Source organism: Roseovarius sp. MBR-154, assembly GCF_053628595.1.
In genome coordinates, this window is record NZ_JBRJGR010000020.1 from 1 (window position 1) to 56,354 (window position 56,354).

Below are 56,354 nucleotides of genomic sequence, written 5' to 3' on the forward strand. Positions count from 1 at the left end.
AACTCCCCGAATGATAGCGATAGTCCCGCGTTCCTTCGCATTATCGCGTCCTCGCGATTACGCACCTTATGCGCAGCTGCGCATAACGTGCGGAACGCCGCAGCGTAAGCGTCATAGATGCGGCGCTGCTCGTCGGTGAGCTTGTGCTCGACCAGCTCGTATTCGACGCCGTCGTAGGAGAGCGAGCGCGCGGTATAGAGGCCGAGGGACCGCAGATCGCGGGCGAGCACCTCCATGGCTGCCACGCCGCCGGCCTCGATCGCCTCGACGAACTCCGCGCGGTTCGCGAACGGAAAATCCTCGCCACCCCAGAGTCCGAGACGCTGCGCATAGGCCAGATTGTGAACGGTCGTGGCTCCTGTCGCCGAGACATAGACCACGCGCGCATCCGGCAGGGCATGCTGGAGCCGCAGGCCTGCGCGTCCCTGCTGCGAGGCGGCGATATCGCCGCGATCTCCCTTGCCGCCACCGGCATTCTGCATCGCATGGCTCTCGTCGAAAATGATGACCCCATCGAAGTCCCTGCCCAACCATTCGACGATCTGCTTGACGCGCGAAACCTTCTCGCCGCGGTCGTCGGAGCGCAGCGTGGCATAGGTGGTAAACAGGATGCCTTCCGAGAGCGTGATCGGCTTGCCCTGCGGGAAGCGTGACAGAGGCGTGACAAGCAGCCGTTCCATACCGAGCGCCGACCAGTCGCGCTGCGCGTCCTCGATCAGCTTGTCGGATTTGGAAATCCAGACCGCCTTGCAGCGTCCCCGCAGCCAGTTGTCGAGGATGATCCCGGCCGACTGACGGCCCTTGCCAGCGCCGGTGCCGTCACCGAGCATAAAGCCCCGGCGGAAGCGGATAGCGCCAGCGGCATCCTCGGGCGCGGCGCTCACGTTGTCGAAATGCTCGTCCACGGTCCAAGCACCGGCGAGATGATCGGCATGGGCTTCACCTGCATAGATAACCGTTTCAAGCTGGGCGTCCGACAGACGGGTGCGGATGTCGGACGGCAGCATGGGCCGGTAGGACGGCTTTGGCGGCGCGACAGAGGCCATGGCAGTGGATTGCACCAGTTTGGTCGGATGCGGCTGTGCGCCAGAAATGCGCAGCGATTGCAGCGCATATTCCTCATAGATGGCATCGGACAGGTGAGCGCCTTCCGGTGGCGTCCAGTCCACGGTCTCATAGGCGAGTTCGACGCCCTCGGGATCGTTGGCAGGAGCAGCGGCAGGCCGCGCAGCTGTCGCGCGGGACAGATAGCCTCGCACGGTTTTCGGCGTGGCGGTTGAAGCGAACGCCACGATCTTCGGTAATAAGACAGGCGAACGCTGCGGGACATGCGCCTCGATCCATCCGATCAGCGTGCTGACGTCGGGCGCGCCCCCCGGCGAAGCCGGGAAGACGGACGGATCGTCGGCGGGCAGCTTGTCGATCACCGTCAGCCGCATGTCGATGCGGGTGCCATGTCTGGCGAAGACCGCGCCATCGATCGCCGCGGTGAAGACCACGCGGCCGCGGTCCTGCAGGCGCACGAAGGCGTCGCGCCAGGCCGGTGCTTCCGGTCCGAAGTTCGCGCCGGTGATCGTGACCAGCCGACCGCCAGGAGCAAGCCGGGCCAGCGCCGAGGCAACATGGCGAAGGGAAGCATCCGCCATCCGCCCTTCGACATTGGCCATGACCGAGAAAGGCGGGTTCATCAGCACAACGGACGGCACAGCCTCCGGGGTCAGATGATCGTCGATCTGGGCGGCGTCGAACCGGGTGACGGGAAAGGCCGGAAAGAGGGAAGAGAGAAGATCGGCGCGGGTCTCGGCGAGTTCGTTGAGGATCAGCGAACCGCCGACGCTCTGGGCAAGGATCGCCATAAGGCCGGTGCCCGCCGAGGGCTCCAGCACCACATCGTCCGGCGTGACCCCGGCCGCCGCCAGCGCGGCAAGACCGAGAGGCAGAGGGGTGCTGAACTGCTGGAAGCTCTGACTTTCTTCGGAGCGGCGGGTCTGCGTCGGCAGTAGGCCCGCGATCTTCGCCAGCGGATCGAGCCGGGAAACCGGAGAACCGGCTTTGCGGAAAAGCGCCTTTCCGTATTTGCGCAGGAACAGAACCGTGGCGACTTCGCAGGCCTCATAGGCAAGCTTCCAGTCCCAAGCGCCGCTGGCGTCGGAGGCGCCGAAAGCGCTTTCCATGGCACTGCGGAGGTCCGCAGTATTGACGCGTTGACCGCGTTCGAGATGGGGAAGAATGAGATGGGCGGCGGCCAGGATCACGGGGGCCGGCTGGGTGGCCGGACCGGTCACGGGAGATGAGATATTCATGTCGGGGAACCTCGGAGAGCAGGAATGGGAAGACCCGGACGGCTCTCTCTCACCCACCCGGACCTGCCCGTTTTCGGCCCACCTCTCACTCTCAAAGCACAGCATAAAAAAAAGCGCCCCGCCGTCCGGTCGGGGCGCTTGTCGGTGCCTTCTCGGGATCATCCGAAGCGGCGACCGGCTTCGGTGAAGGTGTATTCATTGGCGGCGATCGTTTCATCGACCACTTCGTCCGACGACAGATAATCATATTCGCGTTCAAGCTGGCAGTAGAGCCATCGAGCCAGATCACGCAGCGCCTCGATGATCGTCTCCTCGGCATCGGCGGTCATGTCCTGCCAGGTCGGGCTGTCTCGCTCCACCGAGATCGCCATACAGTATTCGTGATAATAATGGCCGCGATGGGTGGCCTCGGCGCCAAGCTGATAGAAATTACGCCGCTGAACCGCCTGCAAGGCGTCAGCGATGCGGTGCAGTTCGGTGTCCTGCGGCGCGTATTCCCTGATCCGCCGTGGCGCACCCTTGCGGTAGGCATAGAAAGTTTCAAAGCAGGCGCCATCGCCCTGGCTCCAGAAGCCCCGGAACCAGATGCAGGGTTCCCGTCGTGTGCCGCCGCCCATCAACCGGACGGTTCGGGTCTTGAGGTTCAGCCCGAGGATTTCGGCGACGCTCTGGAAATCCTCATAGACCGCATCGTACCAGTCATCGCCGAAGCCACCCTCACGATACCAGACGCGGGCTTTGTCCCTGGCTGCATCGGAAAGCTCGTCGAGGCGATAGACAGTGATCTCGATGACCTCACTCATAGGGATTGCCTCCCCCCAGCACGGTGGAAAGCCAGCCGTCCGTGTAGATCCAGTCCACCGCCTCGCCGGTGGCGAGATCGAGGACGTGCGCCCCGCCGCCGAAACCGTCCACACGCGGCTTCGAGCAGGTGTTGGCGTATTGCATTCCCCAAAGGCCGGTCAGCCCGAACTCCTTCGCGCAGCGTTTGACGAACTGGATGACATGCTCAGGATCGCCGGTGCCATCATCGTGCATCCAGAGCTGGGTTCCGCCATGCTCGGGTTGAATGGAAAGCAGAAACCCGTCCGAAGGCGGATCCTCAGCGGCATTCTCATCCGAGAGCGCATTGTAGAGATCGAGCGCACGGGCGGCCTGCTCGGGGGTGCCCACATCGAGCAGGCAGGAGAAATGGGTGAAATAGTCGGCCATGATGGTCTCCGGGCATGACATGGCCCGGCGTGAAACCGAGCCGGATGGGATGGAAAGGGTGAAGTTCAGGCGGCCTGTGGCAGGCGGAGCAGATCGGCCGCGGTCTCGCGCCAGAAGGGATCGACCAATCGGGCCTCCAGCGCCGCGGCGCGGTAACGCAGCCGTCTCGCATCACCGGGCTCGGAGGCTCGGAATGCCATACCGCGCAGTCGGCTGGCCTCGGTCACAATCCTGCGTGCCTCGGCATCGGAGGCGACCGGCTGCTGCCAGAGGATAATGCCGGCGCGGATTTCGCCGGCGAGGACCAGGCGTTGATCTCGGTCCTGAATGAGCATGATGTGTGGCTGGAAATACGGAAAGCTATCCGTCCCCGTGCAAATCTCACCACGCGACAGGCGCAAGGCTGCGGCCTGGATGGCCTCTTCCGATGATGGGCATTCCCCAAGCGGAATCACGCAATCGAAGCGGCTCGTCTGGTCACTGGCGTCATAACTCGCGACGCCCAGGCACGAGATGCGCAGCGGCAGCTTTTGCGACCGATAACGCGTGGACAGAACGTCAGCCGCCAGAATATGGCCGATGGAGCGGAAGGTTTCGGAACGGGCAAAGGTCATCGGGATCACTCCATGACGGGCGCCGGCGAGCCTCTCTCTCCAGCCCTCACCCCGTCACGGCCGAACGGCCCGCACTCTTCCTCTCTGACCGGGCTTGTTCCCGGTTCCGCTGCCGACGATGGGGGACCATCGAGAGGCACTGAAGGCCCGAAGCGCGGGTCTCCGCGCTCGGGCCGTTTGGGGTGAGGCGCTTTCGCGCCTTACTCCCATGGATCCAGTTCCAGCTTCACCATGTCCTCATCGCCGTCGAACTCGTCGGCGGGCATGGCGCCGTGGGTTCCGTCCCCAGCCTGGAACACGACGACTACGACCATCAGCGTGGCGGCGAGGCTGGCGGCGAAAGCGGTGGCATCTGCATAGGACATCGGGATTGGCTCCTGTCACTGGAGGCGGGGGACCATCCCCCGCGCGACAGGCGCCCGACGTGTCTGACCGGATCTGCACTCACCCTCGGGCGTTCGGACTTTTCCGAATCCCCGAGGGCGGCACGCGTGCGTAAGCCGATCCCTCGGGGGTTGAATGTCAAAGAGACGGATCAGACCAAGGTTAGCGAATGGAAGTGTGGGTGGTGTCTTGCATCCGACAGGCGCCGGATACCCGTTGCAGATGTTTCGCCCGGCTGGCCCTTGCCGCCACGTTGGCAGCAGGAATGTGTTCGAGGACGGGGGCAGACACCGATGCCGAACATGATGAGCGGCACTGTCGTGAAGCTGGAACCGGAGCCATACAGGCCGATGACAGGAAGACGGTGGCGGCTATCGTCGGACGTGAACAGGCCTTCAGTCCCAGAGTCCATCGGCAATCTCGCGGGCGATCATCGCGCGCGCTCTCATCATCAAGTCGTCACCGCTGGTGTCGATGTGACCGTCGAACCGGGCATGACCGCCGTTCGCGGTCCAATCGGCGTAGCGGCAATATTCGCGGGCTTCGAGACGGAAGGCGCGCATGTCATCCGCCCAATGCGGTTTCGGCTCCACCACCACGGTGATGCCATCGCAGGTTTCCTCCCAGGGCAGCGTCCGTTCGGATGGCGGACTGGCGCGGTTTTCACGGAATATCCGGTCGATATCGATCATTGCGGGCATCGGGTTCTCTAAAGAAAAAGCCCGGTCACGGGGACCGGGCAAGTTGCGGAAACGGAAAGCGGGATCAGTAGCCGAAGCGCCAGGACGGCCATGCCTGTCCGTCATTGGCGTCGGTGACGGCCTGGGCAAGCAGGTCGCCGTCACCTTCGATCAGCGTGGGATCGCGGATCGGGGTTTCGTCGATGACGACGACATCGGCGACGATGCCGTCCTCGACCTCGACATGCACGGGGACGAGATAGGAAAAGACGATGCGCCGGTTCGTCGTGTCGGGTCTCAGGGTCATGTTGGGCTCCTGAAATTGAGGAAAAAGTGCGGGGCGACCATAGCCGCCCCGCGTGAGGATCATTCCGCAGCGACCATGCTCTGCGGGTCTTCGTCCACGGCGGCTTCGTCCTCTTCGCCGTCTCCGGCGAGGAACTCGGGCAGATCGTCCGCCTCCGCGTCGATCGCGGCACCTGCATCGATCGCGGCGTCGGGGTCCACCAGGCGCAGCGGCTCCGGCAACCAGCCGGTTTCGGCCAGCAGGCGCTCGGCCTCCGTAGCCATGTCACCCTTCTTCAGGTGGTCGATGAGCTGGGCGGCCCGTTCGCCGGCGCCCTCGCGCACTGCCTCGATGATCCGCGGCTTGGTCACGCGGCCGAAATAGTTGCCGACGGTCGGCCGCCAACCCACAGCCACCATGTCGAGGCCCGTTGCCCGCGCCAGCCGGTCGGCCTGGGACAGGCGCACGTCGAGCCCGTGCTGGCTGACGCCCATGCCGCCATAGGGGTTGGGCTTCTCGTGCAGGGCGTTGACGCCGAAGCTGACGCAATGGGCGAGCAACTCCATGCGGGTGTCGTCGTCCTGATCGACCAGCCAGTCCCAGAGCGCCGCATCGTCGGCCGGGATGTGATCGCCCCAGCGTTCGTGCCGATCGGCGATGGCGCGCGCCGAAACGCTCTCGCCCAGATCGTCGGCCTGTGCCGGGAAATGAACTTCCCGGACATGAGCCTCAAGGCACCCCCTGGTGGAATGCGGCAGGAAGCAATCGGTGACCAGCCGATGCAGCAGCGCCGTCATCGCGACACGCGGGTTCGTCGCCACGGCATCGCGGAGCGCCAGCGTGCGATGCGCGGTCAGCTCGCTGATCAGGCGGTCCGGCAGAGGTCGGATGGTTTCGACGTCCTCGTCCTCTTCGGATTCGGCCGCCGTACCACCCAAGGTGATGACAGCGCGCTGGACGCCGCCGGGCTCGCCGCCTTCGGGAGATGCACCATCAGCGTCACCACCCTCGGGACCTTCCGCCGCCTCGTCTTCGGGACGGACATAGCCACGCTCGACGGCTAGCTGGCCGTCATGGCGGATGCTGACGAAGACACCGGCGCGGGCCATCTGATCGGCGTCGTAGCGCATCGGCCGGGTCTCGAAGGCTTCCAGCGCCTCTTCGATCTCGCAGAGCCGCGCATCCACCTTGTCGGGGAACTCGTCGGCCTGGGCATATTCCGCCTCCAGCGCGTCGAACTCGTCCCGCAGCTTCTCACGCTCGGCACGTTCCTCGTCGGTCAGGTCGATGGTGGTGCCGGCCAGACGGCGCATGCCGCTGGTATGGCCATAGGGGAAATCGGTCGCGACCTCGATCCATTTCCAGCCCTCGGCGGCGATGGTCTCCGCCTCGGCCTTCAGTTTCTCACCCGCCAGCCGGTCGAGCAGAACCGGGTCCTGGAGCCAACCACCATCGTCCTGCTGGAAGAGATCGCGCAGAACATAGCCGCCCGCCGCCTCATAGGTCTCGATGCCGACGAAGAGCGCCCGTTTGTCGGAGGCCCGCACCGTGATTTCCGTCAGCATGCGACGGATCGTGTAGGGCTCTTTCTGCCAGCCATCCTTGATCGCATCCCAGACCTGTTCCTGCCGGGCGTGGTCTTCGGAGACGGTGAAGGCCATGAGCTGTTCCAGCGTCATGCCGTCCTCCGCATAGGTCTCGAGCAGCGCCGGCGAGACCGAAACGAGGCGCAGACGCTGCTTCACCACCTTGGCGTCGACGAAGAAGGCTGCGGCGATTTCCTCCTCGCTCATGCCCTTCTCACGAAGGACCTGGAATGCCCGGAACTGGTCGAGCGGATGCAGCGGGGCGCGCTCGATGTTCTCCGCCAGAGACACCTCGTCGATCAGGATATCGTCTCCGGCCTCCGAGACGGTACAGGGCACCGGCGCGGTCTTGTTGAGGCGCTTCTGTTTGACCAAAAGCTCCAGCGCACGGTAGCGGCGGCCGCCAGCCGGCACTTCGAAGAGCCCGGTTTCCTGCCCTTCGGCGTCGAGCTCGGGCCGGACATGCAGGGACTGGATCAGCCCGCGGCGGGCGATGGACTCGGCCAGTTCCTCGACCGAGATGCCGGCCTTCACCCGCCGGACGTTGGACTGGCTGAGCACCAGCTTGTTGAAGGGGATGTCGCGCGAGGACGACAGGGTGATTTTCTGCGTGGCAGTGGCCATGTCAGTGTCTCCATGACGGACGCCGGGGAGCCTCTCTCTCCGGCTACAAGCCCGTCACGAAGCGAAGCGCCGCCCTCTTCCTCTGAAGAGAGCGACGCCGAACCCGCAGAACCACAAACCCGGCAATCAGGAATGCCGGTTCTGCGTATCGGAGAGGATCCCGGTCAACCGAAGCCAGAGCGATAAAGCAGGCGTTCGGCATCGCGAATGCTGCCGGCCTCGCGGGCCGCCTCGGCCCAGACCGAGATCGGGAAGTCCCCCGTGAAGAGCAGATCCCGTTCGATGCCCATGCCGAAGGGCAGCCGGATCGAGCGCAGTTCGTTGAGGCTCCAGGAGCCAAGCTCGGGGTAGCCGATATCGGCCAGGCCGAACATGATGTCGCCGTCCACGTCGAGCTCGGTCGCGAGCCAGACACCGGCACCGAAGGGATTGAAGAATTTCACGACCGGAATGTGGTCGGTGTCTGGCTCGCGACCGTTGGCCAAAAGCTGCGCGCGTTGTGACGCCGTCAGGAGGATCATGCCGCAGCCCTACCTTCCATCGGGGTCTGCCGCTCAACATCGGCGCTGTCGTCGGGCAGATGGGCCAGCAGCCAGTCGGCCGCCTTGCTGGCCTGCGAGGCGGCACGGACGATGGCGCGGGAATCCTCGCGCATCACCTCCAGCCAAGAGCCCACGTAATCAGCGTGGCGCACCGTCGGGACGATCCCGAGCGAGGCGCAACAGAACGCGCTCGAAATCTCGGCGATCAGTTCCTCGAAGGCGTATTTCTTCGTGCCGAAATTCCCCGAGAAGTCCCGCCCCAACCGTGAGGCATGTCCTGTCGCGTGGGTCTTATGCCGATATCGGCATAAGACCCATTATGCCGGAAGTGGGATTATGCCGCATGGCCGAGTGCGGTGGCTGGTTTGCCGAGGTTCGGCCATGCAGCGGTTCGGCATATTCAGAGCGATTCCAGGAAGGCGAGCAACTCGTCGTTAGGACGATACCGCCCCGGATGCGTTTCCGGGTTGGCGACCTGAGCGAGCGCTTTTTCCTTCAGCCGCATGTCGGCGTGGATATAGATTTGAGTGGTCTCCACGGATTCATGCCCGAGCCAGAGGGCGATTACAGACTGGTCGACGCCATGGTGCAGCAGTTCCATCGCAGTGCTGTGGCGCAGCGTGTGTGGCGTGACTCGCTTGCCGGCGAGGCTCGGGCAAGCTCGTGATGCCGTCAGGCAATGCTTCCGCACCAGATGCTCCAAAGCATCCCGGCTGAGTTGCTCGCCTCGGATTGACGGGAACAATGGCCCGTCGCTGTCGCGGCGTTCGCCTACCCAGACCTGGATCAGTTTCGCCGTATCGCGACGAAGGGGTGTGCTTCGTTCTTTTCGCCCCTTGCCGATGCAGCGGATGTGAGCGCCGGTGCCGAGAACCACGTCTTTGCAGCGCAGGTTGACCAGTTCGGACGCCCTTAGCCCGGTCTGGAGTGCAAGCACCAGCAGGACGTGATCTCGCCGCCCGACCCAGGTCGTTCGATCCGGCGCGGCCAGCAGCGCCGCTATCTCATCAGCGTCGAGGAATGTGACGCTGCGCTTCACATATCGCTTGTTCGGCATGGAGAGAATGCGCTGGCAATGAAGCAACCAACCCGGGTCGGTCAATGCGACGTATCGGAAGAATGACCGGATGGCTGCAAGACGCGTATTGCGGGTGCGGGCCGTGTTGCCGCGCGCCGTTTCCATATGGGTCAGGAAGTCGGCGACGAGATCGGCATCGAGATCTTCGATCGTGAGCTTTGTGGGCGGCTTTCCACATCGTGAACTTGCATATCGGACCAGCAGCCGGAATGTGTCCCGGTAGCCAGCGACGGTGTGGCGGCTCGCTTCCATTTGCGTGCAGAGCCGGTCAGTGAAGAAGCGCTGGATCAGCGTGGGGAAGTTGGTCGCCTTCATCGACCTTCCTCCGCCGCCGCGCCTGTTATTCGAGCGGAGGCCAGTTCCAGCAGTTCCGGGACCGCTTCCAGATACCAGTATGTGTGGGCGGTGTTTGCATGACCGAGCCATGTCGTAAGCTTGATCATCTCGCGACCGACGTCTTTGCCCGACCGATACCAACTCAGCATGGTCTGCACCGCGAAGGTGTGACGAAGATCATGGATGCGCGGGCCACGGCCGTGCCGAAGATAAAGCTGCCGCTCTCGCAGCCCGATCTTCTGGCATACATGTGCGAAGTTGTAGCGCGCACCGCAGTCGCCAAGACGACGCCCCTCACAGGTCACGAAGAACGCTTCCGGCCTGCGCCCGAGCAGCCGGTCCCGCTCGCGACTATAGCTTTCCAGCCGTTCCACGACGCTCGGGTCCAGCGGCAGCAACCGCTCCTTGCCGAGCTTGCCCTGCCGGACATGAAGCACACCGGATTCGACATCGAGATCGGCAGGATCGAGACCGAGAGCTTCGCTGATGCGGAGCCCCGTCACGGCGATCAGACCGAACAGCGTCGAGCACGTCAGGCCGCGCATCCCGTAGGTCGATGGCAGCGATCGCGCATGCTCGATGATCGCAACGATTTCGGCGTCACTATAAATATATGGATGCACACGTTGAACGCGACCGGGCACCAATCCCCGGGGCGGGGCCTCGTGCCTGGGATCCTGTCCATGCAGCCACTCGGCGAACTGGCGGGCCACCCTGAAGCGTGTTGCCCGTGTTCCGGGACTTGCAGAGGGGAGGCTTTCGAGCCAGCGCATGATCAGGTTGGCGCTGACGTGCAGCGCGCCGTCGCTGTCGGCGAAGGTGACGAAGCGGCGTAATATCCGTCCATCCGTGGTCATTGCAGTGCCGAGCTGTCGTCTGACGGTCAGATAGCAGTCCATTTCGGCAAGGAAGCTCATCGTGCCACCTCCGCAACAGGCCAAGGCTGGGCAATGGAGCGCAGCCCGTCCGTATCGAGCTTGGCGTAGATCATCGTCGTCGCCCGCGATCGATGCCGCAGCAGATCGCCGATCTCTTCCAATGACGCACCGGCGCGAACCATGTTCGTCGCCAGGCTGTGGCGCAGAACATGCGATCCCACATAGGGTGTCGGGGGCTTCACGCCCGTCGCCGCGAACGCCTCCTTCAATATCGTGTTGATGACCTGGCTGTCCTTGAACGGACGGTTGGGCGCTCGATGCGTCACGAACAACATGCGCGTGGTCGCTGAAGTTCGCTCCTCCTGTAAATACCGAATGATGGCTTCGCCGACGTCCGGCGGGATTGGCAACCGGTCATGTTGCTGCCCTTTTCCACGAACCATCAGTTCGCCGGCGCGCCAGTCGATGTCATCCAACTGGATCGCGATAATCTCCGGCGCACGCAGGCCGAGACGAGCCATCAGCAACAGCATGGCGTAGTCGCGGGCACCACGCCGCGGATTGGTGCGCACCGACGCGACGACGGCCTCCACCTCATCAGGCGACAGATAACGAGGGAGCCTCGCGCCCCAAGGTTTGTGGACTCTGGGGACGCAGAGCGAGAGGTTGGTCGTCGTGAGGCCCTGGGCGAACAGATACTGGAAGAAGCTGCGCAGATGCGTGGCCGGCGTCTTGTCGCGGAACGGGCGCTTGCGTGAGAGAAGGTGCTCCATGAACGCCACGACATCCCGCACGTTCAGCGCCGGCAGGTCGAGCACATTGTCGCCGAAGCGATGGTCGAGAAAGCGATCCGCGAACCGGAGCACGTGATAGATCGTACGCGGGCTGAGACCGCGTTGCCGCAGAAGATAGGTTTCGAAGTTGCTCAGCAGCTCTGCGCGCTCGGCCTGCGCAGGTGTCAGCGGCGGTCGTATCGCCACGCCGATTTCAATCAGATGCGCGACGAACAGCCTGGCAAGATTGGGAACCTTGATCTGGCTCTGCGGTGTCGCTGGCAATCGACATCCCAATTCAACAGCAAGATCTGGCGTCAACGCCGACGGTGCAATGGCCTCGTCATCGAGCAAGCGACCGAAGCGTCGAAGCAAATAACGATAATTTTTCAGCGTATCCGGTTTGTAGTTTCTGGACGCAAGGTTTTCTTCGAATGATGCGAGATACTGATCAAGGCATGTATGATCGGATTTTTCCATTTCTGTGCTCCATGTTGGTGGAGCAATGAACTTCGCGCCAAATCCCCGCTTTGTGACCAGTCGATCTTCATCTGAGGGCACGTGCGGCCAAGACAATATTTCGACGTCACCTCTTCAACGCTGACCCGCATATAGAGTTCTTGACGTGGCTGCCCGGACTTTCGTATCTAAAATTATGGGGATTGCGAGCTCCCCACGAGGCGCCAGCCGAAGATCGCGTTCCTGTTCAACCCCGGCCACGGAGGAACGCACATGCCTGCGCCCAATGCCATTTCGTTCGATAAACTCACCCGCATCATCGGAACCCCTCGAGCGCCGCTCTTGCTCGACGTGCGGTCCGAGGAGGATTTCGCGACCGATCCACGGTTGCTCCCTGGCGCCGCCCGGATCGATGACCAGGCGCTCGCCGCGCTCGCGTCACAACTCGGTGGGCAGCCGTCCATTGCCGTCTGTCAGGCCGGCCACCGGCGCAGCCAGGGCACGGCTGCCTGGCTTCGCGCCGAAGGCTGCTCCTCGGAATATCTCGAGGGCGGGTTCGATGCTTGGCGAGCGGCCGGACTCCCGTTGATCGATCCAGGCAAGTTGCCGGCGCGCGATGCGCAGGGCCGTACCATTTGGGTCACCCGCTCCCGCCCCAAAATCGACCGCATCGCCTGTCCTTGGTTGATCCGGCGCTTTCTCGATCCCCGTGCGATCATCCTGTTCGTTGCCCCCGTCGAAGTGGTGGGCGTCGCCGAGCGCTACAATGCCGCGCCCTTCGACATCGAGGGCGTGTTCTGGAGCCATCGGGGCGAGCTCTGCACCTTCGATGTGATGCTGGCCGAGTTCGGCCTAGGCATTCCCGCCCTCGACCGCCTGGCCGCCATCGTTCGCGGAGCCGATACCGCTCGGATGGACCTCGCACCCGAAGCCGCCGGTCTGCTTGCCGCTTCGCTCGGCCTGTCGCGGATGTATTCCGACGATCTGGAACAACTAGAGGCCGGGATGCTCCTCTATGACGCCTTTTATCGATGGGCACGGGACGCGACCGACGAGACCCATAACTGGCCCACTAACAAGCCGAAGGCAGAATGATGCAGGACCGCGCATATCCAACCCTTGGTGCGGCCACCCGCATCTGGGCCCGCATTGGCCTGCTGAGCTTTGGCGGCCCCGCAGGACAGATCGCGCTCATGCATCGCATCCTCGTCGAAGAACAGCGCTGGCTGGGTGAGAAGCGGTTCCTTCATGCGCTCAACTACTGCATGCTGCTGCCGGGGCCGGAAGCCATGCAACTCGCCGTCTATATCGGCTGGCTGATGCATCGCACCCTCGGCGGCATCATCGCGGGCGTCCTCTTCGTGCTGCCGGGCGTCGTGGCGATCATGGCACTCAGCTGGGTCTATGCGCTTTACGGCAATGTCGGGCCAGTCGAAGCTTTGTTCTTCGGGCTCAAGGCCGCGGTGCTGGCCATCGTGGTGCAGGCGGTCATCCGGATCGGCTCGCGTGCACTGAAGAACGGGGCGATGGTCACCATCGCCGCCGCCGCCTTCGTAGCGATCTTTGGCTTCGCCATCCCTTTCCCGCTCATCATCCTGATTGCTGGCTTGATCGGGTTCTTCGGCGCCCGTGCGGGTCTGCCTGCATTTCATGGTGGCGGCGGACACGGCAAGGTGGGCAAGGTCCAGGTCGATGACGCCGACACCCTCCTCGGCGAAGAATCGCCGGCTCACACGCAGGTCAACCGAGGGTGGGCGTTTCGCGTCTCGGCAGCGTTCCTCGTGCTCTGGTTGGTCCCGGTCGCCCTGCTGTTCGCCGTCTTCGGTCCGGCCAACGTTTTTGCCCAGATCGCAGGCTTTTTCAGCGTCATGGCCGTGGTGACCTTCGGTGGCGCTTATGCGGTCCTTGCCTATGTCGCGCAGGAGGCAGTTCAGAACTACGGCTGGCTCGCCCCCGGCGAGATGCTGGACGGGCTCGGCATGGCCGAGACTACGCCCGGGCCCCTAATCATGGTGACGCAGTTCGTGGGCTTCATGGGAGCCTTCCGCGATGCGGGCGGACTGTCGCCGTTGATGGCGGGAACGCTGGGCGGGCTGCTGACGACATGGGTTACGTTCACACCCTGCTTCCTCTGGATATTCCTAGGTGCCCCGTTCATCGAGCGCTTGCGCGACAACAAAGTGCTGACAGCAGCCCTGACGGCGATCACGGCCGCCGTCGTGGGGGTGATCATGAATCTTGCGGTCTGGTTCGGTCTGCATGTTGTTTTCGATGAGGTGCAGACGATCACGTCTTTCGGCCTCGATCTCGATGTGCCCGTCTGGTCCACAATGAACCTGTCTGCTGCGGCGTTGGTCCTTGCGGCGCTTGTCGCGGTTTTCCGCTTCAAGCTCGGCCCAGTGACGGTTCTCGCCGGGTGCGCAGCGGCTGGTCTGGTTCTTGGGGTGGCCAACATTGCATAACGGTGATCCGCTCTCGCGATCCAAGTGAGAGCCAAAGGGCCCATGACGAGATTGATAAGGGGACAACGCCGCATTTCGTCAAAGCCCCACCCGGACAATCGGATCGTGGGCACGCTAACCCCTAACCGAATTCCTCAGCTCCCTTGAGTTTCGTTTGGGCGTCGGTTTATGCCGAGCGCAAAGAGGACTATGGCCTGCAATTACAGCAGAGCGCTTGCGAAGTCGGCATAATCCCACTTCCGGCATAATGCCCCATCTCGTGCAGGGCGGTCCTGTGCCAGTTGATCGGCTCAAAATAAGCCTGCGGCGGTGGCACCTGTACATAATCGAGCGCGGGGACATAGAAGGCGTGGTTGCCACCGATCCGGAAGTCGATGCCGGTCGCCGCGATCAATGCCTCGACCCGCGGCTCGATCAGCCCGGGCGGCGGTGGCGGTGCCTCGACGGCGATGTCGTCGGGCAGACCCTCGCATTGCGCCGCGTTGAACACGGTAAAGCGCTTCAGAAACGGGATGCTGTTTGCGTCTTCCCCGGTCTCCCGGGCGCGGCGCTTCTCGTCTTCGGGCGTGAAACGGTCGGCATAGACGACGGTCGTGCCCCGCTCGCCCTTGCGGACATTGCCGCCGAGCGACAGCGCCTGGCGGAACGTCAGCCAGTGCTGGGTTGGATAGCCCTGCTGGATCACGGCGCCCCAAAGGATCAGGACATTGATCCCGGAGTATTGCCGCCCCGTGCTGGCGTTGCGCGGCATGGCGAGCGGCGCTTGCGCCGCCGCCGTCCCCCAGGGCTGGACCCAGGGCAGCCGGCCGTGCTCCAGCTCGGCGATGATCTTGCCGGTGATGTCGTCATAAAGGTTCGTGCGCGGGCCGCCCTTGCGGGCCGCGCGATGCTCTCTGTTCATCGGGATGATCTCCGCGACGGGCGCCGGAGGCCTCTCCTCCAGCCCTCAACCCGTCACGGAAAACCCGCCCGCACTTTCACTCTCAGGGGGCGTTGCGGGGTCTCCCCGCTGATGGGGGTGCGTCGGCAACGCCAGTGCCGACCAGGGGGAAGGCTTTCTTCTCCCGGCTATTCACCAGGGGTTTTAAAGACTAGAACTGGATATCTCTGGACGTCATGGGAGCAGGCTTGAAACGCTCAATCAGCGTCCCCCAACTGAGTTGACGGAACGAAGTTTTGAGAGCGCTACCGCAATGGGAATTCAGCATCTATGCGCTGTCCCTCCCCAAGGGGCATGGGTTCGGAAACCGGCCCCCTGTCGGCGCATGGCTCAGCGAAGACGGTCTCTCATGTGGCATTCTCAGGCGTGATCTGAATGATCGCTCCTATGGGGTGCTGGTCATGCGGCGGCGAACCGACCAAGTCTGGACGGTGACGGCCGAGCGTGAAGGCTATGCCGCTGAAAAGGAAGCCCTCGCCCAGTTGCCGCCTCTCCTGAAAGACGGAGAGCCTCCGGAACCTGTTCCCTCGGGCGTCATGCAGCGGCCCGCGCTCTATGATCTGGAAGGAAGGACGGCGAGCGACGTGTTCGCGACGTTGACGCTGCCGTCCCATCGCCCCGCGGCATGGACGCTCAACCAGCTCTATCTCGCGCTTCCAAAGCCAGATCGAAACTGGGCAGGAGATTGCCAGACGAACAACTTTCACACGCGGTTGTGGGAGGCGCAGCTGCTGGCGACGTTTCGCGAGCAGGGATTGCTCGTGACCCAACCATTTGAGTCCCCGGATTTCCGCATCGAGAACAGGCATGGCGGTTCGGCATGGGTGGAAGCTGTGACCGCCAATCCGGCAGATCCTTACAACCATGTGAACGCGCCTCCGAGCGCCTTGCCAGCCGACCGGGAAGAGGCGTTTTTCGGCGCCGGAGCTTTGCGCTTTGCCAAAACGATCGGCAACAAGCTTGCTCGCAATTACGATCAATTGCCGCATGTAAAGGGTCAGCCCTTCGCCCTGGCGATTGCGGACTTTCAGGCACCGGCATCGATGATCTGGAGCCGGGAAGGACTGATTGGATATCTCTATGGCGAGGGCGCGGAAGAGGTTGAAATCGACGGGCGCATGTTTGCGCGTCCGACGAAGGCATCCCACCTCAAGGGCAAGGTCAGATTTCCCGCTGGCCTGTTTGCCGATGCGGGCCATGCCGAGCTCTCCGCAGTTATCTTTTCGAACGCGTGTTCGATGGCCAAGCTCAACCGCGTTGCGGTATCGGGTCAGGGCGCACCGCGTGGACTACGATACATGCGGATTGGCAACTTCTTTGACAGGACGCCGGGCGCTCTCAGGGGCATCCCTTTCTGCCTGGATGTGACCAGCGATGCATATCGCAACCTTTGGCCGATAGGGAGTGAGCCGTGGTCGGCTGAAATCGAGGTCTTTCACAATCCGTTCGCGCACCACCCCTTGCCATTTGAGCTTCTGCCGGAGGCAACACACTGGTTCGACCAGGACGGTGAGACGGTGTGTCGAAGTTTTTACGAAACCTCGATCCTTTGGTCCCAGACACTGATCCAAAACGACACGGATCCACCGCCGACCTTGGAGCAACTGATGTCGAAGTGTCCAAAGGCGTGAAAGGCTTCATGCCGAATGCACCGAAGGTGCTCGCATTCGATCACCCGAGGATGTTTATGACCCGAGGTGCGCCTTGCGCACGACCACCTGGGCATGGGCTCCTGCCCCTTCACGCGCTTCAGATAGTCTCTCCGACCCAACGTACCCGTCCGATTTGCGCTCCATGCTATCCGCTTCCCCGCCACCCCGCTGCGGGCCCTTCTCCCAACTATGCCATCGTGCTTCACTCCGGGATCATGAACACGGCGTTTCTCTTGATAGCAATGTATTCCGGGCGACCGATCATTCCCGCTGAGGATGTCGCCAGGGATTTTTTCGGCCTGAGTACCGACAAGTTCATCCGCAAAGTCTCGGCGGGTTCCATCGCCCTGCCCCTCGTCCGAATGGAAGCGTCGCAGAAATGCGCCAAAGGCGTCCATATCGATGATCTGGCCGAGTACCTGGACAAGAGGCGGGCTGCAGCCGTCAAGGAATGCCTGCAACTGCAGGGCCTTCGGTAAGCGTGTTCCCATCTGAAAATCGCCGAAGGCCTGTCTGCTGCCCATGGCACGAAGCCACCACCCTCTTCACCTCGCTCAACAGCACGGATTGAATTCTGTCAGAAAACTGCGTATATTTCTGACAGGAGAACGATCATGCAGCGCCTTGCCGAACAGATATTGACCCATGCAGAGGGACTTCCGGAAGGAGCGCCACTTGCCGCAAAGGGGCTGCTGCACCTCGGCAGCCGTGCCGGTGTGGATCAGGCCTTGTCGCGCCTCGCCGAGCGTGGCCAGTTGATCCGTGCCGGGCGCGGCGTTTACCTGCGACCGATCAAAAGCCGGTTTGGAACGCGCGCTCCGTCCGTGGAACAGGCCGTCGAGGCCCTCGCGGCGCAACGTGGAGAAGTCATCGTTCCAACCGGCGCCGCCGAAGCGAATGCGCTCGGCCTGACCACGCAAGTGCCTGTTCGCTCCGTGTACCTGACCTCGGGTCGCAGCCGCACGCTCTCATTGGGCAAACAACTCGTGGAACTGCGTCACGCCCCCCGATGGCAACTCGCCCTCGGGAAGCGGCCGGCAGGCAGTGCTGTTCGCGCCCTGGCCTGGCTTGGGCCGGAACAGGCAGAGACAGCTCTTAGATCGCTGAAGCAGAAACTGCCGGCAGCGGCCTTCGACGAATTGGTAACCGCAGCACCGCAGTTCCCGACCTGGCTTGCACGCAGTGTCGGAAAGGCGGCGCATGTCTGAACCCTTCCTGTCTTTGCCGTCTGCAGACCGCAAGGAAGCCCTGGCCGTCGCTGCAGATCGCTCCGGGCGGCCCGCGCACTTGCTCGAAAAGGACGTCTGGGTTGTCTGGGCCCTTCAAACCCTCTTCGGTCCCGAGCTTGGTGAGCACCTCGTTTTCAAAGGCGGAACATCCCTTTCCAAAGCCTATGGGGTGATCCAGCGCTTCTCTGAAGATGTCGATCTGACCTATGACATACGGGCAATCGCACCTGATCTGGTGGGAGAACGCGCCGAAGCCCTGCCAACCACGCGCAGCGAGGAAAAGCGCTGGTCGAAAGCTGTCCGGGATCGATTGCCGAAATGGGTCGTCGAGACGACGCAGCCCTTGATCCAGGACGCCATTGCAACGCAAGGGCTATCGGCCTCGACACGGGCAGATGGCGACAAGCTATTCATCGATTACGAGGCCGCCTCTTCTGGCTCCGGTTACGTCGCCCCCAGCGTCATGCTGGAATTCGGCGCGAGGTCGACGGGCGAACCGGCGAGCCTGCGTGACATCTCCTGCGACGCGAACGGGCTGATCGAGGGCGTGACTTTTCCGACCGCGACCCCGCGCGTGATGCATGCAGAACGAACCTTTTGGGAGAAGGCCACGGCGATCCATGTCTTCTGCGTACAGGGACGGCTCCGTGGGGAGCGCTTCGCGCGCCACTGGCATGACCTGGTACGCCTCGACGATGCAGGCATCGCGGATGTGGCTATTTCCGACCGAGACCTCGCCTCAGCAGTGGCGCGCCACAAGCGCATGTTCTTTCCGGAGAAGACCGCAGACGGAACACCCGTGGACTATGAAGCCGCGGTTCACGGCCATCTGCAACTGGTCCCAAACGGAAAGGCTCGCACCGCGCTCGCGGCCGACTACGCGCACATGGTCGACGACGGCCTATTGCTTGAAGACGCTGAGCGTTTCGACGAATTGATCAATCGTTGCCTCACCGTTGCCGACCGAGCAAACCGTGTGGCGAACGAGGTCTCCAAACATTGAGCCAATATTAGCAGGAGGAGGACGCCTGCGCCGTGTCTTTGATCTCCAGCAGCCAGTGTCGGCAAGACGCGTGGCGGCAACACTTCTCTGTCACCCGTCGAAACCGGAAAGGCATTTGCCTATTTTGCCGCTCACCTGACGGCCCCTAAAGATCTGCATGATATTCTAAGCTGGCGCCACCGATACTTGTTAACCTTCTTGTCAAACACCACAGGATTGTATCTCATGCAGGCCAAGGTGCGGAAACACGAGGAATGTGTGATGGCAGGAAAGTTTGAACTCTATGAGGACAAAGCCGGTGAGTATCGCTTTCGGTTGAAGGCCGGAAATGGCGAAACCATACTCGTTGGAGAAGGCTACAAGCAAAAGGCAAGCGCGGAAAATGGCATCGCTTCGGTTCGAACGAATGCGCCGATCGATGCCAGGTACGAGCGAAAAACAACCATCGCCGGGAAGCCTATGTTCAATCTAAAGGCCTCCAATGGCCAAGTGATCGGCACAAGCGAGTCCTATAGCAGCGAGGCCGCTCGCGAAAACGGGATAGCATCGGTGAAAGCGAACGCTCCAGACGCTCGGCTAGACGACCTGACTTGACCAAAGTCGGGCCGTTCATCCCCCACCCTAATCATCGTTGGGTAAAGGCAAGTGTGAATCCCGGATCGCGTTGCGAACAAGTAACTACATAGCCGCGCTCCTGCGTCCCAGGTTTTCTGAAATCGAGAGCCGTGATCGGTCGAACAGCACGACACACATGCCACCGAGTAGGTACTGTTGTCATCCACAGGCCGCGTGACGAAGTCGTGGTTCAGCTAACGTTGGATAATATCAAAATGCCAACGCAGGTATTTTTGAACTTTCAAAGCGAGAGTATCTGCGTAAAATTACGAAATTAAATAGTTCAAAAGGTCACAACCGTGCCTGCGGAATCAATTATTGATATCTCCATTCCACTCGAGCTCCAGGAATTCGTTCCAGCTGCAATATTGCGTCTGAAATACATGTTTCCGGAGATGAGAATAGAGAGAGCACCGAATGGCGTGACGCTGCATCGCGTCAAAGAAGTGGATGCCCATAAGGTCGAACGCGAGGTTGCATATCAAATCTATCGAGAAAAGATCTTTCAGGAAACGCTAACAATGCGGCAAAATTTATATCAGATGCTGGTGATGTGATGCACACTTGGCCGCTGAGTTTTCGAGAGTTTCCTGACCAACGTATTATCATGACAGATGACTCGGGTTGCTATTTCATGGCGAACCGAGATTTTGTGGAACGCTATGCCCTTGGACACCTCACCGAAGCAGATGCAACTTTCCTGCAAAAGAATGGACATACCTATCAAGACGAAGGTGATCTCTCGCACACAGCGTTCATGAGCAGGTGGGTACAACGCCAACATGTCGGTGGCGACTCCGCCTACGTCATACTTATTCCAACTCTGAGATGTGATCTGAAATGCTCCTATTGCCAAGTGTCCCGGGCACCGCTCACCGCGAAGGGCTTTGACTGGAGCGAGGAGACACTCAAGCAAACCCTTACCTTTCTCGATCATCTTCCAGGCAACGAAATTCAGATCGAGTTCCAGGGCGGAGAACCGTTCCTACGCCTCGATCACATTAAGGCAGTTGCAGAGTTCGCCCGGCAGCGGTTCCACCGCGTGCACTTTGTGGTCTGCACCAATCTTCAGACGCTAAACGACGAGATCCTTGAGTTCATCAAAAGCGATGACGTGTTTATCAGTACGTCTCTCGATGGCCCTCACGACATTCATACCCGAAATCGGACAGCAAATGCCGATCTGACCCGGGAATTCAATCGTAACCTCTCCAAGGTGATCAAGCTGGTCGGGCCTGAAAAGGTATCTGCCCTGCCGACGATCGACATTGAGGATGTTGATTTCCACCGAGAACTGACCCGGTTAGCGTCCTAATTTCCATTGAGAATTGACCCATGTGACCCTTCCCCCACGCGACGAGCGCAGGGGGGCAACGGAGTGATCCACATGGGACTTTTGAACATTATTCGGAAGCTGCGTTTGCGGCACGGCCTTCCGATCCGGGAGATTGCCCGACGGACTGGTCTGTCGCGCAATACGATCAAGAAGTATCTGAACGCGGGGACGATCGAGCCTTCCTTTGCGACGCCGGAGCGGCCCAGCAAACTCGATCCTTTTGCCGACAAGCTGGCATGCTGGTTGAAGACCGAGGCGGGGAAGTCGCGTAAGCAACGGCGGTCCCTGAAGCGGATGCATGCTGATCTGGTCGCGCTCGGCTTCACCGGATCCTACAATCGCGTGGCGGCCTTCGCCCGGGAGTGGCGCGCAGATCGCCAGCGAGAGCAGCAGACGACAGGCCGCGGCACATTCGTCCCGCTCCTGTTCCGTCCGGGGGAGGCCTTCCAATTCGACTGGAGCGAGGATTATGCCATTCTGGGCGGCGAGCGCACAAAGCTTCAGGTGGCCCATATCAAGCTGTCACATAGCCGGGCCTTTCTTGTTCGGGCCTATCTGCTGCAGACGCATGAGATGCTGTTCGATGCCCACTGGCATGGGTTCCGCGTCTTTGGCGGCGTGCCGGAGCGCGGTATCTATGACAACATGAAGACAGCTGTAGATCGGGTTGGTCGCGGCAAGGAGCGCCAAGTCAACATGCGCTTTCTCGCCATGGCGAACCACTACGTCTATGAACCTGAGTTCTGCAATCCGGCTGCGGGGTGGGAGAAAGGCCAGGTTGAGAAGAACGTTCAGGATGCCCGGCCGCGCCTGTGGCAACCGATGCCGGACTTTCCCGATCTCGCAGCGCTGAACGCCTGGCTGGAACAGCGCTGTCTGGAACTCTGGCGCGAGATCCCTCACGGCACTCTTTCTGGCTCGATCGCTGATGTCTGGGCGGCGGAACAGGCTGCGCTGATGGCCTTGCCACCCGCTTTTGACGGCTTTGTCGAACAGAGTAAGCGCGTCTCGCCAACGTGCCTGATCAGCTTCGAGCGCAATCGCTACAGCGTGCCCGCTTCATTTGCCAACAGGCCCGTCAGCTTGCGGATCTATCCTGACCGGCTGGTCGTGGCGGCCGAGGGCAACATCCTGTGCGAACATACCCGTGTGATCGAGCGTAGCCACCACCTCCCACCGCGCACGATCTACGATTGGCGGCATTATCTGGCCGTCATCCAGCGCAAGCCCGGTGCGCTACGGAATGGGGCACCCTTTGCAGAGTTGCCACCCGGCTTCAGGCAACTACAGGAGAAGATGCTGCGCCGCCCGGGTGGAGATCGGGAGATGGTCGAGATCCTGGCGCTTGTCTTGCATCACGATGAACAGGTCGTGTTGAAGGCCGTGGAGCAGGCTCTGGCCGAGGGCGTGCCGACCAAGACGCACGTGCTGAACATCCTGCACCGGCTGATTGACGGCAAGACCACTGGCGGGCCGGACATCGACACGCCCCAGGCTCTGATCCTGCGCCGCGAACCCAAGGCCAATGTCGAACGCTATGATGGCCTGAGAGCCCGGAACACCGGAGGCCGCCATGCGTCATGACCCTGCCAGTGGCGCCATTGTCATCATGCTGCGCAGCCTGAAGATGTATGGGATGGCACAAGCCATCACCGATCTGATCGAGCAGGGCGCGCCCGCTTTCGAGGCTGCTGTGCCGATCCTGTCCCAGCTGCTGAAGGCTGAACTGGCGGAACGCGAGGTGCGCTCCATTGCCTATCACATGAAGGCTGCGCGCTTCCCTGCCTACAAGGATCTCTCTGGATTCGACTTCGCCGCCAGCGAGATCAATGAACCCACGGTCCGCCAGCTGCATCGCTGTGAGTTCATGGACGGGGCCCAGAACGTCGTGCTGATCGGCGGGCCGGGAACGGGCAAAACCCATGTCGCGACCGCAATCGGCATCCAGGCCATCGAGCACCACCGGCGTAAGGTCCGCTTCTTCTCGACCATCGAACTCGTCAACACGCTCGAACAGGAGAAGGCAAAGGGAAAGGCTGGACAGCTTGCCGAGAGCCTGACGCGCCTCGATCTCGTGATCCTCGATGAACTGGGCTACCTGCCGTTCAGCGCATCTGGCGGGGCGCTACTCTTCCATCTGCTGAGCAAGCTTTACGAGCGCACCAGCGTCATCATCACCACCAACCTCAGCTTCAGCGAATGGGCCAGCGTGTTCGGCGATGCCAAGATGACAACTGCACTGCTCGATCGTCTCACGCATCGCTGCCACATCCTGGAGACCGGAAACGACAGCTTCCGCTTCAAGGCCAGCTCCGCCACGGCGGCCAGAACAAAGAAGGAGACAAGCCATGTCTTGACCGAAGACTGACCCAAAATCCATAATCAGAGATGGGTCAGTTCTCGATGGAAAACCCGGGTCAGTTCTCGGTGGAAATCAACAATCTCTCGGCCTATACCGGCACCGTCCATGCCGATGGGTTTGCCGGCTTCAATGGCCTGTTTGGCGAAGGCAAGGCTGACGAACAGGCCTGCATGGTCCATGTGCGCCGCAAGTTCGTCGACGAGGTTGAGCGCACCGGCTCTCCCATTGCACAGCATGCGATCAAACAGATCGCGCAGCTTTACGCTGTCGAGAAGGAGGCGCGGAGAAAATCCCCGGAAGAGCGCGTGGCCCTGCGGCAGGCGAAGGCTAAGCCCGTCTTCGACGAATTAGAGCTTTGGCTGCAGGCGCAGTTGCGCAAAATATCTGGGAAAACAAAACTCGCCGAAGCCATCCGCTATGCGCTGAACCGTATGCCAAAGGCCCGTGGCTATCTCAGCGACGGGCGTCTCGAGCTGGATAACAACACTTGCGAGCGTACGATGCGCCCTGTTGCATTGGGCAGAAAAAACTATCTGTTCATGGGCTCCGTCGGTGGCGGAAACGCGGCTGCGATCGCCTACACACTCACGGAAACCTGCAAGCTGAACAACGTCGATCCTGAAGCATGGCTTACATGGGTTCTCCAGCGCCTACCTGATCATAAGATCAATCGCATCGACGAACTCATGCCATGGAATTGGCAGGCCGAAATCGCCTGAAACCGCGCCTCAACCGGACGGATACCAAGAGCCAGTGTACTCGGTCGAATTAAGCGCACAGGAGATCTCAGAGATTGTCGACTTCCTCTCTACGCTGAATTTCGACCCAGAGGATGAACGTTGAGACTGATGTTCCCCACGTCCCTATTCAACATATTCTTTCGCCTTTCGGTGATTGGCATATGCCTCATATTGGCAATCTGGCTCTACCTGGTACAGCTACATCCGCGCCTTCAACTCCGCACCAGCGAGGCGGAGTTCCGACACCTCGCCGCCGCCTGTGATCAGGCCGTACGCTTGAATGCAATAGACACTAACATCCAAGATCGCATCCCTCCTGCAGAACTTTATCGACTAGACCAAGCTCTGGAAATCGCGCGACTGCCTTGCAAGAACTACGCAAGTCTCAGAGAGCATCTCCTGTCCGTTGACGTATCTCAACATGCTCTCGCGGCATTACACCTATCGGCCATATCAGACCCCGCCTATCCTGATCTGAAGCAGGGCGGAGTCTCGGAGGCAGAACTCGATGCACAACTCAGAGTAACGATCGAGCTTCTCAGCCTTACCCCTCTACCTTTGAAAGATTACGTGCGAGACTCAAAGTTTCGCCTTGGAGAAAAACTCTTCTATGACACGCGCCTGAGCGGTTACGGCGACCGCACCTGTGCGACGTGCCATAGCCCGCAGAATGCAACTGCTGACGCGGGCACACTTGAGCCGCGTCTCGACGTGACACCAAGTATGCTTCCCGAGATTCCGGCACGCAATGTGCCTGATCTTTGGAACCGCGATCACAACGACGTCTCTGCAATGCTGTGGGACGGCCGCCTAGAAGTGAAAGTCGCTGCAAACCTTGGAGGCCTCGTCTCACCGGACGGGCTCGACACCGCTGGTTTCGAAAATCTGATGGCTCTACAATCCGTCCGCCCAATTTTCAGCCCCGTGGAGATGCTCGGCGAACCTGGAATCTCGAACGCGCTTGCGCCATCGGCCACCAAAGACCTGGAACCAAATGACGTCCTCGCCCGCTTAGGTCCACTGCTTTTTCTGGGTGATCGGGCGCAAAAGACGCAAACTGAAAGCTACGAGGCTCTGTTTCGTGAGAGCTACGGTTTGACCGATGCAGATCAGATCAGCCCACCTCATATTGGCAATGCTCTCGCGCACTATATCGAGATAGAATTTCAATCCCGAAACACACCCTGGGATCGTTACCTATCCGGCGATCTGACCGCATTGAGCGTGAACCAGAAACGCGGGGCTCTCGTATTTTACGGAATTGGTAAGTGCGCCGTCTGCCATAGTGGCGATATATTCAGCGACTTCGGTTTTCACTCAGTAGGAGTTTCTGATTCTCGCGAGAATAAAGACCAAGGCCGATTTTATGCAACACGTGACACCAAGGATAGGTTTCTCTTTCGAACCCCACCTCTAAGGAACGTCACATTGACAGCTCCGTATTTTCACAACGGCCAGACCGACACACTTCTCGAAGCTATAATCCAGCACCTTGATCCTTATCGCTTTGCACGCGCGTATAATGAAGATGGAGGACATCTCATGGAGCCTGCAGAAATAGAGGCCATTTCGCCAATATTGACAACACCCAGCACAGTGACAGATGAGCAAGCCTCATATTTACGTGATTTTCTCGAAGCACTTCAGGAACAGCGCGAACTGGATCCCCGAAGATAGAAAAGCACGCGCACAGATTATCGAATATACGGCAGAACTCCGGAATAGAAAGACGGATATGGGTGGCGAAAAGGACAGCGGGAAGATATCCGACAACCCAAGAAGCATAGATATGAAGGCGCTGCTACCTGGGCTTGAGATTATGGGAAAGGGTGCAAATTTTCTTGGAAAACTAGGTATCAAACGCGAACAGATGCAACGCTTCGCAAGCCAAATAGAAGATCTGCTCCAGCAATCGAAGTTGCTCGATCTTCCCGATCGCTTCAATGCAGCTTTCGGTTCGCTTGGCTGGATCGCTGTCGGCTCTGCGCTATCAGTTGATGTCATCAACGAAGCTTTATCTCTCCATGAGGAGGGAAAAATGGATGAGGCGGAAGCCGCACTCGTTGATTGGTTCACGAAAGATAATATTGAGCTGTTTGCGATCTTGCGGGCACGCCGGTTCCATCACGCAAGTCTTCGTGATGATCAACTCAAGGAAGCCCTCCAGCTATATCTTGAGGAACGCTACATGGCTGCTGTGCCGCTCATCTTGATCGCCTGTGATGGATTTGCATCAGATGTCGCGCGGGTCAGCCCATTCGAGAAGGATGCGGATCTAAGCTGCTTCGACTCGATCACCGGCCACAGCACGGCGCTGCCCGAGCTCATTAAGTTGATTACAAAAGGTGTCCGGAAGTCCCGCGATGATGAACTCGACTTGCCATTGCGACATGGAATTCTACATGGCCGGTCTCTGGGTTACGCCAACAAAACGGTGTGCGCTAAGGCATGGCTTTTGATGATGGCTCTGGTCGACTGGGCGATAGATAAGTCATCAGAAGAAGAGCGGCGCACTCAGCATGAAAAGAAGCAGCAAGAAACGCTGTTTGACGCCCTCGGAAAATACCGCCAGACACAGGACGATCGGAAGGCAATGGACGCGTTCGAACCTTACGATGTCGAACTCCCCCTGACCGAGCCAATTAACCCCGGGTCGCCGGAATTTACGATCTCCGAGTTTCTTGCAGGCTGGAAGGCGAAAAATTATGGAAAAATGGCCCAGCACGCGGTTAATCCCGCACAGAAGCCTATCAAAAAGCTGGCAGGCGACATGCGTTCGACTGCCGATTGGATCGAGCTAATCGACTACGAAATTAGATCAATCCACCGGGCCAATATTGCACGCTGTGACGTCCGAGTTTGGATTGCAGCAAAGACACTTAAGAAGGAAGTTGAAGGCGAGTTCAGTTTGATTGCTTTTCGCTTCACCGTGGGCGGCGACGTTGCCATGCCGAGCGAAGATGGCCGATGGAGCATCCAGCAGAATTTCATATACAACATCGTGCACGAAAAATTTTCTGACAGCGTCAACAGTCCCGAGTGAAAATAATAGTTTGCAACACAGGCAATTTATCCCGCTGCCTCACCAGACGTTTCATACACATCTCATCTCATAGGACGAATGCGGTGGCCTTGAAGATGCTGCAGACCGAACCTGGACTAGCCCCGGAAGTGTTGTCGTCTTGATCTTTGGAAGAGGAATCCGCGCAAAAATTTGGTACTTGGTACACAAAATCTTCTCGTAGAGCATTGTTTCCAATAATGTATTATGGATCTACCCGTCCAATCCATCATCGGGGCCACAGACAATCTATCGTTTTGATTTATTTCCATTTTTTGTGTATCTTCAAACTGTTGGCTTTGGGCTCTGCTACGCTGGAATACGCCCCAATATCCCCGAATTTGCCCCTCTACGACGACTCATTGCACACATGAGCCGCACACGAAAATGGCCTCCATCGATCCGCGCTCCCCTCCGGTGCATGACCCGCGTCCAGATCAGACGAAAGGGCCGCTTTGCTGCGCGAGACGTTCCTCCGTCGCGACGACGCTCATCGTTGGGTCCTGCCCGCGCGGAGACCCGTGTGGATCAGGGGTTGGCACCGAACAAGTCGTCCGTCTCCCGCCTGACCACCATCGGCGATCTCATCGAGCTCCACATAATCGATATGTGCCAGGTAGGCAAATCGCCGCGTCGCGAGCCAAGGCCGCCACGCTCAAGCGCGATCTACGCAAGGAGAGGATCGGACACCTCGACCGGCAAAAGCTGATCGACTACGGCAAGATGCGCGCCGATCAAGGCGCCGGTCCGGTGACCCTCAGCATCAATATCGGCGTGATCAAGATGATCATCACCCATGCGGCAGCCGTGCACGGGTTCGACATATCGCCCGAGCCCGTCGATCTTGCGCGCGTCTCCCTGATCAAAGCCGGAAAACTCTCGCCAACGGCGGTAAAAGGTTCGGGGTCGGACCAACGAGGCGGACGCCCCTTGGCGAGGGCGGTATAAGGTTCGGGGGCGGGCCACGAGCCAACGGGCTCCGGTTCCGGCTGCCTGAAAGTTCAGTGGCAGGTCAGTCCCTCGGTGCCGCCGCGCGCCGCAATCGGTCGTTGATTGCGCGGCCAAGCCCGGTCTCGGGGATCGGCGATACGGCGATGCCATCGGCCCCCATCGCATCGAGCGCGTGCAGGTGGTGAAAGAGGTTGGCCGTGGCCTCAGTCAGATCGCCCGCACGCGACAGGTTGAGATCGGCCTCGACCGGGCCGAAGCCCAGCATCACCTCGCCCGGGCGCGGTGCATCGGCTTCGAGCCGCACCTGTGCCCCCGGCGCGTAATGCGAGCGCATCTGCCCCGGCGCGCTAAGCGTCTCGCCTTCGGCACGCCGGGCAATGGGCTGGCCCAGTGCGGCCTCCAGCGCCTCGACCGGCACCCCGCCGGGGCGCAACAGTACCGGCGCACCCGCCAGCCCGAGAATGGTCGATTCGACCCCCACCGGGCAGGCGCCGCCATCCATTACCGCCTCGATCCGCCCGCCGAGGCCCGCCATCACATGCGCCGCCTCGGTCGGGCTGATCCGACCCGAGGGGTTGGCCGAGGGGGCCGCGATTGGCCTGCCGAATTCCCCGAGCAGCGCGCGCGCCACCGGATGCGCTGGCACCCGCACCGCCAGCGTCGGCAGATCGGCGGTGACCAGCGGTGACAGCCACGCCCCCTCGCGCAGCGGCAGGACCAGCGTCAGCGGCCCCGGCCAGAACGCGCTCGCCACGATCTCGGCGGCGTCCGACCACGCGACGTATTCCTTCGCACGCGCTGCACTCTCGACATGGATGATCAAGGGGTTGAAGCGCGGCCGCCCCTTGGCCTCGAAAATTCGCGCCACCGCCAGATCGTCGCGCGCATCCGCGCCAAGCCCGTACACCGTCTCGGTCGGAAACGCCACGAGGCCACCGGCACGCCAAATCTCCGCAGCGCGGGCAAATTCCTCCGCTCCGGCTTGCAATACTTCGGTTGCATTTGGCATATACGTCCCCTGTCCTGACGCGGCGTTTCGGTTGTCGTTCCGGCACCTTCGGCTAATCTAGACCCTGCGCCGGGCTGATTACAGACGTTGATCACGGATGCCAAGCCGCGCCAGAAACAGAAAGGATGATGGACATGCCCTATCGCGCGCCGGTCTCGGAATATCAGTTCCTCTTCGATCACGTCATTGGCCTACCGCAGGTGAGCGCGACCGAGCGTTTCGCCGAGGCGACCCCCGACATGACCGCCGCCATACTCACTGAGGCCGGGCGCATGTGCGAAGAGGTGCTCTATCCCCTGCAGCGCGCCGGTGATCTGCACCCCGCGCGGCTGGAAAACGGCGTGGTGCGCACGCCACCGGGCTTTGCCGAGGGCTACCGCGCGATTGCCAAGGGCGGATGGGTCTCGATCAGCGCGCAGCCCGACCATGGCGGCATGGGCCTGCCGATGACCCTGACCACCGCCGTCAACGAGATGATGTCGGCGGCCTGCCTGTCGCTGCAACTCGCCCCGCTGATGACGCAAGGCCAGATCGAGGCGCTGGAGCATCACGCCTCGGGCGCGCTCAAGGCGCTCTACCTGCCCAAGCTGGTCAGCGGCGCATGGGCCGGCACGATGAACCTGACCGAGCCGCAGGCGGGTTCTGACGTGGGCGCGCTGCGCACCCGCGCCGAGGACAATGGCGATGGCACCTACTCGATCACCGGGCAAAAGATCTACATCTCCTGGGGCGACAACGATTTCACCGAAAACGTCTGCCACCTCGTGCTCGCGCGCCTGCCCGATGGCGTACCCGGCACCAAGGGGATCAGCCTCTTTCTGGTGCCGAAACTCATCCCCGACGCCGAGGGCAACGCCGGCGCGCGCAACGGCCTCAAGGTCGTCAGCCTCGAGCACAAGATGGGCCTGCATGGCAGCCCGACGGCGGTGATGCAATATGACGGCGCCACCGGCTGGCTGGTGGGTGAGGCACATCAGGGCATGCGCGCGATGTTCACCATGATGAACAATGCCCGCCTCGGTGTGGGCGGTCAGGGCATCGGCGTGGCCGAGGGGGCGTTTCAGCACGCGCTCGCCTATGCGCAGGACCGCAAGCAGGGGCAAACCCCCGACAAGGACAACCCCGACACGATCATCGGCCACGCCAATGTGCGCCGCATGCTGGCCGGCATGAAATCCGAGATCTTCGCCGCCCGCGCCATTGCGCTCGCCTGCGCGCAGGCCATCGACATGGAGACGGCGACGGGGGCCAAACACTGGGCCGCACGCGCAGCACTCCTGACGCCCATTGCCAAGGTCTGCGGCACCGAAACTGGCATCACTGTCGCCAATACCGGCGTGCAGCTGCATGGCGGCATGGGCTACATCGAGGAAACCGGTGCGGCGCAATACCTGCGCGATGTCCGCGTCACCGCGATCTACGAAGGCACAAACGGAATTCAGGCGATGGATCTGGTGGGCCGCAAGCTGATGGACGGGGGCGAGGCCGCCTTTGCGCTGATCGACGAAATGCAGGCGGCGGCAGAGGCGGCGCGCGGCGCTCTGCCCGAACTGGCCGAATCCGTCTGGCAGGCGACCGAGAGCCTGCGCGAGGCGACCGACTGGATGCTGGCGCAGGACGACATGACGCAGCGCTTTGCCGGGGCGATCCCGTATTTGCGCGGCTTCGCCCGCATCCTCGGCGCGCATTTCCACCTCAAGGCGGCACAAGCCGAAGGCGGCGATGGTGCGCGCACGCGGCTGGCAAGGTTCTACATCACCCGGCTCTTGCCCGAGCATGCCGGGCATCTGGCCCATGCCACGGCAGGGGCCGACGATCTCTACGCGCTCACGCCCGAGGATTTCGCGGCCTGATGGATGGCGGCGCGCATATCCGCCACCCGTGGTCCGATCCGCCCGCCCAGGGCGCGGCGACCGAGGTCGCGCCCGGCGTGCTCTGGCTGCGCCTGCCGCTGCCGATGGTGCTCGATCACGTCAATGTCTACGCGCTCGATGAGGGCGACAGCTGGACGCTGATCGACACCGGCATTGGTTCAAAGCGAAGCGTCGCGCTGTGGGAGGATATTCTGGCTGGCCCATTGCAAGGCAAGCCCGTCTCCCGCGTGATCCTGACCCATCACCACCCCGACCATATCGGCATGTCGGGCTGGTTCATGGACCGCTTCGGCGCCGATCTCTGGGCCTCGCGCACAAGCTGGCTGCTGGCGCGTCTGCTGATCCTCGACGTGGAGGAGCGCCCCACCCCGCAGGCCCTTGCCTTTTCCCGCGCAGGCGGGATGGACCCGGAGATCTACGAGCACCGCAAGCACGAACGCCCCTATAATTTCGCCGATATCTGCGCCCCCATCCCGGTGGGCTATACAAGGCTGCAAGAGGGCGACGTGATCCGCGCAGGTGGGCGCGACTGGGATGTGCGGATGGGCGGCGGGCATGCGCCCGAGCATCTCACGCTCTGGTCCCGCAGCGACGCATTGGTGATCGCGGGCGATCAGATCCTGCCCGGCATCAGCCCCAATATCGGTGTCTACCCGACCGAACCGATGGCAGATCCGCTTGCTGACTGGCTGGCCGCCTGCGACCGGCTGGCGGCGCACGCCCGCGATGATCATCTGGTACTGCCCGGGCACAAACTGCCCTTCACCGGCCTGCCCCTGCGCATGGCGCAACTCAGCGGCAATCACCACGCCGCCCTCGACCGGCTGCGCGCGTTTCTCAAAGAACCGCACACCGCCGCCGAGTGCTTTCCGCTCCTCTTCAAGCGCCGCATCGACCGGGGCACCTATGGGCTGGCGTTGGTCGAGGCCGTTGCGCATCTCAACCATTTGCTGCACGCTGGCGAGGTTACCCGCTGGCGCCGCGCCGACGAGGCCTGGCTCTGGCAGATCGAGGACGAGTAACCGGGAGGAAACCCCGATGGTTGACGAGATCGACACCAGCGCCGAACATGCCGAAGCCGCCGCAATGCCGCGCGCCCACGAAGTGCATTCCGACCCCGACCAGCCCTGTATCGAAACCGCCGCCAAGTCGCTGTCGCAAAAGCCGATCCACGGCAAGAGCGCCGCGCAATGGGCCTATGAGCGGCTGATCCTCTACATCCAGAACTTCGAGAAGACACTGGACGAGGAACACGAGGTTGCAATGGGATTCGCCGGTGGCGATGCGGGCGTGATCCGGATCGAGGGGATGGGCTATTTCGATCCCGATATCATCACCTTTTACGGGCAGGACCAGATGGGCATGCGCACGCAGCTTGTCCAGCATGTCAGCCAGCTCAATGTCATGCTCCGCGCCCTACCGAAAAAAGCCCCGTCCGAGGCCCCGACGCGCATCGGCTTTCGCCTCGCGCAGGATCTCCAAAAGGGCTGAGATCTGCGACAGCTTGGGGCGTGACAGCCTGTGGCAAATGCAGTAATGACGAGCCGAAACATGGGTTCAGCGAACAAGGGAACACGCGACATGGCCGAGCACAAGCATGGTGAGATGAATACCGACGTTCAGGAAAAGACATTCGAGGGCTTCATCAAGGCCGTGACCTGGTCGGCGGTCGTGATCGTCGTGCTGCTGCTTTTCATCGCAGCGGTCAACGGCTGATCCAGCCGCCCCGGATACAGGCACATATGATGCGGTCACGGGTTCTGGCGCTTGCCGCCTTTGGGTTTCTGGCGGGCTGCGCCGCCGAGGCGGTCTGGGCCCCGGACGAGGCCGTGACGCGTGCCGCCTATCGGCATGAGGGGCCGCCGCGCCTGACCGTCTTTACCATGATCAACAACGAGTCGGGCGCGGGCATGCATACCTCGCTGATGATCAACGGCGCGCAACGGGTGATCTTCGATCCGGCCGGCAGCTTCCATCACGAAACCATCCCCGAGCGGCATGACGTGCTCTATGGCATCACGCCGCAGGTCGCCGATGTCTACACGCGCTATCACGCGCGCAAGACCTACCATGTGCAGGTCCAGCGCCTCGATGTGTCGCCGGAGATGGCCGCGCGCGCCATGCAACTCGTGCAGGCAAACGGGCCGGTGGCCCCCTCGCAATGCGCGCTTGCAACCTCGCGCATCCTCGGCGAGCTTTTTCCCGGGCAGGTGCGCAGTTCCTGGTATCCGCGCAAGACCGCTGCGGATTTCGGAAAGATCCCCGGCGTGACCGAGGAAAAGCTTTATGAATATGATGGCGACGACAATTCCAATGTCCTCGCCGAATGGGACCCGACCCGCGCCGCGGCGCAATAAGCGACCGCAGCGCGCGTCAGCGCCGGAACCGGGGATCAGTCCTGCGCGCTTTCGTCCTCGGTGACGCCGCGCACGCCGAGCAGTTGATCCATGCTCACCGACGGCTGATCGCAGCCCGCTTCGCCGACGATCTTGGCGGGCACGCCCGCCACGGTCTTGCACGGCGGCACCTCCTGCAACACGACCGAGCCTGCGGCGATGCGGCTGCAATTGCCCACCTTTATATTGCCCAGCACCTTGGCCCCTGCCCCGATCAGCACGCCGTTGCCGATCTTGGGGTGACGGTCCTCTTCTTCCTTGCCGGTGCCTCCAAGCGTCACCGAATGCAGCATCGAGACATTGTCGCCCACCACTGCCGTCTCGCCGATGACGATGGAATGGGCGTGGTCGATCATGATGCCCTTGCCGATCCTCGCGGCGGGGTGAATATCCACGCCGAACACCTCGGAGCAGCGCATCTGGAAAAACCGCGCCAGATCGCGACGTCCCTCGGTCCAGAGCCAATGGGCGATACGGTAGGCCTGAATCGCCTGAAATCCCTTGAAGAACAGGAGTGGCAGCAGAAATCGGTCGCAGGCCGGGTCGCGGTCGTTCACCGCCACGATATCGGCACGCGCCGCCAGCCCGATCATCTCGTCACTGGCCAGCGCCTTGTCGCAGATCTCGCGCAGGATCTGCTCGGGCATCTCGCGCGAGCCGAGTTTGAGAGAGATGCGATAGGCAAGCGCCGACTCGAAGCTGCCATGATGCAGCACGCTGGAATGAATGAGCCCGCCCAGAAGCGGTTCGTCACGGATCGCGGCCTCGGCCTCGCGGGCGACGCGCGCCCAGACCGGATCGAATTCGGCCAGTTTTGTCTTGGTATGTGCCACGGCTCATGCTCCTCTGGATCGATATGAGTATAACAGATAGGCAGGGGGCGTAAAATGCAAAGGCGTGACCAGGTGGATCAGCAAAATGAATGAAACGTGGGCTGGGGAATTCCGGACCTTGATCGAATCCCCCCTTGCCGACCTCGATGCGCAAGAGGCACGCGGACGCGAGGGGCAGGCGACGGTGGAGCTGGATCAACAGGCCATCGGACGGCTGAGCCGCATGGATGCGCTGCAAAATCAGGCCATGGCCAAGGCGGGTCATGCGCGCCGTCAGGCCGAGCAGACACGGCTGCGCGCCGCTCTGGCCCGGATCGACGAGGGCGAGTTCGGCTATTGCGAAGATTGCGGCGAGGCAAGCGCCGAAGGACGGCTGAGACTTGACCCCGCCGCCCCGCGTTGCATTTCCTGCGCCAGTGGCTGAGATGCCGAGACTTGCAAGGAGACGCCCATGCCCGCCGCCATCATCGTGAGCCACGGACAGCCCTCGGACCCCGATCCGGCGCAGGCCGATCTGGAGCGATTCACCACGCGGGTAGCGGACGCCCTGCCCGGCTGGCATGTGGGGGCGGCGACATTGGCCGCGCCGGGTGCGCTCGATGCCGCCCTAGCCGCGGCGGGCCCTGCCCCGCTGGTCTATCCGCTCTTCATGACCGAAGGCTGGTTCACCGGCGACAACCTGCGCAAACGACTGAGCGGGGCACCTCAGGCGCGGATGCTGCGCCCGTTTGGCGTGTCATCCGAGTTGCCGGATCTGGCGGCTGACCTCTTGCGCGACGTGCTGGCCGGGCGTGGCTGGCAGGCGGGCGAGACGCAGCTTTTCATCGCCGGGCACGGATCGGGCCGCAGCCCGAATTCGGCGCGCGACACCCGCGCCTTTGCCGAGGCCGTGGCGGCGCGGATGCGCTTTGCCGAGATGCGCGTGGGCTTTGTCGAGGAGCCGCCCTATCTGGCCGATCAGGCGGCGGGACTGAAGGCGCGGGCGATCTGCCTGCCGTTCTTTGCCGCGATCCTCGGCCATGTGATCGACGACATCCCCGAGGCATTGGACGGGGTGGGATTTGAGGGCGTTCGGCTTGACCCGATCGGCTGTGCGCCGGGGGTGCCTGCGCTGGTGGCGCGGGCGCTCATGGTCGAGGCCGTTCAGACGCCCAGGTAACGGTCAGTCAGCGCGGGCGAGAGCGCGGCGAACGCGCCGGACCAGACCGAGACGCCCTTTTCCAGCACCACCGCGCGGTCGGCGATGCGGCCCAGTTCCGCTAGCGACTTGTCGACCACGATCAGCGCCATGCCGGTTTCGGATTTGAGCCGGGCGATGGCGGCCCAGATTTCCTGTCGCACCACGGGGGCCAGCCCCTCGGTCGCCTCGTCAAGGATCAGCAGGCGCGGATTGGTCATCAGCGCGCGCCCGATGGCGAGCATCTGCTGCTCGCCGCCCGAGAGCGAGCCCGCCGATTGCGCGCGGCGTTCGTGCAGCCGGGGAAAGAGCCCCGCGACGCGGGTCAAATCCCATTCACCGGGGCGCGCGGCGGCGATCAGGTTTTCCTCGACCGTGAGGTTCGTGAAGCAACGCCGCCCCTCGGGGACAAGGCCGATTCCCGCGCGTGCCGCGCGGTAGCTGGGCAGGCGGGCCATGTCCTGCCCGTCGAACACCACTGTGCCGCCGCGATGGCGAAGCAGGCGGCAGATCACCTTGATGGTGGTGGATTTGCCCATGCCATTGCGCCCCAGAAGGGCGAGCACCTCGCCCTCGTTCAGCGCCAGATCGACCTCGAACAGCGCCTGCGAGGGGCCGTAAAAGGCCGAGATATGCGAGAGGGTGAGCAGGGTCACAGCGGTGCGTCCTCCTGCCCCAGATAGGCGCGGCGCACCTCCTCGTTGGCGCGAATCTCACTCACCGGGCCGGTGGCGATGATGCGCCCGCCCACCAGCACGCTGATCCGGTCGGCGAGGGCAAAAACCGCGTCCATGTCATGCTCGACCAGCAGAATGGGCGTGCGGGCGCGCAAGTCGGAGAGGAAGGTGATCAGCCGCTTGGAGCCCTCGGCCCCCAGACCCGCCATCGGCTCGTCCATCACGAAGGCGCGGGGGTTGAGCGTGAGGGCCACCGCCAGTTCCAACTGCCGCCGCTGACCATGCGACAGTTCCGCCGTACGCAGGGCTCGAAATTCCGACAGGCCGACCTGATCGAGCGCGGTTTCTGCCGCCTCGCGCAGGGCGGTGTCGCGCATCACCGGGCGCAGAAAGCGCATCACGTCGCCGCGCCTCCCGAGCGCGCCGATCATCGCGTTTTGCAAAACGGTATAGTCCATCGCCAGCGACGAAATCTGGAACGTCCGCCCAAGGCCGCGCCGCGCACGGGCGGGGGTGTCGAGCACGGTCACGTCCTGCCCGTTCAGCCAGACCTGCCCCCGGTCAGGGCGCAACGCTCCCGCAATCTGCGCGATCAGCGTGGACTTGCCCGCGCCATTGGGACCAATGAGGGCGTGGATTTCACCGGGGCGCAGGTCGAGCGTGATGTCATCGCTCGCCACCAGCCCGCCGAACGCCTTGGTGATGCCCCGCACGTCGATCACCGGCTCAGTCATGCGCCACCCCGCGCCCCGCGATGAGGCCATAGATGCCGCCGCGCGCGAAGAGCACCACGCCGAGCAGGATCGCGCCGAGATAGATGTGCCAGTAGTCGCTGAGCCCGCCCAGCCAGTGTTCCAATGCGATGAAGAGAGCGGCACCGGCGACCGGGCCGAAGACGCGCCCAACCCCGCCGAGGATCACGAAAACCATGATCTCGCCCGAGGTTTGCCAGGCCAGCATCACCGGGCTGACGAAGCGGTTGAGATCGGCAAAGAGCGCGCCTGCCAGCCCGGTGATCGCCCCCGAGATGACGAAGGCGGTGAGGTAGAGGCGGTACGGGGCTTGCCCCACCGCCTCGACCCGCGCGGGGTTCTGCCGGGCGGCCCCCAGCATCAGGCCGAAGGGCGAGGCGGCAAGGCGCGAGACGATGAAGAGCACCAGCAGCAGGAGCGCGTAGCAGATCGCGAAGAACGTGAGCGGGTCCATCGTGTTGAGGCCCGCCATTCCGTTGCGCACGTAGATCGACAGCCCGTCCTCACCGCCATAGGCGGGCCAGGAGATGGCGAAATAATAGAACATCTGGCCAAAGGCCAGGGTGATCATGATGAAATAGACCCCCGTGGTGCGCAAGGAGAGCGCGCCGATGGCCAGCGCCGCGAGCGCACTGACGGCGATTGCGACCAGCCAGATCAGCGGCATGGATTTTGTCCCCGCGATCAGGACCGGCACCTCGATCAGCGGGGTGTAGGTCTGCGCGTGATAGGCGAGGATACCCATGGCATAACCACCGAGGCCGAAGAACGCCGCGTGCCCCAGGCTGACCAGACCGCCCAGCCCGAGCGCCACGTTGAGGCCGACGCCCGCGATGGCGAGGATCACGGCGCGGGTGACGAGGGTGATGGTAAAGGGCTCATCGACCATCCACGCCCAGAGCGGGATCGCCAGCAGACCCAGCAGAAGGGCCGCGTTGAGCATCACCTCGCGCCTCATGCCGCCGCCCCGCCGAAAAGACCCTTGGGCCGGAAGAGCAACACGCCCGCCATAAGCAGGTAGATCGCCATCGAGGCGAGGGCCGAGCCTGCTGTGGTGGCCGAAGAGGCGTCCATGAAGAGGGCAAACGCCTGCGGCAGCAGCACCCGGCCCAACGTATCGGTCATGCCGACGAGGATCGCGCCCACCAGCGCCCCCTTGATCGAGCCGATGCCGCCGATCACGATGACGACGAAGGCGAGGATCAGCACCGGCTCGCCCATGCCGACCTGCACCGATTGGATCGCGCCGATCAATGCGCCCGCCAGCCCCGCGAGCGCCGCGCCAAGCGCAAAGACCAGCGTATAGAGCGCCGAGATATTTACGCCGAGCGCGCCGATCATCTCGCGGTCATTCTCGCCCGCGCGGATCTGAATTCCTAGCCGTGTGCGCGCGATCATCCAGAAAAGCCCGGCCGCCACCGCCAGCCCCGCGCCGATCAGCGCCAGACGATAGGCGGAATATTCGATGCCCAAGGGCAGCGTCACCGTGCCGGACAGCCACTCGGGCCGGTCGAGATAGAGCGGCACAGAACCATAGAGCCAGCGCGTGCCTTCCGAGAAGATGAGAATCAGAGCAAAGGTGGCCAGCACCTGATCGAGATGGTCGCGGTCGTAGAGCCGCCGGATCACCGTCATCTCGACGATCACCCCGGCCAGGGCCGCCGCCGCGAGGCTGGCCACCAACGCCAGCAGGAAGGACCCGGTCAGCCCCGCCACCGCCGCCGCCGCGAACGCGCCCACCATGTAGAGCGAGCCATGCGCGAGGTTGATCAGGCCCATGACGCCGAAGATCAGCGTCAATCCGGCCGCCATCAGAAACAGCATGACCCCCAGTTGCAGCCCGTTGAGCGCCTGTTCGACCAGCAGGATCAGGGACATGCGGCCCCTGCGCTGCGCAGGTGTACGGTGGTCGGCCCGGTGCCCATAGTGGTCTGATCCCTCTCCATACGCGCGGTCTTTCCCCGCCGCCGCATGTGGATAGCGCATTGAGCGATATGTGCAACTGCGGACATGTCGTCGGCGCCACCGCAGCCGTTAGCGCCAACACGCGGAGTGCGCCCAAGTTTGCGATAACGGTTAACGCTAACATTCTGAATTTCCAGTCAAAACACCTCCATTCCACCTTTCGGCCCGGCCCGTATGCGGCTATACCGCCGCCAAATCCCGGATCAGGAGTCGCCCATGACCATCACCGTCGGTATCAACGGTTTCGGCCGCATCGGCCGCGCCACCCTGGCGCATATTTCCGAAAGCCTGCGCAACGATATCAAGGTCGTCAAGGTCAACGCCACCGGCCCGATCGAGACTGCGGCGCATCTGATGCGCTATGACAGCGTGCATGGCCGATTTGCCCATCCGATCACCGTCGAGGGCAACACGATGGACTTGGGTCGTGGCCCGATCGAGATGTTCTCGACCTATGACATGACCGCGCTCGACTGGGACGGCGTGGATGTGGTGATGGAATGCACCGGCAAGTTCAATGACGGGTTGACCGCCAGCACCCATCTGGAGCGCGGCGCGCGCAAGGTGCTGCTCTCGGCCCCCGGCAAGAACGTCGATCGCACCGTGGTCTACGGCGTCAACCACGACATGTTGCAGGCTAGCGAGCGAATGATTTCGAACGGGTCCTGCACCACCAACTGCCTAGCGCCGCTCGCGAAGGTGCTGCATGAGGGCATCGGCATCGAAAGCGGCATCATGACCACGATCCACGCCTATACCGGCGATCAACCCACGCTCGACCGGCGTCACGACGATCTTTACCGTGCGCGGGCTGCCGCAATGTCGATGATTCCCACCTCGACGGGTGCCGCCAAGGCGCTTGGCGAGGTACTGCCGGAATTGGCCGGTCGCCTCGACGGCTCGGCCATCCGGGTGCCGACGCCCAATGTCTCGGCGGTGGATCTGACCTTCGTGGCGCAGCGCGACGTGACCAAGGCCGATGTGAACGAAGTCGTGGCCGCCGCCGCCGCTGGCCCGATGAAAGGCGTGCTCGGCTATGATCCCGAACCCAAGGTCAGCGTCGACTTCAACCACACCGAGGAAAGCTCGATCTTTGCCCCCGATCAGACCAAGGTCACCGGCAAGCGGCTGGTGCGGGTGCTGGCATGGTACGACAATGAATGGGGCTTTTCGTGCCGCATGGCCGATGTGGCCGTGGCGATGGGTCGGCTTCAGTAGCTTCGCGCCCTCCCCAGCCATTGAACACAGCCCGGCCATCGCGGCCGGGTTTTTTCATGCGCTGCCCCGAAAGATGCGCATCAACCGACCATAAACCCCTGTTATAGGGCCCCATCCTGTCACCCGAGTGGCATGGACCCGTCACGGCTTTGTCCTCATCCTTGTTCCCGACAGCGCCAATCCGGCGCGTCGATGCAACCGATGATACAGTTCGTGAAAGGACCAAAGATGAAACAGAGTCTCGCCCTGAGCCTCGCCATGAGCCTCGCACTGACGCTCGGCCAGGTGGTCCATGCCTCGGACGGCGCCAAACTCGACGATGCCAGGGTCGCGGAAATCAAGGCCACGCTGACCGAGCAAGGCTATGACGTGCGCCGCGTGAAAGCCGAGGACGGCATGTACGAAGCATATGTCATGAAGGACGGCGAACGCCTCGAGGTTTACCTCAATGACAAGCTCGAAATCGTCAAGACCAAGACGGACGACTGATCCTCCCATGCGCGCCGGGCCCATACGGCCCGGTGCCTCCATTCTTCAAGGAGCCATCCGATGACATTGCACAAGGTATGGGATCCATTCGTGCGCGTCTTTCACTGGTCGCTGGTCGGCCTGTTCGCGGCCAACGCGCTGATCGTGGAGGAAGAAAGCTGGATTCACGAATGGGTGGGCTACGGCGTGGCCGGGCTGGTCGGGCTACGAATTCTCTGGGGTGTTTTCGGTCCGAACCATGCGCGGTTTTCGTCTTTCACACCCAAGCTGCATGACGTCACCGAACAGATCACCGACATTGCCACCCGCCGCCGCCGCACGCATATCGGGCATACTCCGCTCGGCGCATTGATGATCTTCAACCTGTTGCTGACCTTGATCGGGATCAGTGCAAGCGGCTACATGATGACGACCAATGCGTTCTGGGGAGTCGAATGGGTCGAAGAGGTGCATGAGGTGCTCGTGACCTGGGCTGAACTCTCGGTCGTGGCGCATATCGCGGCGGTTCTTTTTGAAAGCTGGCGCACCGGCGTGAACCTGCCGCGTGCCATGGTCACAGGGACAAAGCACGTGCCGGATGATGTTCGCCTGTCATGACAATATTCAACCGCGACAACCCGACGATACTGATGGCCCTGATCTCGGTGCAGAGCCTCTGCGCCGCGTTCTTCCTGTGGGATGTGATTGCAGACATCGGACCGGATGGGTTTCGCGCGCTTGCCAATCTGCACATCGCCATCGAGATGCTGGCCGCACTCGGGCTCATTTCGGGCATCATGTTCGAAACCCGCAGCCTTATGCGGTTGTTGCGACGCGAGGCCCATCTCGAAAATCAGGTCTCCGTCGCAAGTGGCGCGCTTCACGACCTGATTCTCGAGCATTTCGCACGCTGGAGCCTCACCCCTGCCGAAAGCGATGTGGCGATGTTCGTGATCAAGGGTTTCTCCATCGCAGAAACTGCAAAGCTGCGCGGTTCGGCGGAGGGAACCGTCAAGGCGCAATTGAACGCGGTCTACCGAAAGGCGGGGATTTCGGGTCGCGGTGCGCTCTTGGGGCTGTTGATCGACGATCTTCTCAACGGCACGCTGATCGAGGTGCCGCCGGACCAGTCGGCACATTGAGGAACCTTGCACGGGCATCACAACTGGGCCATACCCGATGCGGGCATTCTCATCAGGACCGCAGACCATGACCAACCGGATCGCGATCATTCTCGGGCTGATCATCGTCGCGGGCCTCGCTTTCGACATGTTCCGGAATGACAGCGCCGGCGTCGTCTTTCTAGGACGCAAGTTCATCGGATTCGTGGAATTTGTCGCCTTTTGGCGCTGAGCGTGAATGGCCGAGAGAGGCGCGCGCACCGGATTGACCGCTTGACGCGCGTCACTCCGGTCCGGGGCTGACGCGCCACTCGCCGTCCGACGTGCGACAGCGCCACGTGCGATAGGTGGCGGGCTCGGGTCGCTTGACCGTGCTGACGCGGTGCACCAGTTCGGCACAGTTGCCGTCGATCCGGCCCAGCGTCACCGCTCCCTTGGAGCGGCTCGAAGGGTTGCTCCAACGGCGCGCATCACCAGTGCGTCCCATCGGCTCGAACAGTTGCCGCGCGGCCGTTTCCATGACCGAGATATCATTCGGCGACAGACCTGAATCAAAAAGGATCTTGCCAAGACTGCGCGCCTGCGCCTCGCCCGATCCCATCAATGAAAGCGCCAGCAGCGCCGCAGACAGCAGAATTTTCGGTCTCATAATCAATTCCTTTCCAGATTATCGCCTCAGACTGTCACCGTACCGTCGATTTCTCCAGCCGCAAGGCCATCACGATCAGCGCCGCGCCGCTGCCCAGCAGTTCCAGCGACAGGATCATCCGCAGTTGCAGCGTGACGCCCAGCAGAACCAGCCCACCAAGCAACACCGACAGCCCGCCCGCCACAAGCGCCGCCCAGAACCACCGCCGCCGAGATCGGAAAGTTCGTCAGGATCATAGCACCCAACGCCAGCGAGACGGTCCCCGCGAGGATCAGCATGATCTTGACCCCGGCAGTCGGCATCTGAAAGGCGAACACGATCCGCAGCACGCCAATAAAGAGCATGAGGCACGCTACCACGACCGTCAGTTGCAGCACGCCCTGCAACGGGTTGCTCACCAGATTGACACCGATGGCCAGAACCGCAGCGCCCCGCACCAACGACAACAGCCGCGAGCCCCAGCTGTCATCGGCAAAGATCGAGACCAGCATGAGCGCACCGATGGAGATAAGGAGATACCCGATCAGAAGCTCCGCCGTCAGCGTCGCCGCCAGCGGGTTCAACAGGGCAATGATGCAACCGATCAGCGACAGCGCGCCGATGCCGAGCAACAGGATGGAATTTTTCATTTTATGCCTCCCGAAACTGCCAAAATCTATGCCTCCGATGGCTCCGCCACCAGATCGAAACTGTCGAGCCGCAACCGGTCGCTCAGCCACAAGAGTATCCTCTCCGCCAGCGACAGCGCCGCGCGCTCTGCCATCACCTGCCGCGCCAATGCGGGTTTGTTGGTGATCAGCCCGTCCACACCCATCGAGATCATCCGCGACATGGCGCGCGGGTCGTCCACCGTCCAGACATAGACCCGCTTGCCCGTCGCATGCGCGCGGCGCAGCAAATGCCCCGAGACCTGCCCGGTATTGACCGCAAGAAACTCGGCATCGAGCGCGCTCAGGTCACCAATCGCCCGCGCCGCAAGGATGCCCATCGACCAGTCCGGGCGCAGGGCGCGCATCTTCGCCACGCCCGACCGCTTGAGCGACATGATCATCACGTCTTCCGCCATGCCGGTCTTTTCGACTAGTTGCGCCACACGCTCTTCCAGCCGCTCGTCATGGCCGTAATATTTCAACTCGATCAGCACCCGGCCGCGCCCCTTGGCCACCTCCAGCACGTCGCGCAATGTGGGCACGCGGGCCTCCGCATAGGCGGGATCGAACCAGCTTCCGATGTCGATCTGCGCCAGATCGTCGCGCGTTGCGTCCCAGACCTTCACGGCACGCCCGCCTGTTTCATGAAGTCGCTGTCATGGGTGACGATCACGGTGCCGTCGGCGATCTCCTGCACGTCGATCTCGACCCAGTCGGCGCGATCCTCCAGCGCCTTTTCCACGGCGGCCAGCGTATTCTCGGGTCGCGCCGCCGCCGCCCCGCGATGCGCGATGACCTCGACCGCCTGCGGGGCCGCAAGACGCCCCGCCAGATCACCCAGAACCGTAACCGCGCCCAAACCCGCCACGCCCGCCGCGATGGCAAGCCCGGCCAGAACCTGCGCAGCGCCGACCGGCGCGCTGTCCTGCTGCGGCGCCAGAACCTTGGGCGCCACGCTGCGATGCAGGTCGTCCAACAGCACTGCCAGCGCGCCATTGGACACCGCCGCCAGAACCGCATTGGCCAGCGACCAGAGCGCGAGCGTCAGAAGCGCGGCCAGCACAACCCCAGTGAGGCTTGGCAGCGCCAGTGCCTGCGCGCCCGACCCGAACACGCCGATCAGCGCCGCGACCCCGGCGGCAAGCGCCAGACGCAGCGCAAGCCAGCCAAGGATGCGCCGGATCACCGTGCCACGCCGCGTGCCCAGATGCGCCTCGCTCTGGGCAAAGCAGTCGCGCGACGGCACCCCGTCGATCAGCCGCAGATGCAGGGCGAGCGCCCAGCCTGAGAGCCGCCAGATCAGCAGCCCTGCCATGATCAGGACGAGGATGCCGATCACCCCCGCAGCCAGCAGAAACTCCGGCGGCCAATAGGTCAGGTAATAGTTGATGTCATGCGCCCGCAGCGTGAGCGCCGCCACCGCCGCGCCCATCACCAGAAACGGCACGGCCAGCAGCGCCACCCGCAGCACCAGCCGCAAGGCAAAACCAAACACCGCCCCAAGCCGGGGCAGTACCAGTCGCCAGGCCGCAGCAAGCGCGGGCCGAACCCCTGTCACCGGCTGCCGCAGCGCCGCCGTCATCAAGGCAAGGTCGAGCACCGCCGCGACAATCAGCACCCCCGCCACGGCCAATACGCCAATCGCCCCCAGAGGCGACAAGACAAAGCCCGCGATGTCCTGATCGGTCAGCGCCGGATCACCCGACCAGTGCAGCGCCAGCCCAAGGATCATTCCGGCCAGCGGCAGCACCAGAACCGAGACCGCCAACCGCACGCTCAGATGCAGCGCCGTGAACAGCAGCGCGTCAGACAGGGCGCGGCGATAGGCGGGCAGGACCGCGCGCAGGCCCACCGGTCAGGTTTCCGCTTCGGTGGATTTTTGCCCTTTCAAGCGTTCCCGCAGGGATTGGAATATCACGTAAAGCGCCGGGATCACGAAGATACCCACCAGTGCCGCCGCCAGCATACCGCCAGCCACGCCCGTGCCCACGGCGCGGCGCGACAGCATCGAGGCGCCTTCGGCGGTGACCAGCGGGATAAGGCCCGCGATAAAGGCAAACGATGTCATCATCACCGCGCGAAACCGCGCGCCCGCGCCCTGCACGGCGGCATCGAGAATGGTCTCACCGGCCTCGCGCCGCGCCTTGGCGAATTCCACGATCAGGATGGCATTCTTGGCCGCCAGCGCCAGCAGCACCACCAACCCGATCTGTGCATAGATGTTGAAGGGCAGCCCCGCCAAGAGCAGCGCCGCGATCGCGCCCGCCACGCCGAACACCACCGACAGCATTACCGGCACCGGAATCGTCCAGCTCTCGTAAAGAGCCACGAGGAAGAGATAGGCAAAGAGCATCGCCAGCACGAGGATCATCGTCGTCTGCCCCGCCGCCTGCTTTTCCTGCAACGCGGTGCCGGTCCATTCGTAATCAAAGCCCGGCGGCAGATTGGCCTCAGCCACCTCTTCCATCGCCGCCAGTGCCGCCCCCGAGGAGAGGCCCGGCGCGGGGGTGCCGCTGATCTTGGCCGCGCGCTGATTGTTGTAGCGCGAGAGCGACATCGGCCCGGTGATATAGTCGGCCCGCGCAAAGGCACCGATCGGCACCATCTCTCCGGACGCGCTGCGCACCTGAATGCGCGCGATATCGTCCACGGCGTCACGATATTCGGGCGCGGCACTCATCCGCACCTGCCACGAGCGGCCGAACAGGTTGAAATCGTTGATATAGGCGGAGCCGAGCGTCGGTTGCAGCGCGGCAAACACGTCCGACACGGGAATGCCCAGCGCATAGAGCCGCTCGCGGTCAATCTCGAGGAAAAGCTGCGGGCTGTTGGCCGAGAACGTGCTGTAGACCCCCGACAGCGTTGGATTGCCATTGGCGGCAAAGGAAAGCCCCCGCGCGGTTTCGGCCAGTTCCTGCGGTGTGCGCCCTTGGGTGTCGAGCAGTTGCATCTCAAAACCCGAGCCGGTGCCAAGCCCGGCAATGGGTGGCAGGTTGAAGGCGATCACCTGCGCCGACCGGATCGCCGCGCCCTGCCGGATGGCCTGATCTATGGCATTGAAGACGCTGGTTTCCTCCGTGGTCCGCTCGGCGAACTCCTCCATCGAAACCAGCGAAAAGGCGACGTTCGACTTGGTGATCCCGTCGAGCATCGAATAGCCCATGACCGAGACCACGCTTTCCACACCCGGCAGCCCGGACAGAATTTCCTCCACTTCGCGCTGTGCCGCGATGGTGCGGTTGACCGAAGCCGCCTCTGGCAGGCGCGTCTCGACGATGAACGAGCCCTGATCCTCGGACGGCAGGAACCCGGTCGGCACCGCCTTGAACAGCCCGCCGGTGAGGGCAATGGCCCCGATCAGCAGCGCCAGCCCCAACACCGCGCGCCGCGCGATGGACCCGGCGACGCGCGCATAGCCGTCGCGCGCGCTGTCGATGCTGCGTGAAATCCGCCTCATTATCCCCTTTTTCGGCCCGTGATGCGGCTTGAGCAGGATCGCGCAGAGCGCAGGCGACAGGGTCAACGCGTTGATCGCCGAGATCACCATCGACACCGAAACGGCGACCGCGAATTGCTGGAACAATTGTCCGGATATGCCCGGAATGAACGCCACCGGCACAAAGACCGACAGCAACACCAGCGTCGTCGCGACAATCGCGCCGGTGATCTCGGACATCGCCGCCGAAGAGGCCTCGGCGGGCGACATGCCGGGGTTTTCCTCCATCTTGGCCTCGACCGCCTCGACCACAACAATGGGATCGTCGACCACGATCCCGATGGCCAACACCATCGCCAGCAGCGACACGGTATTGAGCGAAAATCCCATCGCCTGCATCACCGCGAAACTGCCGACCAGCGCCACCGGCACGGCAATCAGCGGCACCAGCGTGGCACGCAGCGAACCCAAGAAGATGAACACCACAATCACCACGAGGACGAACGCCTCGATCAGGGTCTTTTGCACCTCGTGGATGCTTTCCTTGACGAAGATGGAACTGTCCGAGACGATGTCATAGGCCATGCCCTCGGGGAAACCTGCCGCGACATCGTCCATCTTCGCCTTGGCGGCGTCGGCGGCGGCGATGGCATTGCCACCAGGCGCAAGATAGAGGCCGATCAGCGTCGCGGGCTTACCATCAAAACTGGTCACGACATCGGAGTTCTTCTCGCCCAGTGTCACCTCGGCGACGTCGCGCACCCGCACGACGCTGCCGTCGCTGCCCGCGCGCAGGATAATCGCGCCGAATTCTTCAGGGCTCGACAGCCGCCCCTTGGTCGAGAGGTTGAGCTGCAACCCCGGATCCTCGGTCACCGGCTGTCCGCCCACCCGACCGATCGCGGCCTGAAGGTTCTGGCTGCGCAGGGCCGCGCTGACATCGGCGGGCGTGAGGTTCAGCGCTGCGAGCCGGTCCACGTCCAGATTGACGCGCATCGCAAACTCATTGGCCCCGAACATCGAGGCATCGCCGACACCCTCGACCCGCTTGAGCCGGTCCATGATGTTGAGCCGTGCATAGTTCGTGAGGTCACTGCCCTCAAGCGCGTCACTCTCGGCGTAAAGTGCGATGCCCATCAGCAGCGAAGACGATTTCTTGGCCACGCGCACGCCGGTCTGGCGCACCTCCGACGGCAAGAGCGGCTCGGCCAGCGACACCCGGTTCTGCACGTTTACCGTGGCAATATCGGGATCGGTGCCCACCTCGAAGCTGATACTGAGGATATAGGTGCCATCCGCGCCAGACGTTGACGACATGTAGATCATGTCGTCAACGCCCACGACCTGATCCTCGATCACCTGTGCGACCGTCTGCTCGACCACCTCCGACCCCGCACCGGGATAGCTTGCCGTAACCGAGACCTGCGGCGGCACGATATCGGGGAACTGCTCCACCGGCATCTTGGTCAGCGCGATGAACCCGGCGAGGAAAAGGACAATGGAAATCACCCCGGCAAAGCGGGGGCGCTTGATAAAGGTATCTGCCAGCATGGATCAGCCCTCGGGTGCGGCGACATCGACCGCGCTGCCGGGGCGAACCTTGTTCACGCCCTCGGTAATCACGCGCTCGCCCTCGCTCAACCCCTCGGCGATGACGGCATAGCCTTGCGCATTGCGGCGCACGGTGACGCGGCGTTGCTCGGCCACCTCGCCTTCGCCCACCACCAGCACAAACGCCCCCTGAATGTCACGCTGCACCGCCTGCGCCGGGATCGTCAATTCGCCCTCGGGCGTGTCCGAGGTGAGCGTCACGCGCACCAGTTCGCCGTCCAGCAAACGCCCTTCAGGGTTGGCAAACCGCGCCCGCAACGTCACGCTGTCGGTGCCTGAATTGACCCGGCTGTCCACGAAATCGACATCGCCCGGCGCGTCATAGACGGTGCCATTGGCCAGCGTCAGGCTGACCGCGGCCCCTTTCGAGACCTCGCCACGTTCGACCCGTTCGAGGAAATCCCGCAACACTGCGGTCGGGACCGCGAATTCGGCATGGATCGGGTCAAGCTGCACCAGCGTCGCCAGCGCGCCTGCCTCCGGCCCGACAAGCCCGCCTTCGTCCACCGCACTGTCGCCGATGCGGCCCGCAAACGGCGCCTTGATTTCCGTGTAGGACAGGTTGGTGCGCGCCCGGTCGAGCGACGCTTCGAGCCGCAGCACATCCGCCTCGGCCGTGGCAAGCGCCGCCTCGGCCTGATCGAGCTTCGCCTGCGCGCCCGTCTCGCGCGCGACGAGTTCACGCTGACGATCCCGTTCGATGCGCGCCAGATCGCGCTGCGCCCGCGCAGCGCCGAGCGCACCCTCGGCCTCGCGCGCCGCCGCCTCGTAAAGATCGCTCTCAATCACAAAGAGCGACTGATCCTGGCTCACCCTGGCACCGGGCGCAAAGCCGATCTCCTCGATCATGCCGGAAACACGAGCGACAAGCGCCACCCGCCGATTGGCGTCCAGACGACCGTTGAAATCTGACGTTTCCGCAAGGTCGCGCGTCGCAGCCGCAACGGCAACGACCGCCGGTCGTGGCGCGGCGTCCTGTGAAAGCGTGGGATTTGCTGAAGTTGCGGCAATCAACGAAAATAAAACAGTTCTGAACAAGCGCATTCTCCAAAACAGCATAATATTTCGAGAGACGATAGCCGAGATTCCCGGAAAGTCATCTCAAAACTGACGCACGGTCCTCAGAAGAACGATCCGCAGGCTCGGTTCAAGTGCCTTCTGCTCGGTCCCGGGTGCAAGCTGCGCAGCCCCGGATCTGAGCGTCACACCCGGGCGCATTTCAATCCATGCGCATCAAACTCTCAGATCAGCCAGGCTGTCGCACCAGGCCTGCATACCATCGCCGGTTCGCGCGGACAGACAGAAGATCTCCGCCGTCGGATTGACCTCGAGGATGTTCCGTCGACAGGCCGCTTCGTCGAAATCTACATGGGGCGCGAGGTCCATCTTGTTGATCACGACCCAGTCCACGGCGCGGAACATATGCGGATACTTCGACGGCTTGTCCTCGCCCTCGGTGGTCGAGATCACCGCGATCTTCATCTTTTCTCCCAGATCGAACATCGCCGGGCAGACCAGGTTTCCCACATTCTCGATCATCAGGATGGAGCCGGCCGAGGGATCGAGCGATTTCACCGCCGAGGCGATCATGTCCGCCTCGAGGTGGCATCCGGCCCCGGTGTTGATCTGTATCGCGCGGGCCCCGGCCGCCCGGATCCGCTCCGCATCATTTGATGTCATCTGATCGCCCTCGATGACGACGATCTCGGCCATGTCCTTCATGCGCCGGACCGTCTCCTCCAGCAGCGTCGTCTTGCCAGAGCCCGGCGAGGACACAAGATTGAGGGCAATCACGCCGCGCCCCTCGAACCAACCACGATTGCGCGTAGCGATCTCGTTGTTCTTTCCCAGGATCGCCGTTTCCAGCGAGATGACCTCGCCGCCGGGCCCATGCACATGCGGTTCATCGTGACCGTGGTGGGGCTCATGTGCGTGATCATGGTCATGATCATGTCTGAGCAGTGTCTTCTGCCCGGTTTCCGGATCGGTCATCGAAACCTCGTTCGCCGGATCGGCGCACCCGCATATGCCGCACATCAGCTGTCCTCCATGAATTCTATTTCACGCACCACGAATGTGTCGCGCTCGGCCTCGAGAAAGCCCAGAGACACGCCCGCGACCGCAGTTTTCTCCGTCACCAGTTCCCAGCAAAAGGCCAGCGCGCCACGCTCGACACAGGCCAGCGGGCCGATGGCCACGCGGACCTCCCTGATCCTGCGGCCATGCGCGTTTTCCTCTGCGATGGCGGCGATACTGCGCGCCAGACCGAGTTCGTGCATGCGCGTGCTCTCTTTGTTCGATGATCCGCACGCGGGCAGGATCGCCCCTGCCCGCGCAGCGCCTCATCCGATCAGGATCGCGGCCCCGGCCAACGCCCCGGCGCTGCCCACAAGGCGTTTGGAATTGAGCGCGGCGGACCCGTCCAGCCGGTCGAGCAGCAGGCTCAGCCCGATGCCCGCCGCGTGCAACAGCACGGTCGCCGCCACAAAGCCTGCGGCATATCCTGCGAACGATCCCGCGCCCGCGCCTTCAGCCCCATGGGCGTGGCCATGAAACACCGCGAACATGGCAACCAGCGCCATCGCCGGGGCCACCGGCAGCCTCAGCCCCGCCGCCACGGCGACGCCCATCACGATCACCGACAGGGCGATGCCCGGCTCGACCATCGGAAGGACCGCGCCGAAATAGCCCAGCGCACCGCCCGCGAGCATCGCAAGGACAAAGGCCATCGGCACCGCCCAGAGCGACCGACCACCCAACTGCGCGGCAAAGACGCCGACTGCGACCATGGCAAGGATGTGATCGACCCCGCTCAACGGGTGCAGAAACCCGTGCATCGCGGCGAGTGTCTCACCGGTGCCGGTATGGGCCATCGCGGCCACCGGTGCGACGGCCATGAGGGCGGCGATGCCGCCTGTGTGAAATCTGTTCATTGGGGTCTCCCTTGGTTGGTTTGTTTCATTCAGCAGATCCTCGGAAGCTGCTCGCCGACCAGCATGTCGACAATGCGCAGCCCGCCAAAGACGGTCTTCATCACCACGGTTCGGGGATGTTGGGCAGTGGCCTTGCCAATGATCACCGCCGCACGGCCCGCGTCATTGGCGCGCATCGCCGCAAGCGCGGCATCGGCCTGATCCTCGGGCACGAAGATCACCAATGTGCCCTCGTTGGCAAGGTAAAGCGGGTCGAGCCCGAGGATCTCGCAGACCCCCTTGACCTCGGTGCGCAGGGGCAGCACCTCCTCGCTGATCTCGATGCCGACACCGGCCGCATCGGCGATCTCGTTGAGGGCCGAGGCCAGCCCGCCGCGCGTGGCGTCCCGCGCCACCCGCGTGCCGGGCGCGGCCGACAGCACCGCCTCCATCAGATGATTGAGCGGCTGACAGTCCGACGGGATTTCGGTGCTGAGCGCCATGTCCCCCCGTGCCGCCAGGATCGCCGCGCCATGATCCCCGAGCACGCCATTGACAATGGCGACATCGCCGGGCTGCACGTTTTCGGCCCAAAGCTCGCATCCCGCCGGGATCACACCGATCCCCGATGTGGTGATGAACACCCCGTCGCCCGAACCCTTGCCGACGACCTTGGTATCGCCGGTCACGATGCGCACGCCCGCCAACTCCGCTGCGGCCTGCATCGAGGCGGCGATCCGGCGCAGCGTCACGATCTCGACACCTTCCTCGATGATGAAGGCCGCGGACAGCCAAAGTGGCCGGGCACCGCCGACCGCCAGATCGTTCACCGTGCCACAGACCGCGATCTTGCCGATATCCCCGCCGGGAAACTCCATCGGCGACACCACGAAGGCATCTGTCGTAAAGGCAAGCCGGGCCCCGGGAGCGGCAAGGGCCGCGTCGCTCAGCCGGGCCTGATCCTCCATGCCCGATGGACGGAACACGGAGGTGAAGACATCCTCGATCAGGTCGCGCATCGCCTTGCCACCGCCACCATGCGCCATCGTCACCTTATCGGCGACGACACGTCTGGGCTGGCGGCTCATCCGGTTCATTCGACCGGCTCCAGATCAAGGCCGCCATACTGGTAATAGGCGGCACAGGCCCCTTCCGAACTGACCATCAGCGCGCCAAGCGGCATCTCAGGCGTGCAGCCCGTGCCGAATTGCGGGCAGGCATGGGGCTTGATCCGCCCGGTCATGACATCGCCGCAGGCACAGCCCGCCTGCTCCTCGGTGACAGAGGTGTTGCGGCCATACCCGATATTGAACCTGATCTCGGCATCGTAGGCGCGGTAGCGGTCGCGGATGCGCAACCCGCTGGCGTCGATTTCGCCCAGACCGCGCCATTCGAAACTCGGGCGCGGCTCGTAAACCTTGGCGCAAGCCGCGATCGAGACCGGGTTGCCCTCATCCGGCACGATCCGCGCATATTGGTTTTCCACCTCGGCGCGCCCGTCGCGGATCTGTTCCAGCACCATCAGCACCGATTGCAACAGATCGAGCGGCTCGAACCCCGCAACGACAATCGGCTTGCCATAATCGCGCGCAATGAAGTCATAGGGCCGGATGCCGATCACCATCGACACATGGCCCGGGCCGACAAACCCGTCCAGCACCATATGCGGATCGTCCAAGAGCGCCTTGATCGGCGGCGGCACCGTGATGTGGTTGCAGAAGATCGTGAAATTCGTCAACCCCTCGGCATCGGCTTGCAGGATCGTCAGGGCGGTCGCAGGCGTGGTCGTCTCGAAGCCGAGACCGAAGAACACCACCTCGCGCTCCGGGTTGCGGCGCGCCAGCTCCAGCGCGTCGAGCGGCGAATAGACCATGCGGATATCCGCCCCATCCGCCTTGGCCTGGAGCAGCGATTTGCGGGTGCCCGGAACGCGCATCGCATCGCCAAAGGTGGTAAAGATCACCTTGGGGTCCTCGGCGATTGCGACGCAGTCATCGACCCGGCTCATCGGCAGCACGCAAACCGGACAGCCCGGCCCGTGGATGAATTCCAGCCCCGGCGGCGTCAGCTTGTCGAGCCCGTAGCGAAAGATCGCATGCGTGTGCCCGCCGCAGATTTCCATGATATGGACCGGCTTGTCCCGGGTCGCGCCGATCTCGTCGATCACCCGCCCGATCGCGGCCAACACGCCCTTCGCGGCCACCGGATCACGGAATTCGTCCGCGTATCTCATGACGCCGCCGACAGCATGGCCGCACTGGCCCGCATCGCCTCGATCTCTTCCTGTGCCTCGCCCAGTTCGCGCAGAACCTCAAGCGTCAGCGCCGCTTCCTTCTCGTTGATCCGGCTCATCGCAAAGCCGACATGGATCAGCGCCCAGGCTCCGATCAAATCCTCCAGCGGGCCGTCCCCCACGATACAGGCGACATTGACCTCGCGCGTCACACCCGAGATATCAACCCGTGCCAGCTTGCGCGCCGGGTCCGATATTTCGGTGATCTGTCCTGGTATGCCTAGGCACATGATACGTCCTCCGCTTGCGTGGTTGCCAGGGCAATGACAGCCTGCCCCAGTGAAATGCCGCCGTCATTCGCCGGATAGTCGGCATGGCTCAGGACCGTCAGCCCGGCCTTCTCCAGCCCCTCATGGACCAGCCCGAACAGCGTCGCGTTCTGAAAGCAGCCCCCCGACAGGGCGACCGTGTCGATGGCCGTGTCTGCGGTCAGCCGCCGCGCCATGTCGACGACCGCTCGCGCCAGCCCGCGATGGAACCGCGCCGACATCGTGCCGACCGGGGTCCGCAAGACCAGATCCCCCAGCATCGCCCGCCAGACCGCCAGCGGTTCGATATAGGGCAGGCCCCTGCCCCCGATCAGCGGGATCGAGAAAGGATAGGCCAGATCATCCGGCTCATTCAGCGCGGCGGGATCAAGCGCGGCCTCGAACCGCATCGCCGCCTCGCCCTCGTAACCCTGCCGGTCCCAGGCCAGGCCCGCAATCGCCGCCGCCGCATCGAACAACCGCCCGCAGGACGAGGCCAAGGGCGCATTGGTGCCCGACCGGATCATCGCGTCGAGCGTGTCACGCGGCAGCGCCTGCATGCGGTCGAACAGCGGCAGCTCGGCAAAGTTCACCGCAAACTCCGCCCAGCCCATCTCGGCCATCAGATGCGCATAGGCATTGCGCCACGGATCGCGCACGGCCGCCGCCCCGCCGGGCAAGGCCACAGGCTTGAGACAGCCCGACCGGCGGTATCCGCGATAGTCGCAGATCAGGAATTCGCCGCCCCAGATCGTGCCGTCATCGCCCATGCCCGTCCCGTCAAGCGCGATCCCGAGCACCGGCGCGGCCCCGAGTGGACGCCGGTTCTCGGCCAGGCAGGCGGTAATATGCGCGTGGTGATGCTGCACCTCGATCACCGGACGGCTACCCACCATCCCGTACCCGCGCTGCGTCGAGAGATATTCGGGGTGCCGGTCGACGGCGATCACGCCCGGCGCATGATCAAAGAGCGCGGCGTAAAGATCGAGATTGCGCGCCACGTCCGCATGTGTCGCCATGTCTTCCAGATCGCCCATATGCTGCGACATGATCGCGCGCCCGTCCTTGATCAGGCAAAACGTGTTCTTCTGGTCCGCCCCGAGCGCCAGAACGTCCGGTGCTGTGGCAAACCCTTCGGGCAGTTCGAGCGCTCGCGGCGCATAGCCCCGCGCCCGCCGCAGCACCCGCGCCCGTCCCAGATCGACGCGGATGACACTATCATCGATCCGGTTGGCGATATCGCGGTCATGCAGGCAGGCAAAATCCGCGATTCCGGCAAGCCGCATGCGGGTGTCATGGTTGTCGATGCATTGCGGCTGTCCGGAGGGATTGCCGCTGGTCATGATCACCGGACGTCCGATGCGCCGCAGGATCATGTGATAGAACGGCGTATAGGGCAGCATCACGCCCAGACGGTCCAGCCCCGGCGCGATCCCCTCGGGCAGGTTGTTGGGTCGCGCCTTCAGCAGAACGATGGGCGCTTGCGGGCCGGACAGCATGTCTGCCTCGACATCCGACACCTCGCAATAGGCGCGCAGCACGTCGAGATCGCGCACCATCAGCGCAAAGGCCTTGCCCGCGCGCGCCTTGCGCCTGCGCAACTCGGCCACGGCCCGGGCATTGGTCGCATCGCAGGCCAGATGCACGCCGCCCAGCCCCCGGATCGCTACGATATGCCCATTCATGATCATGCCACCGGTGGCATCCACATCATCGAGCATGGAAAACGCTTCGAGGTTGACGGCCCCCGGCCCGAGTTTCTCGATCCAGACAGTCGGCCCGCAACGGCCGCAGGCGATGGGCTGCGCATGAAACCGGCGGTCGGCCGGATCGGCATATTCGGCAGCACAGGGCACACACATGTCAAACGGCGCCATCGTCGTCTTGTCGCGGTCATAGGGGGCCGCCCTCACGATGGAAAAGCGCGGCCCGCAATCGGTGCAATTGGCGAAAGGGTAGCGATAGCGCCGCGCGAACGGATCGCGGATCTCCGCAAGACATTCGGCGCAGGTCGCGGCATCCGGCGTGACACTGACCCGCCCCGCGCCACCCTGCGAGGCGGTGATCTCGAAACTGCAAGGGGCCGGATCGCTCAGCGGCGCCACATCCAGCCGTTCGATACGCGCCAGCGGCGGCAACGCACCGTGCAGCCTGTCGGGAAATGTCGCAACCCCCTCGCCCCAGAGCCGGATGACGACGCCTTCACCGGTGTTCATCACATCGCCGGTCAGACCCATCTCCTGCGCAAGCCGCCAGACGGTGGGACGAAAGCCCACGCCCTGCACCTGTCCGCACACGGTGATGCGCGCGCCGGTCACAGCGCCGCCTCCCAGATCAGAACGCGGTTGTTGCCGCTGTCGGCGATGGCCAGCGTCGACCCGCGTGCCGACAGACCATAGGGCCAGCACAGCGTATCGCGCCCGGAGATGCCCCAGCGATTGTCGCCCTTGGTGGCGAAATCCGGTTGCGCGCTCAGCCGGTCGGCCTGCCCCGCCATCGGCGTTTCCCCGAATCCCACGAGCCGGGAATTGGCCGTGTCCGCAACCACCAGCCGCGCGCCCAGAACCGCCAGCGCATAAGGCATGTTCATCGCCTGCGCGCTCGGGTAATAGGCCGCCACGTTGTGATCGCAAGCGGTCATGTCGGACTGCCCCAGTACCCGTTGACAGGGCGCGCCATTCCGCTGCGGAAACCTCTCCCAGATCATCACACGGTTGTTGCCGGCATCCGCCATGGCCAACCCGCCCTGCCAGACCAGCGCCATATGCGGCCAGCGCATTGAGACATCCGAGACCGCCTCGCCCGCGTTCTCGTCGCGGCAGGCAAAGTCGCGCTGCCCTAGAACCAGATCCGCCGGTTGTCCGGTGGTGTGCGGATCCTCCCAGACCAGAGCACGGCGGTTCCCGGTGTCGCAGACGATCAGCCGGTCACCATCCGCCGACACACCATACGGCCAATG

At 62.9% G+C, this 56,354-nt stretch carries 58 protein-coding genes and 3 pseudogenes (1 of these 61 running past the window's edge); 27 read left to right on the forward strand and 34 right to left on the reverse strand.

The annotated features are described in order from the left end of the window. The 13 genes and pseudogenes from ACSSV4_RS18275 to ACSSV4_RS18335 all read right to left on the reverse strand — a co-directional run. The coding region (locus ACSSV4_RS18275) for a strawberry notch-like NTP hydrolase domain-containing protein (protein WP_454276603.1) at positions 1-2,303 on the reverse strand (2,303 nt) is incomplete at its 3' end. A gap of 158 nt (positions 2,304-2,461) precedes the next feature. Further along, a complete protein-coding gene (locus ACSSV4_RS18280) occupies positions 2,462-3,106 on the reverse strand; it encodes an antitoxin of toxin-antitoxin stability system (protein WP_454276544.1) in 645 nt (214 codons plus the stop codon). After that, positions 3,099-3,515 carry a hypothetical protein gene (locus ACSSV4_RS18285; protein WP_454276604.1) on the reverse strand — a complete coding sequence of 139 codons (417 nt, stop codon included), beginning with the start codon at positions 3,513-3,515 and terminating at the stop codon, positions 3,099-3,101. Before ACSSV4_RS18285 ends, ACSSV4_RS18280 begins: the two co-directional genes overlap by 8 nt. 65 nt (positions 3,516-3,580) lie before the next feature. Next, positions 3,581-4,129: a hypothetical protein gene (locus ACSSV4_RS18290; RefSeq protein ID WP_454276545.1), complete on the reverse strand. Its 549-nt coding sequence runs from the start codon at positions 4,127-4,129 to the stop codon at positions 3,581-3,583. 200 nt (positions 4,130-4,329) lie between these two features. Beyond that, positions 4,330-4,494 (reverse strand): hypothetical protein, encoded by a 165-nt coding sequence (locus ACSSV4_RS18295; RefSeq protein WP_110476885.1) that lies wholly within the window; start codon positions 4,492-4,494, stop codon positions 4,330-4,332. Positions 4,495-4,908: 414 nt separating this feature from the next. Then, positions 4,909-5,214: a hypothetical protein gene (locus ACSSV4_RS18300; protein WP_454276546.1), complete on the reverse strand. Its 306-nt coding sequence runs from the start codon at positions 5,212-5,214 to the stop codon at positions 4,909-4,911. Between the two features lie 64 nt (positions 5,215-5,278). After that, a complete protein-coding gene (locus ACSSV4_RS18305; protein WP_454276547.1) occupies positions 5,279-5,500 on the reverse strand; it encodes a hypothetical protein in 222 nt (73 codons plus the stop codon). Between the two features lie 59 nt (positions 5,501-5,559). After that, on the reverse strand, positions 5,560-7,689 hold the full coding sequence (locus tag ACSSV4_RS18310; protein ID WP_454276548.1) for a ParB/RepB/Spo0J family partition protein: 2,130 nt from the start codon (positions 7,687-7,689) through the stop codon (positions 5,560-5,562). A gap of 164 nt (positions 7,690-7,853) precedes the next feature. Further along, on the reverse strand, positions 7,854-8,210 hold the full coding sequence (locus tag ACSSV4_RS18315) for a DUF2958 domain-containing protein (protein ID WP_454276549.1): 357 nt from the start codon (positions 8,208-8,210) through the stop codon (positions 7,854-7,856). Further along, positions 8,207-8,512 (reverse strand): annotated as a pseudogene (locus ACSSV4_RS18320) (zincin-like metallopeptidase domain-containing protein); the annotation flags it as partial. The pseudogene ACSSV4_RS18320 and the gene ACSSV4_RS18315, both read right to left, overlap by 4 nt. Positions 8,513-8,631: 119 nt before the next feature. Next, entirely contained in the window at positions 8,632-9,624 is a 993-nt protein-coding gene (locus ACSSV4_RS18325) for a tyrosine-type recombinase/integrase (RefSeq protein WP_036744228.1), read from the reverse strand. Next, positions 9,621-10,562, reverse strand: a complete 942-nt coding sequence (locus ACSSV4_RS18330; RefSeq protein ID WP_036744226.1) for a tyrosine-type recombinase/integrase — start codon at positions 10,560-10,562, stop codon at positions 9,621-9,623. The genes ACSSV4_RS18325 and ACSSV4_RS18330 overlap by 4 nt, the downstream gene beginning before the upstream one ends. After that, positions 10,559-11,776, reverse strand: a complete 1,218-nt coding sequence (locus ACSSV4_RS18335) for a tyrosine-type recombinase/integrase (RefSeq protein ID WP_454276550.1) — start codon at positions 11,774-11,776, stop codon at positions 10,559-10,561. Before ACSSV4_RS18335 ends, ACSSV4_RS18330 begins: the two co-directional genes overlap by 4 nt. A 252-nt stretch (positions 11,777-12,028) precedes the next feature. On the opposite strand from ACSSV4_RS18335, the gene ACSSV4_RS18340 reads away from it, so the two are divergent. Both ACSSV4_RS18340 and chrA read left to right on the forward strand, forming a co-directional pair. After that, positions 12,029-12,850, forward strand: coding sequence for a chromate resistance protein ChrB domain-containing protein (locus ACSSV4_RS18340; RefSeq protein ID WP_454276551.1), 822 nt, complete (start codon positions 12,029-12,031; stop codon positions 12,848-12,850). Next, positions 12,847-14,217: a chromate efflux transporter gene (chrA, locus tag ACSSV4_RS18345; RefSeq protein ID WP_231564840.1), complete on the forward strand. Its 1,371-nt coding sequence runs from the start codon at positions 12,847-12,849 to the stop codon at positions 14,215-14,217. The genes ACSSV4_RS18340 and chrA overlap by 4 nt, the downstream gene beginning before the upstream one ends. A gap of 187 nt (positions 14,218-14,404) precedes the next feature. Here chrA and ACSSV4_RS18350 read toward each other — a convergent pair whose 3' ends face one another. Then, positions 14,405-15,118: an ArdC family protein gene (locus ACSSV4_RS18350; RefSeq protein ID WP_454276552.1), complete on the reverse strand. Its 714-nt coding sequence runs from the start codon at positions 15,116-15,118 to the stop codon at positions 14,405-14,407. Positions 15,119-15,393: 275 nt separating this feature from the next. On the opposite strand from ACSSV4_RS18350, the gene ACSSV4_RS18355 reads away from it, so the two are divergent. The 13 genes and pseudogenes from ACSSV4_RS18355 (at position 15,394) to ACSSV4_RS18415 (ending at position 28,103) form a co-directional block, all read left to right on the forward strand. Continuing rightward, a complete protein-coding gene (locus ACSSV4_RS18355; protein WP_454276553.1) occupies positions 15,394-16,788 on the forward strand; it encodes a hypothetical protein in 1,395 nt (464 codons plus the stop codon). A gap of 236 nt (positions 16,789-17,024) precedes the next feature. Beyond that, positions 17,025-17,288, forward strand: a complete 264-nt coding sequence (locus ACSSV4_RS18360) for a pyocin activator PrtN family protein (RefSeq protein ID WP_020043354.1) — start codon at positions 17,025-17,027, stop codon at positions 17,286-17,288. 135 nt (positions 17,289-17,423) lie between these two features. Next, positions 17,424-18,017 (forward strand): DUF6088 family protein, encoded by a 594-nt coding sequence (locus tag ACSSV4_RS18365; RefSeq protein ID WP_043870051.1) that lies wholly within the window; start codon positions 17,424-17,426, stop codon positions 18,015-18,017. Continuing rightward, a complete protein-coding gene (locus ACSSV4_RS18370; RefSeq protein WP_454276554.1) occupies positions 18,010-19,041 on the forward strand; it encodes a nucleotidyl transferase AbiEii/AbiGii toxin family protein in 1,032 nt (343 codons plus the stop codon). Before ACSSV4_RS18365 ends, ACSSV4_RS18370 begins: the two co-directional genes overlap by 8 nt. Before the next feature lie 225 nt (positions 19,042-19,266). Continuing rightward, positions 19,267-19,635, forward strand: a complete 369-nt coding sequence (locus ACSSV4_RS18375; RefSeq protein WP_454276555.1) for a YegP family protein — start codon at positions 19,267-19,269, stop codon at positions 19,633-19,635. Between the two features lie 320 nt (positions 19,636-19,955). After that, the gene (locus tag ACSSV4_RS18380; protein ID WP_454276556.1) at positions 19,956-20,213 is read left to right on the forward strand and encodes a hypothetical protein; all 258 of its coding nucleotides are present in this window, start codon (positions 19,956-19,958) and stop codon (positions 20,211-20,213) included. Between the two features lie 50 nt (positions 20,214-20,263). Further along, the gene (locus ACSSV4_RS18385) at positions 20,264-20,971 is read left to right on the forward strand and encodes a radical SAM protein (protein WP_454276557.1); all 708 of its coding nucleotides are present in this window, start codon (positions 20,264-20,266) and stop codon (positions 20,969-20,971) included. 72 nt (positions 20,972-21,043) lie between these two features. Then, on the forward strand, positions 21,044-22,576 hold the full coding sequence (gene istA, locus ACSSV4_RS18390; RefSeq protein ID WP_454276558.1) for an IS21 family transposase: 1,533 nt from the start codon (positions 21,044-21,046) through the stop codon (positions 22,574-22,576). Next, positions 22,566-23,360: an IS21-like element helper ATPase IstB gene (gene istB, locus ACSSV4_RS18395; RefSeq protein ID WP_454276559.1), complete on the forward strand. Its 795-nt coding sequence runs from the start codon at positions 22,566-22,568 to the stop codon at positions 23,358-23,360. The genes istA and istB overlap by 11 nt, the downstream gene beginning before the upstream one ends. A gap of 74 nt (positions 23,361-23,434) precedes the next feature. Next, positions 23,435-24,073, forward strand: a pseudogene (gene tnpC, locus ACSSV4_RS18400) (IS66 family transposase); the annotation flags it as partial. A gap of 129 nt (positions 24,074-24,202) precedes the next feature. Next, positions 24,203-25,771 carry a cytochrome-c peroxidase gene (locus tag ACSSV4_RS18405; protein ID WP_454276605.1) on the forward strand — a complete coding sequence of 523 codons (1,569 nt, stop codon included), beginning with the start codon at positions 24,203-24,205 and terminating at the stop codon, positions 25,769-25,771. Beyond that, entirely contained in the window at positions 25,698-27,137 is a 1,440-nt protein-coding gene (locus ACSSV4_RS18410) for a hypothetical protein (protein WP_454276560.1), read from the forward strand. The genes ACSSV4_RS18405 and ACSSV4_RS18410 overlap by 74 nt, the downstream gene beginning before the upstream one ends. A 627-nt stretch (positions 27,138-27,764) precedes the next feature. Next, entirely contained in the window at positions 27,765-28,103 is a 339-nt protein-coding gene (locus tag ACSSV4_RS18415) for a hypothetical protein (RefSeq protein ID WP_454276561.1), read from the forward strand. Between the two features lie 64 nt (positions 28,104-28,167). Here ACSSV4_RS18415 and ACSSV4_RS18420 read toward each other — a convergent pair whose 3' ends face one another. Further along, positions 28,168-29,115: an L-threonylcarbamoyladenylate synthase gene (locus ACSSV4_RS18420; protein ID WP_454276562.1), complete on the reverse strand. Its 948-nt coding sequence runs from the start codon at positions 29,113-29,115 to the stop codon at positions 28,168-28,170. Between the two features lie 134 nt (positions 29,116-29,249). Between ACSSV4_RS18420 and ACSSV4_RS18425 the strand changes: the two genes are divergently transcribed. From ACSSV4_RS18425 to ACSSV4_RS18445, 5 genes are read left to right on the forward strand one after another with little or no spacing between them, the layout of a single operon-like run. Further along, a complete protein-coding gene (locus ACSSV4_RS18425) occupies positions 29,250-30,968 on the forward strand; it encodes an acyl-CoA dehydrogenase (protein ID WP_454276563.1) in 1,719 nt (572 codons plus the stop codon). After that, positions 30,968-32,011, forward strand: a complete 1,044-nt coding sequence (locus ACSSV4_RS18430) for an MBL fold metallo-hydrolase (protein ID WP_454276564.1) — start codon at positions 30,968-30,970, stop codon at positions 32,009-32,011. The genes ACSSV4_RS18425 and ACSSV4_RS18430 overlap by 1 nt, the downstream gene beginning before the upstream one ends. Before the next feature lie 16 nt (positions 32,012-32,027). Continuing rightward, positions 32,028-32,480: a DUF6173 family protein gene (locus ACSSV4_RS18435; protein WP_454276565.1), complete on the forward strand. Its 453-nt coding sequence runs from the start codon at positions 32,028-32,030 to the stop codon at positions 32,478-32,480. A gap of 60 nt (positions 32,481-32,540) precedes the next feature. Then, positions 32,541-32,705 carry an aa3-type cytochrome c oxidase subunit IV gene (locus ACSSV4_RS18440; RefSeq protein WP_454276566.1) on the forward strand — a complete coding sequence of 55 codons (165 nt, stop codon included), beginning with the start codon at positions 32,541-32,543 and terminating at the stop codon, positions 32,703-32,705. 29 nt (positions 32,706-32,734) lie between these two features. Next, positions 32,735-33,346 carry a hypothetical protein gene (locus tag ACSSV4_RS18445; protein WP_454276567.1) on the forward strand — a complete coding sequence of 204 codons (612 nt, stop codon included), beginning with the start codon at positions 32,735-32,737 and terminating at the stop codon, positions 33,344-33,346. Between the two features lie 35 nt (positions 33,347-33,381). Here the strand turns inward: ACSSV4_RS18445 and cysE are convergent, their stop codons facing one another. Then, a complete protein-coding gene (gene cysE / locus ACSSV4_RS18450; RefSeq protein WP_454276568.1) occupies positions 33,382-34,218 on the reverse strand; it encodes a serine O-acetyltransferase in 837 nt (278 codons plus the stop codon). 118 nt (positions 34,219-34,336) lie between these two features. Between cysE and ACSSV4_RS18455 the strand changes: the two genes are divergently transcribed. After that, a complete protein-coding gene (locus tag ACSSV4_RS18455) occupies positions 34,337-34,642 on the forward strand; it encodes a TraR/DksA family transcriptional regulator (protein WP_454276569.1) in 306 nt (101 codons plus the stop codon). Positions 34,643-34,669: 27 nt separating this feature from the next. Next, on the forward strand, positions 34,670-35,377 hold the full coding sequence (locus ACSSV4_RS18460) for a CbiX/SirB N-terminal domain-containing protein (RefSeq protein ID WP_454276570.1): 708 nt from the start codon (positions 34,670-34,672) through the stop codon (positions 35,375-35,377). Here the strand turns inward: ACSSV4_RS18460 and ACSSV4_RS18465 are convergent. The 4 genes from ACSSV4_RS18465 to ACSSV4_RS18480 are packed head-to-tail and all read right to left on the reverse strand — an operon-like array spanning position 35,362 to position 38,702. Then, complete coding sequence (locus tag ACSSV4_RS18465; RefSeq protein ID WP_454276571.1) at positions 35,362-36,051, reverse strand: ABC transporter ATP-binding protein; 690 nt, start codon at positions 36,049-36,051, stop codon at positions 35,362-35,364. The genes ACSSV4_RS18460 and ACSSV4_RS18465 overlap by 16 nt on opposite strands. Beyond that, on the reverse strand, positions 36,048-36,806 hold the full coding sequence (locus tag ACSSV4_RS18470; protein WP_454276572.1) for an ABC transporter ATP-binding protein: 759 nt from the start codon (positions 36,804-36,806) through the stop codon (positions 36,048-36,050). The genes ACSSV4_RS18465 and ACSSV4_RS18470 overlap by 4 nt, the downstream gene beginning before the upstream one ends. Then, complete coding sequence (locus tag ACSSV4_RS18475) at positions 36,799-37,782, reverse strand: branched-chain amino acid ABC transporter permease (RefSeq protein WP_454276573.1); 984 nt, start codon at positions 37,780-37,782, stop codon at positions 36,799-36,801. The genes ACSSV4_RS18470 and ACSSV4_RS18475 overlap by 8 nt, the downstream gene beginning before the upstream one ends. Then, the gene (locus ACSSV4_RS18480; protein WP_454276574.1) at positions 37,779-38,702 is read right to left on the reverse strand and encodes a branched-chain amino acid ABC transporter permease; all 924 of its coding nucleotides are present in this window, start codon (positions 38,700-38,702) and stop codon (positions 37,779-37,781) included. The genes ACSSV4_RS18475 and ACSSV4_RS18480 overlap by 4 nt, the downstream gene beginning before the upstream one ends. Positions 38,703-39,005: 303 nt before the next feature. Between ACSSV4_RS18480 and gap the strand changes: the two genes are divergently transcribed. The 5 genes from gap to ACSSV4_RS18505 all read left to right on the forward strand — a co-directional run bounded on the left by gap (position 39,006) and on the right by ACSSV4_RS18505 (position 41,828). After that, the gene (gene gap / locus ACSSV4_RS18485; RefSeq protein WP_454276575.1) at positions 39,006-40,007 is read left to right on the forward strand and encodes a type I glyceraldehyde-3-phosphate dehydrogenase; all 1,002 of its coding nucleotides are present in this window, start codon (positions 39,006-39,008) and stop codon (positions 40,005-40,007) included. A 228-nt stretch (positions 40,008-40,235) separates the two neighbouring features. Continuing rightward, the gene (locus tag ACSSV4_RS18490) at positions 40,236-40,496 is read left to right on the forward strand and encodes a PepSY domain-containing protein (protein WP_454276576.1); all 261 of its coding nucleotides are present in this window, start codon (positions 40,236-40,238) and stop codon (positions 40,494-40,496) included. Between the two features lie 60 nt (positions 40,497-40,556). Further along, the gene (locus tag ACSSV4_RS18495) at positions 40,557-41,093 is read left to right on the forward strand and encodes a cytochrome b/b6 domain-containing protein (protein WP_454276577.1); all 537 of its coding nucleotides are present in this window, start codon (positions 40,557-40,559) and stop codon (positions 41,091-41,093) included. After that, the gene (locus ACSSV4_RS18500) at positions 41,090-41,617 is read left to right on the forward strand and encodes a helix-turn-helix transcriptional regulator (protein ID WP_454276578.1); all 528 of its coding nucleotides are present in this window, start codon (positions 41,090-41,092) and stop codon (positions 41,615-41,617) included. Before ACSSV4_RS18495 ends, ACSSV4_RS18500 begins: the two co-directional genes overlap by 4 nt. A 67-nt stretch (positions 41,618-41,684) precedes the next feature. Continuing rightward, the gene (locus ACSSV4_RS18505) at positions 41,685-41,828 is read left to right on the forward strand and encodes a hypothetical protein (protein ID WP_454276579.1); all 144 of its coding nucleotides are present in this window, start codon (positions 41,685-41,687) and stop codon (positions 41,826-41,828) included. A gap of 51 nt (positions 41,829-41,879) precedes the next feature. On the opposite strand, the gene ACSSV4_RS18510 is transcribed toward ACSSV4_RS18505, so the two are convergent. The 14 genes and pseudogenes from ACSSV4_RS18510 to ACSSV4_RS18575 form a co-directional block, all read right to left on the reverse strand. Then, complete coding sequence (locus ACSSV4_RS18510) at positions 41,880-42,245, reverse strand: hypothetical protein (RefSeq protein ID WP_454276580.1); 366 nt, start codon at positions 42,243-42,245, stop codon at positions 41,880-41,882. 26 nt (positions 42,246-42,271) lie between these two features. Then, a complete protein-coding gene (locus ACSSV4_RS18515) occupies positions 42,272-42,874 on the reverse strand; it encodes an HdeD family acid-resistance protein (RefSeq protein WP_454276581.1) in 603 nt (200 codons plus the stop codon). A gap of 26 nt (positions 42,875-42,900) precedes the next feature. Then, positions 42,901-43,077 (reverse strand): hypothetical protein, encoded by a 177-nt coding sequence (locus ACSSV4_RS18520; protein ID WP_454276606.1) that lies wholly within the window; start codon positions 43,075-43,077, stop codon positions 42,901-42,903. Between the two features lie 6 nt (positions 43,078-43,083). Continuing rightward, positions 43,084-44,627 (reverse strand): annotated as a pseudogene (locus tag ACSSV4_RS18525) (glycerophosphodiester phosphodiesterase family protein); the annotation flags it as partial. Between the two features lie 123 nt (positions 44,628-44,750). Continuing rightward, positions 44,751-47,882: an efflux RND transporter permease subunit gene (locus ACSSV4_RS18530; protein WP_454276582.1), complete on the reverse strand. Its 3,132-nt coding sequence runs from the start codon at positions 47,880-47,882 to the stop codon at positions 44,751-44,753. A gap of 3 nt (positions 47,883-47,885) precedes the next feature. Continuing rightward, positions 47,886-49,001, reverse strand: a complete 1,116-nt coding sequence (locus ACSSV4_RS18535) for an efflux RND transporter periplasmic adaptor subunit (protein ID WP_454276583.1) — start codon at positions 48,999-49,001, stop codon at positions 47,886-47,888. Between the two features lie 174 nt (positions 49,002-49,175). Continuing rightward, complete coding sequence (gene hypB, locus ACSSV4_RS18540; protein ID WP_454276584.1) at positions 49,176-49,934, reverse strand: hydrogenase nickel incorporation protein HypB; 759 nt, start codon at positions 49,932-49,934, stop codon at positions 49,176-49,178. A 44-nt stretch (positions 49,935-49,978) separates the two neighbouring features. Further along, on the reverse strand, positions 49,979-50,221 hold the full coding sequence (locus tag ACSSV4_RS18545) for a hydrogenase/urease maturation nickel metallochaperone HypA (RefSeq protein WP_454276585.1): 243 nt from the start codon (positions 50,219-50,221) through the stop codon (positions 49,979-49,981). A gap of 63 nt (positions 50,222-50,284) precedes the next feature. Beyond that, on the reverse strand, positions 50,285-50,875 hold the full coding sequence (locus tag ACSSV4_RS18550) for a HupE/UreJ family protein (RefSeq protein WP_454276586.1): 591 nt from the start codon (positions 50,873-50,875) through the stop codon (positions 50,285-50,287). Between the two features lie 29 nt (positions 50,876-50,904). Further along, entirely contained in the window at positions 50,905-51,942 is a 1,038-nt protein-coding gene (gene hypE / locus ACSSV4_RS18555; RefSeq protein ID WP_454276607.1) for a hydrogenase expression/formation protein HypE, read from the reverse strand. A gap of 5 nt (positions 51,943-51,947) precedes the next feature. After that, on the reverse strand, positions 51,948-53,087 hold the full coding sequence (gene hypD / locus ACSSV4_RS18560) for a hydrogenase formation protein HypD (protein WP_454276587.1): 1,140 nt from the start codon (positions 53,085-53,087) through the stop codon (positions 51,948-51,950). Further along, positions 53,084-53,377, reverse strand: coding sequence for a HypC/HybG/HupF family hydrogenase formation chaperone (locus ACSSV4_RS18565; RefSeq protein WP_454276588.1), 294 nt, complete (start codon positions 53,375-53,377; stop codon positions 53,084-53,086). Before ACSSV4_RS18565 ends, hypD begins: the two co-directional genes overlap by 4 nt. Then, positions 53,368-55,713: a carbamoyltransferase HypF gene (gene hypF / locus ACSSV4_RS18570; RefSeq protein WP_454276589.1), complete on the reverse strand. Its 2,346-nt coding sequence runs from the start codon at positions 55,711-55,713 to the stop codon at positions 53,368-53,370. The genes ACSSV4_RS18565 and hypF overlap by 10 nt, the downstream gene beginning before the upstream one ends. After that, positions 55,710-56,354, reverse strand: the 3' portion of a protein-coding gene (locus tag ACSSV4_RS18575) for a hypothetical protein (RefSeq protein ID WP_454276590.1). Its footprint extends 534 nt past the window's final position; only the last 645 of its 1,179 coding nucleotides appear in the window; the start codon falls outside the window, past its right edge; the stop codon is at positions 55,710-55,712. Before ACSSV4_RS18575 ends, hypF begins: the two co-directional genes overlap by 4 nt.

Coding starts and splice junctions, on each gene's coding strand:
- ACSSV4_RS18340 (WP_454276551.1), top strand. CDS start 12,029: ATGCCTGCGCCCAATGCCATTTCGTTCGATAAACTCACCCGCATCATC.
- ACSSV4_RS18445 (WP_454276567.1), top strand. CDS start 32,735: ATGCGGTCACGGGTTCTGGCGCTTGCCGCCTTTGGGTTTCTGGCGGGC.
- ACSSV4_RS18410 (WP_454276560.1), top strand. CDS start 25,698: ATGAGCAAGCCTCATATTTACGTGATTTTCTCGAAGCACTTCAGGAAC.
- ACSSV4_RS18425 (WP_454276563.1), top strand. CDS start 29,250: ATGCCCTATCGCGCGCCGGTCTCGGAATATCAGTTCCTCTTCGATCAC.
- ACSSV4_RS18435 (WP_454276565.1), top strand. CDS start 32,028: ATGGTTGACGAGATCGACACCAGCGCCGAACATGCCGAAGCCGCCGCA.
- ACSSV4_RS18430 (WP_454276564.1), top strand. CDS start 30,968: ATGGATGGCGGCGCGCATATCCGCCACCCGTGGTCCGATCCGCCCGCC.
- ACSSV4_RS18375 (WP_454276555.1), top strand. CDS start 19,267: ATGCAGGCCAAGGTGCGGAAACACGAGGAATGTGTGATGGCAGGAAAG.
- ACSSV4_RS18505 (WP_454276579.1), top strand. CDS start 41,685: ATGACCAACCGGATCGCGATCATTCTCGGGCTGATCATCGTCGCGGGC.
- ACSSV4_RS18520 (WP_454276606.1), bottom strand. CDS start 43,077: ATGTCGCGGATGATCTCGATGGGTGTGGACGGGCTGATCACCAACAAA.
- ACSSV4_RS18310 (WP_454276548.1), bottom strand. CDS start 7,689: ATGGCCACTGCCACGCAGAAAATCACCCTGTCGTCCTCGCGCGACATC.
- ACSSV4_RS18325 (WP_036744228.1), bottom strand. CDS start 9,624: ATGAAGGCGACCAACTTCCCCACGCTGATCCAGCGCTTCTTCACTGAC.
- ACSSV4_RS18475 (WP_454276573.1), bottom strand. CDS start 37,782: ATGAGGCGCGAGGTGATGCTCAACGCGGCCCTTCTGCTGGGTCTGCTG.
- ACSSV4_RS18490 (WP_454276576.1), top strand. CDS start 40,236: ATGAAACAGAGTCTCGCCCTGAGCCTCGCCATGAGCCTCGCACTGACG.
- istB (WP_454276559.1), top strand. CDS start 22,566: ATGCGTCATGACCCTGCCAGTGGCGCCATTGTCATCATGCTGCGCAGC.
- ACSSV4_RS18530 (WP_454276582.1), bottom strand. CDS start 47,882: ATGCTGGCAGATACCTTTATCAAGCGCCCCCGCTTTGCCGGGGTGATT.
- ACSSV4_RS18290 (WP_454276545.1), bottom strand. CDS start 4,129: ATGACCTTTGCCCGTTCCGAAACCTTCCGCTCCATCGGCCATATTCTG.
- ACSSV4_RS18440 (WP_454276566.1), top strand. CDS start 32,541: ATGGGTTCAGCGAACAAGGGAACACGCGACATGGCCGAGCACAAGCAT.
- ACSSV4_RS18315 (WP_454276549.1), bottom strand. CDS start 8,210: ATGATCCTCCTGACGGCGTCACAACGCGCGCAGCTTTTGGCCAACGGT.
- ACSSV4_RS18370 (WP_454276554.1), top strand. CDS start 18,010: ATGTCTGAACCCTTCCTGTCTTTGCCGTCTGCAGACCGCAAGGAAGCC.
- ACSSV4_RS18460 (WP_454276570.1), top strand. CDS start 34,670: ATGCCCGCCGCCATCATCGTGAGCCACGGACAGCCCTCGGACCCCGAT.
- hypD (WP_454276587.1), bottom strand. CDS start 53,087: ATGAGATACGCGGACGAATTCCGTGATCCGGTGGCCGCGAAGGGCGTG.
- ACSSV4_RS18545 (WP_454276585.1), bottom strand. CDS start 50,221: ATGCACGAACTCGGTCTGGCGCGCAGTATCGCCGCCATCGCAGAGGAA.
- ACSSV4_RS18405 (WP_454276605.1), top strand. CDS start 24,203: ATGTTCCCCACGTCCCTATTCAACATATTCTTTCGCCTTTCGGTGATT.
- ACSSV4_RS18335 (WP_454276550.1), bottom strand. CDS start 11,776: ATGGAAAAATCCGATCATACATGCCTTGATCAGTATCTCGCATCATTC.
- ACSSV4_RS18350 (WP_454276552.1), bottom strand. CDS start 15,118: ATGAACAGAGAGCATCGCGCGGCCCGCAAGGGCGGCCCGCGCACGAAC.
- ACSSV4_RS18500 (WP_454276578.1), top strand. CDS start 41,090: ATGACAATATTCAACCGCGACAACCCGACGATACTGATGGCCCTGATC.
- ACSSV4_RS18480 (WP_454276574.1), bottom strand. CDS start 38,702: ATGTCCCTGATCCTGCTGGTCGAACAGGCGCTCAACGGGCTGCAACTG.
- hypE (WP_454276607.1), bottom strand. CDS start 51,942: ATGAGCCGCCAGCCCAGACGTGTCGTCGCCGATAAGGTGACGATGGCG.
- ACSSV4_RS18385 (WP_454276557.1), top strand. CDS start 20,264: ATGACAGATGACTCGGGTTGCTATTTCATGGCGAACCGAGATTTTGTG.
- ACSSV4_RS18305 (WP_454276547.1), bottom strand. CDS start 5,500: ATGACCCTGAGACCCGACACGACGAACCGGCGCATCGTCTTTTCCTAT.
- hypB (WP_454276584.1), bottom strand. CDS start 49,934: ATGACCGATCCGGAAACCGGGCAGAAGACACTGCTCAGACATGATCAT.
- ACSSV4_RS18565 (WP_454276588.1), bottom strand. CDS start 53,377: ATGTGCCTAGGCATACCAGGACAGATCACCGAAATATCGGACCCGGCG.
- ACSSV4_RS18420 (WP_454276562.1), bottom strand. CDS start 29,115: ATGCCAAATGCAACCGAAGTATTGCAAGCCGGAGCGGAGGAATTTGCC.
- istA (WP_454276558.1), top strand. CDS start 21,044: ATGGGACTTTTGAACATTATTCGGAAGCTGCGTTTGCGGCACGGCCTT.
- ACSSV4_RS18470 (WP_454276572.1), bottom strand. CDS start 36,806: ATGACTGAGCCGGTGATCGACGTGCGGGGCATCACCAAGGCGTTCGGC.
- ACSSV4_RS18510 (WP_454276580.1), bottom strand. CDS start 42,245: ATGAGACCGAAAATTCTGCTGTCTGCGGCGCTGCTGGCGCTTTCATTG.
- ACSSV4_RS18300 (WP_454276546.1), bottom strand. CDS start 5,214: ATGCCCGCAATGATCGATATCGACCGGATATTCCGTGAAAACCGCGCC.
- ACSSV4_RS18295 (WP_110476885.1), bottom strand. CDS start 4,494: ATGTCCTATGCAGATGCCACCGCTTTCGCCGCCAGCCTCGCCGCCACG.
- ACSSV4_RS18285 (WP_454276604.1), bottom strand. CDS start 3,515: ATGGCCGACTATTTCACCCATTTCTCCTGCCTGCTCGATGTGGGCACC.
- ACSSV4_RS18280 (WP_454276544.1), bottom strand. CDS start 3,106: ATGAGTGAGGTCATCGAGATCACTGTCTATCGCCTCGACGAGCTTTCC.
- ACSSV4_RS18330 (WP_036744226.1), bottom strand. CDS start 10,562: ATGAGCTTCCTTGCCGAAATGGACTGCTATCTGACCGTCAGACGACAG.
- ACSSV4_RS18495 (WP_454276577.1), top strand. CDS start 40,557: ATGACATTGCACAAGGTATGGGATCCATTCGTGCGCGTCTTTCACTGG.
- chrA (WP_231564840.1), top strand. CDS start 12,847: ATGATGCAGGACCGCGCATATCCAACCCTTGGTGCGGCCACCCGCATC.
- ACSSV4_RS18535 (WP_454276583.1), bottom strand. CDS start 49,001: ATGCTGTTTTGGAGAATGCGCTTGTTCAGAACTGTTTTATTTTCGTTG.
- gap (WP_454276575.1), top strand. CDS start 39,006: ATGACCATCACCGTCGGTATCAACGGTTTCGGCCGCATCGGCCGCGCC.
- ACSSV4_RS18360 (WP_020043354.1), top strand. CDS start 17,025: ATGAACACGGCGTTTCTCTTGATAGCAATGTATTCCGGGCGACCGATC.
- ACSSV4_RS18365 (WP_043870051.1), top strand. CDS start 17,424: ATGCAGCGCCTTGCCGAACAGATATTGACCCATGCAGAGGGACTTCCG.
- ACSSV4_RS18550 (WP_454276586.1), bottom strand. CDS start 50,875: ATGAACAGATTTCACACAGGCGGCATCGCCGCCCTCATGGCCGTCGCA.
- ACSSV4_RS18515 (WP_454276581.1), bottom strand. CDS start 42,874: ATGAAAAATTCCATCCTGTTGCTCGGCATCGGCGCGCTGTCGCTGATC.